A 57671-nucleotide genomic window follows, 5' to 3' on the forward strand; every position below is an offset into this window, starting at 1 on the left:
TCATTGAAGGTGTATCCAACGGCTTCCAGAAGCGTCTTCTCATTGTTGGTACTGGTTACCGTGTAGTTGCTAAGGGCAAGAACCTCGAGTTCTTCCTGGGTTACTCCCACACCATTAATGTGGAAGCACCAGAAGGCATCGAGTTCGAAGTGGTCAATCCAAACGAACTCGTGGTAAAGGGTACTGACAAGCAGGCTGTTGGCCAGATTGCTGCAAACATCCGCAAGCTTCGTGCTCCAGAACCATACAAGGGCAAGGGCATCAAGTACGCAGATGAGCGCATCATTCGCAAGGCTGGAAAGGCTGGTAAGTAAATGACGGTTAAGATTTTTGGTAAGGGCAAGAACGTTGCTCGCTTGCGCCGTCACGCACGTCTTCGCAAGAAGCTCGCCGGCACTGCTGAGCGTCCACGCCTCGTAGTTACTCGTTCTAACCGCAACATGGTTGCTCAGATTATCGATGACACCAAGGGCATCACTTTGGTAAGCGAATCTACTTTGCACAACGACTTCGGTCCTTTCGAAGGCTCCAAGGTGGAAGCTGCAAAGAAGGTTGGCGAATTGGTTGCTAAGAAGGCACTTGCTGCGGGCATTACAACCGTAGTATTCGATCGTGGTGGCTACAAGTATCACGGTCGTGTGGCTGCAGTAGCTGAAGGCGCACGCGAGGGAGGTCTGCAGCTATGAGCGACAACGAAAAGGAAATCAACGTGGCTGAAGAGACTCAGACTACAGAGCAGGCTCCAGCAGCAGAAGAGCGCAGGGGTCGTCGCAGCAATCGTGGCGAAGGCCGTCGTGGTGAACGACGCAACCGCCGTGAGCGCAACGAACAGCGCGATGAGCTTCTCGATCGCGTAGTAACCATCAAGCGCGTAAGCAAGACCAACAAGGGTGGTCGTACCATGAGCTTCGCAGCTCTCGTCGTAGTGGGTGATGGAAACGGCACCGTCGGCGTTGGCTATGGTAAGTCTCATGAAGTTCCTTCCGCAATTGCTAAGGGACAGCTTGACGCTAAGAAGCATATGTTTACTGTTCCACGCGTACGTGGCACCATTACTCATCCAGTAATCGGTCACGAGTCCGCTGGTACCGTACTTCTCCGCCCAGCAGCTCCAGGAACTGGTGTTATTGCTGGTGGTGCAGTGCGTGCAGTACTCGAGTGCGCAGGTATTACCGACATCTTGTCCAAGGACATGGGTTCCGGTAATGCTATCAACACTGTTCGTGCAACTGTTTCCGCATTGAAGCAGCTCGAAGAGCCAGAAGAAGTGGCAGCTCGTCGCGATCTGTCCCTCTCTGAAGTAGCTCCAGATCGTCTTTTGCGTGAACGCGCATTGGGCATCGAAGAAGCTCGCAAGGCTCGTGAAGAGGCTCAGGCAGCAGCAAAGGACGGTGAGTAATGGCTAAGCAGCTTAAGATCACCTTGAAGAAGGGCCTCGTAGGCGCTACTCAGGTACAGAAGGACAATGTACACTCTCTCGGTCTTCGCAAGATTAACCAGAGCGTAGTACGTGATGACACTCCTGTATACCGCGGTATGGCAAACAAGGTTCGTCATCTTGTAACAGTGGAGGAGATTGACTAATATGGCAAACTCAAATGACGTCGATATCCTTCAGATGCATGACTTGCGTCCAGCTCCAGGTGCTAAGAAGTCCAAGACTCGCGTGGGTCGTGGTGAAGGCTCCAAGGGTAAGACCTCTGGTCGCGGTATGAAGGGTACGCATGCTCGTTATCAGGTTCGTCCTGGTTTCGAAGGTGGCCAGCTTCCACTTTACATGCGTCTTCCAAAGCTTCGTGGCTTCAAGTCCCCATTCAAGGTAGAGTTCCAGGTCGTCAACTTGGCTGACTTGGTCAACTCCTTCCCAAAGGGTGGCGAAATCACCGTTGAGGCTCTTGTTGAAGCAGGTCTTGTACGCAAGAACCAGCCAGTCAAGATTCTCGGTGATGGTGAAGTGACTGTAGCTTACACCATTAAGGGTGTAAAGTCCTCTGCATCTGCAAAGGCAAAGATTGAAGCAGCAGGCGGTTCTATTTCTGAAGATTAATTTCTTATAATTAAATACTTCATAAAGCAGTAATTCTGCCTTTTTGCAAGGTCCTTGACACGAAACAGTGTCAAGGACCTTATCTTTTGTTATAGTTGTTAGCAGTGTGTCTAAAAAATCAGGACACTTCAGGAGGAATTCAGTGAGAACACTTATTCAGGCGTTGCGTGCTAAGGAGTTGCGCAATAAGATTCTGTTCACATTGTTGATTGTGATTATTTACCGTATCGGTGCAGCTATCCCTACGCCTGGTATTGATTACAAGGTTGTGAGCGATACGGTTAAGAATGCAAGTAGCGGCGAAAACTTTGTGGCATTGGTGAACTTGTTCTCTGGTGGTGCTTTGCTCCAGCTTTCCGTGTTTGCCTTGGGCATTATGCCGTACATTACGGCTTCCATCGTCGTGCAGTTGTTGCGCGTTGTCATCCCACGATTTGAGGCTTTGCACAAAGAAGGACAGTCCGGTGAAGCAAAGCTGACAGAGTATACACGTTATATGACCATCGGTTTGGCATTCTTGCAGTCCACCACGATTTTGGTTACGGCACAAACCGGTGCACTATTTGGCTCTGCGGCCACAGGCAAGATCATCCCAGACAGCTCTGTGCACAACATGCTTTTCATGATCATTATTATGACCGGTGGTACGGGTTTGGTCATGTGGATGGCAGAATTAATTACCGATAAAGGCATTGGTAATGGTATGTCCGTGCTCATCTTCACCTCCATCTGCTCGGGCTTCTTGCCTCAGCTGTGGAATATTGGTTGGCAGAACGGTGAATGGACAAAGTTCGGCATCGTCGCAGGTACGTTGATTGTCGTCTTGATTTTCGTTGTATACGTAGAACTGATGCAGCGTCGAATCCCAGTGCAGTACACCCGTCGTATGATTGGCCGTAAGATGTACGGTGGCACCTCCACATACTTGCCATTGAAGGTAAACATGTCTGGTGTTATCCCACCAATCTTTGCATCTTCTATCCTTGCTATCCCTACTTTGATAGCACAGTTTGGCGATACCAACGCAGACTGGGTCCAGTGGATTAACACGAATCTTGCAAACTCCACCTCCATGTGGTACATCGGGCTATATTCCTTGATGATTGTGTTCTTCACCTTCTTCTATACGTCGATTACCTTCAACACGGATGAAACTGCAGATAATATGAAGCAGTATGGTGGCTTTATTCCAGGCATTCGTGCCGGCCGCGCTACCAGTGAATACTTGACTTACATTATCAACCGTTTAAATACGGTAGGCGCTGTGTACTTGCTCTTCGTGGCATTGATTCCAACGGTATTGATTCTGGCATTGAGCATCGGATCCCAGTTGCCATTCGGTGGTACTACCATTTTGATTATCGCTGGTGTTGGTTTGGATACCCTGCGTCAGGCACGTGCGCAGACCGAACAGTTCCAGTATGAGCCTTTCTTGAGTGTGGGCACAGATGGCGAAGGTAAGAAGAAGCCTGCAAAGCACTCTGACAAGAAAGACAAGACAGCAGATACCGTAACCGAAACGGTTGAAGACAATTCTCAGGATTCTCAGGCTGACATAGAAGCACAGAATGAATCCGCAGAAACAACTGAGGAGTAAAATATGCGTTTGTTAATTATGGGACCACAAGGTGTGGGCAAGGGTACGCAGGCGGCTAAGCTGGCGGAGCACTTCTCCATCCCTGCTATTTCCACAGGTGATATCTTCCGCTACAACTTGAAGAACCAGACCGAGCTGGGAAAGCAGGCTCAAGCCTTCATCGATAAGGGCGAACTTGTGCCAGATGAGCTGACCAACAGCATCGTAAAGGATCGTTTAGCTCAGGACGACGCTCAGAACGGATGGATTCTCGACGGTTATCCACGCAATGCTTCTCAGGTTGAGGCATTGGATAAGATGTTGGAAGAATTGGGTACACCGCTTGATGCGGTGGTGGCTTTGGATGCAGATCATGACGTGCTGATGGAGCGCATGATGAAGCGTGCAGAAATCGAAGGCCGCGCAGACGATACTCCGGAAGTTATCGCCAAGCGTCTGGATGTTTATGCACAGGAAACAGCTCCATTGCTGGATATCTACAAGCAGCGCGGCATCCTCGTTGCTATCAATGGTGTGGGCGATATCGACGAAATTCACAAGAATATCGTTTCTGAGCTGACCAAGTAAGCTCACATTCACTTCTGAAATCTTCCTGAAGAAAGGGCACAGGCTGGAGAGTCTGTGCCCTTTCTTGTTTTGTGACGGGGTGAGGCATGTCTATTCGTTGTTTCCTAGGCATTCTTAGGTCGTGAACGCCTTTCTGGGGCTCTACTTGTCGCCATGGAAAGTCGTGTATGATGAAAACATGAGTGGTTTAGTTATTACAATTATTATTCTTGCGATTCTTATCGTCGCAGTTTTATGGGTTATTGGCGTGTACAATAACCTCGTCAGCCTGCGCAATCGCGTAGGGAATGGCTGGGCACAAATCGACGTGCAGTTGAAGCAGCGTTCCGACTTGATTCCAAATTTGGTCAACACCGTCAAGGGATACGCCGCACACGAATCCAACGTCTTTGTGCAGGTAACACAGGCTCGCTCGGCTGTGAAAGCAGCAGAAGAGTCCGGAAACATCGCACAGCGTATGGATGCCGAAAATGCTCTGGGCCGTGCGATTGTCAATGTGTTGGCCGTTGCGGAAGCCTATCCACAGTTGCAGGCCAATACGAACTTCATGGATTTGCAAAATCAGCTGAAGACTTTAGAAGAAAAGATTGCATACTCTCGTCAGTTCTACAATGATGTGGCATTGAAGATGAATAATGCGGTGGAAATTTTCCCCAACAATATCGTGGCAGGCATTTTCCACTTCGAAAAGGCAGAATATTTCAAGGTCGAAGGTGCAGATCGCGAAGTACCACAAGTTCAGTTCTAGATAAGTCTAGATACTCCTCGAGAAGATTTCGCTCATGTTTGATTCATTAAAATTAAATGCTCGCGCACTGTTGGGCGGCATCAGCGGTGCGCTGGTATTTATTGTCATTTTTGTGGTTGCGAACTGGAGTGGGAACTTCTTTGATGACGAGTCTGAGTCAGGGGCGCAGCTCACCTATACGAATTTGGCATACACCGCGCGTGTGCAAAGCAATGGCGATTTGCACATTCAGCAGAATGTGACCATTGACCTGAAAAAACGTGGCTCTCCGTGGCGTCAGCTCTACCAAACGTATACTTTGAAGAGTTCAGATCTGACGAATATTGAAGATATTTCGGTAAAAAACCTGACCACTAATCAGGATTATACGCGAGCGAGCTACGTGGATGTCGATACAGATACGCATGGCTACACAAATTGGGATGAGCAGGCAGCGGGCACGTGGTATTTCAGAAACCTCGCCGATGATAGTGATATTGAGGATAGTAATGGTCTGCCTGTAACCACAAAAGACGCCGTAGAAGCCACCAGCGAAAAGGTCGAATTAGGCTGGAACATCCCCTTAACCGATGCAGGCACTCAAAGTTTTGAAATTAATATGACGTTCAAAAATATGGGTACCGCATATCAAGATGGCGTGTACTCCATGTGGGAGCCGATTAGTGCGGAGAATCAAATCCCTATCGCACATCTGGAAGGCGATATTTATTATCCGGATGAGGCGAGCCAGAATTGGACCTGGATGCATTACACCGGTAATGGCATGACCGCCAAAGTGGGTGACCGGCAGATGCATTTTTCGGCGGATAATATCGAGCCAGAAAACTATGTCGATTTCGTTATGCTGTATCAAAGCGATGCGAGCGATTATCTCAGCGCCATTGCACGTCACGATGACACACAGACCGTCGCAGAAGTGCGCAGCACAGAAGGCGCATTGGCCGATCAGTGGCAGTCTAAACAGGTGCGGGCCGCACGCATGAGACTGGCGGTGCTTGCAGGAGTGGTGGTTCTGGGCCTTCTTCTGATTTTCTGGCTCGTCAGTGGAGCGCGAAAATCGAGGAAAAAATCGCAATATACGGGAAATATCGAATACTTCCGCGAGCCTGTGCCTATTTCGCCTGCGGCAGCGGCCAAGCTGTATGCCGTCCTTCAAGGAAAAAAGAGTACGGACAAAAAGACCACACGTAATGCCTTGAGCGCTACTATGCTCTCTTTGCTGTCCAAAAAAGCTATTTTTATCTTGCCTGGCAGAGCACATAATTACATGGCAGTTCCTCTGGACGTGAATACAGCAGGTAGCATAGACGCCACGATAAGGGGTGCATTCCGAGGAGAAAGCACTGCAAATCAGCCGATGAATAATAGCATTCGAGGCTTGAACTATGCACTGTCCGAGGTAAATGCAAGAAAATCCAATCAGGGCATGACCTATATCCTCTCACGGGATTCCTTTAATGAGGACTTTGCGCGTCGGCATCATCTCAGCGAATCCGAAAGATTCCTCTTGCGTGTGTTGCAAAATGTTTCCCACGAAAGAAATAGCCTAATTATCGACAATAAAGATATTAAAAAGGTTTCAGGGGACTATGACAAGGGTCGTGCCTTCGATGTGCAGTATATGTTTACGAGCTTTACATCGGAGTTTGAATCCCTGCATCTCGTCAAAGGTACAGGGGCGCTCAAGTCCTTTCCTATGACCATAGGCACATTTTATGCGGCATTTATGGCATTTGGAGCCCAGGTTGGCGGGTATTTCGCGGCCTATATGATTCTGGGCACGATTATGGCTTTCTTTATTGGCTTAGCGCAGGTGTATGGTACGGACTCCATGCTGTATAACACGGAAGATGTGCTCATCGGACAGGTTCAGGGGTTGGCACGCTACCTGGATGACTTCAGCGATTTTCGTGATCGCGGGGTGGAAGATATGGTGCTGTGGGATCGATACCTTGTCTATGCGGCGGCATTTGGCATGAGCGAAAAAGTGGCAAAGACGATGCATGATATGGTGGCCGCGCAGCAGCAGATGGATCCGGATGCTGTGGTGGCGATGCCGTATACCTCTACGCAATGGATGTGGATGCCATACTACAGTAGTGGCTTTGGGGATACCTCCACGACTATGGGCGCTCGCGGATTTAGTGGTTTCAATGCGGGACCAGACTTCTCCAGCTTCAGTAATTTCGTCACCTCCTTTAATAACAGTCTGGGATCTATCCAAAGTGACTTTAGTACGGCTATGAATGATCCGTCTGCGTCCAGTGGCTCCGGCAGTGGAGGGGGAAGTTTCGGCGGCGGAGGCGGCGGCGGAGGCGGCGGCGGCTTCGGCGGTCGCTAAACCGACAAGCCGTGCAAATCCAGTCTTTCGTTATTCATCTGTGAGGAAGAAAAGCTGCGGCGGGAGGCTGACGATGCTAGTATTTTAGTCGCATACGATGCATATAATTGTGTATGCAAGAAATGTACGCGGACTACTTGAAACTGGTCCGCGTATTCTGTTATTATTTAATGTTGGTGTGTTTTCATAAGAAAGCACTCTAGTAATCAAGCGAGGAATGAGGCCAATGGCTAAAGATGGTGTGATCGAAGTCGAAGGAACAGTTGTAGAGGCTTTGCCTAATGCAATGTTCCGTGTCGAATTAGAAAACAAGCATATCGTATTGGCTACAATTTCGGGAAAGATGCGAAAGAACTACATTCGCATTCTTCCTCAGGATCGTGTGGCACTCGAAATGAGTCCATATGATTTGACTCGCGGTCGTATTACATACCGTTACAAGTAAAGGAAAGCCCCATGAAGGTTAGCCCAAGTGTGAAGCGTATCTGCGACTCTTGCCGTGTGATTCGCCGTCACGGTCGCGTAATGGTAATCTGCAGCGCAAACCCACGTCATAAGCAGCGTCAGGGCTAGTTACAGGTCACAGCGACCATATTAAAGGCGCTAAATCACAGCATTGCTGAGTAAGCAAGGTTGAACCCCAAGTACGGAGGCTTGGGCCGCATAAAGGCGGGAGATTTAGTGCACGACCCCCGTAGAAACAGAAAAGGAATTCGAAGATGGCACGTCTTGCCGGAGTCGACATCCCTAATGAGAAGCGCATCGAAATTGCTCTCACCTATATTTTTGGTGTAGGACGTACTCGCGCTAAGGAGACACTCGAAGCAACTGGTATCAATCCTGATACTCGTGTAAAGGATCTGTCTGACGAGCAGCTCATTCAACTTCGTGATTACATCGAAGGCAACTACAAGATTGAGGGTGATTTGCGTCGTGAAATCGATGCAGACATTCGTCGTAAGATTCAAATCAATTCTTATCAAGGTATGCGTCACCGCCGTCACCTTCCTGTACGCGGTCAGCGCACCAAGACTAACGCACGTACCCGCAAGGGTCCAAAGCGCACAGTTGCTGGAAAGAAGAAAGCTACTAAGTAGTACATAAGCCACGCGGTAACACGCATCGCTTAATGACATATAAGCTATAAGGAAATGAGGGTCTCTCATGGCAGCTGCAAAGCAAGCCACGCGCAAGCCTCGTCGTAAGGACCGCAAATCGGTTCCAGTCGGCCAAGCGCATATTAAGTCCACATTCAATAACACTATTATTTCCATCACAGATCCTTCAGGTGCAGTTATCTCCTGGGCTTCTGGTGGAGATGTAGGCTTCAAGGGCTCCCGTAAGTCCACGCCTTACGCAGCAGGTATGGCAGCAGAAGCTGCTGCTCGCAAGGCTCAGGAACACGGAGTCAAGAAGGTTGATGTATTTGTAAAGGGTCCAGGTTCCGGTCGCGAAACCGCTATCCGTTCCCTCCAGTCTGCAGGTCTCGAAGTTGGTTCTATCTCCGACGTGACCCCACAGGCACACAATGGCGTACGCCCTCCAAAGCGTCGCCGCGTCTGAGCACAAGACAGACAATTTATTAGTCCAACCCGCGAAGATCAGAAAGTGCACACTGATCTTAAGCTGAAAGGATACGAAGGTGCTTATTGCACAGCGTCCGTCACTGACAGAGGAAGTTATCAATCCTCAGCGTTCACGCTTCACCTTTACTCCATTGGAGCCAGGCTTTGGCTACACCCTAGGTAATTCATTGCGTCGTACGCTTTTAAGCTCCATTCCAGGAGCTGCAGTGACATCGGTTCGCATTTCCGGTGCTTTGCACGAGTTCACAACTCTGCCAGGCGTTAAGGAAGACGTAACCGAAATCCTCCTCAATATCAAGGGAATTGTGCTCACGAGCGAATACGACGAGCCGGTTGCAATTTACTTGCACAAGAGCGGCGAAGGGGAAGTTACCGCCGGTGACATCACTGAAGTTGCAGGCGTCGTTGTCGCAAATCCTGATTTGCACATCGCAACTCTTGCAGAAGATGGCGAATTGGAGATTGAGTTCACAGTTGAGCGTGGTCGCGGTTACGTGCCAGCTCAGATGAATAAGCAGGAAGGTGATGAAATCGGCCGCATTCCTGTCGATTCCATTTACTCTCCAGTGCTTAAGGTGAGCTATAAGGTCGAAGCTACCCGCGTTGATCAGCGCACAGACTTTGACAAGCTCATTCTTGACGTAGAAACAAAGCAGGCAATTTCTCCTCGCGATGCTATCGCTTCCGCTGGAGCTACCTTGGTAGAGCTCTTCGGTCTCGCACGTGAGTTGAATGTAGAAGCTGAAGGTATTGAGGTTGGCGCTGCTCCAGTAGTAGAAGAGGCTGACCCTGAACTTGAGATTCCTATTGAGGACCTCAATCTTACCCAGCGTTCCTACAACTGCCTGAAGCGTGAAGGAATTCACACTGTAGGAGAACTCGTCAAGCGCACTGAGCAGGATCTGCTTGATATTCGTAATTTTGGTATGAAGTCCATTGATGAAGTTAAGGAAAAGCTCGAAGCTCGTGGTCTTTCCCTCAAGGCTTCTCCATTGGGATTCAACCCAGTTGATCTCGAGGGTGGCACATTCTTTACTCCAGACGATATGTAATAAGCCTTTCAACCTGAACAGGTTGAATTTATTACGGTCGGAGTTCTGAAGAATTCACCGTCATAACACAGAACCCAGCACGGATGTTCGGGCTTATGCCCACCTGTGCCGGATAAGGAGAACAAAATGCCAAGACCAAAGAAGGGTCCACGTTTGGCTTCGAGCCCAGCTCACGAGCGTCTTATGCTCGCGAACATGGCTACAAGCTTGTTCCAAAATGGTCGTATTACGACAACTTTGCCAAAGGCAAAGCGTTTGCGCCCACTTGCTGAGCGTCTCATCACTCTCGCAAAGCGTGGTGATTTGCACTCTCGCCGTCGCGTGATGCGCGTAATCCGCAACAAGTCTGTGGTACACGCACTTTTCACCGTGATTGCAGAGCAGATGGAACAGCGTGAAGGTGGCTACACCCGCATTATCAAGATCGCTCCACGTCAGGGCGATAATGCAGCAATGGCAGTAATCGAGCTCGTAACCGAGCCAGTTTCCCCAAAGCAGGCAACTGTGAAGGAAGCTGAAGCTGCTGTTAAGGTTGCTGAAGACAAGGCTGAGGAAACAGTAGAAACTCCAGCTGAAGCTCCAGTAGCTGAAGAAGCTGCAACTGAGGAAGCAGCAGAGTAGTTCTTACTCTTTTGTTACTTTGAAAGGCCCGAGGTTCGTCCTCGGGCCTTTTTGTATGTGTGGTCTTGTGCCGTGCAGACAAAACCATGCTTTTCGCCGCGTACGCGGTTTTGCGTAGAATATGACATATGCGTTTACGAATTGATCTGGCTTATGACGGTACCGATTTCCATGGGTGGGCTCGTCAAAGCAATCAACGTACCGTGCAAGGGGAGATTGAAGCCGTACTGTGCAAGATTTTGAGGCTGGATCCGGATGCTGTGCAGTTGGTGGTGGCCGGTCGCACCGATGCGGGGGTGCATGCCAGTGGGCAAGTCTGCCACATTGATGTGGACGATGATGCGCTGGAGAAGGTGATTGGGCATATGCAGGGTGTGAGCGCTGTGGAAGCCTTGTATAGGCGTGTGGTACGCATGGTACCATCGGATATTTCAATATTTTCAATTACTGAGGCGCCGGCCGGATTTGATGCACGCTTTTCTGCTTCCGATCGTGTGTATGTGTACCGAGTGGCGGATAGGGGCGCACATCGCGACCCGCGTTTGAGGAATATGGTGCTGCGCGTGGATGAGGAGCTGGATGTGGCTGCAATGAATGCTGCCGCAGAAGCGACAATTGGTTTGCATGATTTTGGTTCGTTTGCTTTGCCGAATCCGGGTGGTACCACCATTCGTGAGGTGAAATTTGCCGGATGGCAAAGAGTGCCATCGTACGCATTAACGCCGGCGCATGTCTATGGTGGTGGGGCAGAGCAGCTACAGACTCAGGCTATCGGCGCAGATCCGCAAAGTGTGGAGTCTGCGTATGAGATTGAGGTAGCAGAGTCCGGCTTGCTGACCTTTACCATCATCGCCGATGCTTTTGCGCGCAATATGGTGCGTTCACTCGTGGGTGCGTGCATTGCGGTGGGGCGCGGCAAAAAAACCGTGGAATGGTTTAAGGATAAGGTATCCAAACCTGCACGTGAGGGGCTAACAGGTCCTGCGCCGTCTTGTGGATTAACGCTTGAGCGAGTGAATTATCCCAGCGATGATTTGCTGGAAGAGCGAGCGCAGGCTATCCGTGCCGTGCGGACGTTGGAGTAGCTGAGAAATCTACTTCTTTTTCGGTTTAAACAAATCAATAAGCAAATCAACAATGCTAAATGTGGTGCGGTGATAGATACGATTCTTGATGCTGCGTTTTGGATCATGAAGAAGTCCCATACCTTTCCTACCGTAGAAAGGATTGATAGCTCGTTTTACCTGTCTTTTCAATCTGCCAGTTGTTCGAGCTTTGAAACTTTTCTTAAAGCTGGGCTTCCTTGGTCCAATGCGCATAACTACCTCTGAACTATTGAATTATCTTTATTTTGCTGGACACAGGATTAGAGTGAGGGTTTGTCTATATGAGCACATCTAGTTCTGCGTAGCTGACTCCCAATCTAGTTCATTCAGAGTAAGACGCGCGGTTTTGGTGTGTAGAATTTGCCCGACATTATGAGGTAATTAGAGTTTTTCTTGGGATTATGGCATACTTAATAAGTTGTCTTTAACTTCCGGAAGTTAATTTAACTCAATGGCGTTAAAACAATATGGATGATTGTCCGAGCGGTCGAAGGAGCACGACTCGAAATCGTGTGAGGCTAAACACCTCCAAGGGTTCAAATCCCTTATCATCCGCCCTATGCCCTTTCCGAACATTCGGGGAGGGCTTTATATGTTTGGCGAGGCTTTTGAGGCGATCGCTGTATTCTAGTACGGTATCCCAATCGGTAGGATATTAAACAGCTTCAATGTACGGTGAAGCGCAACAATTGCCGATAAACTTAACCCAGTAATGCTTCATATGTGAATCATACTGACAAGCATGCTGCGATACAGATAAACTGCTTCAGTCAAAACGTTGTATATAACGATTTACGTGCAAAGTTAAGGTACGATTCTACGGCGAATTGAGAGAGGATCGCGAAATATTTACTTCTTTGATCAAATTAGACGTTCTAACGCTCGTTTGTTGATACCTCAATCAGTTTCGTGATGTGCGCGATTACCTACAGGTAAAATGATGATTGTACATCATCGAGGGGTGCACCAAATGCCAGCAACTGTAGATCCATTATCGCAACAGCTCATTGATTTGTTGATGAAAGCAGGGTATGAAGCAGAGGGAGAGCTAATTGAGGAGATCGTTCAAGACGGTGAATGGGCTGTTGCACAATGTATTGCGATTGGCTATATAAATCGGTTGAATATTCCAATATCTCGTAATCTTGTTGTGGATGTCTTGGATGTCGCGGAGCAAGAGGACGATGCAGAGGCTATTGAGGATTGTCACTTTTTAGAAAGAACATTGTAAAATTGGTTGCACAATTTACCTATGAGGATATCGTTGACATTTATGATAAAATCTTGACCAAGCATGGATACGACAAAGAAGTGCAAGAGATGCGTTGGTCTGCTGATGCTGGTGAAACAGCAATAGCTATCGGCACGGGGGTATTTTATGCAGATTTGTACAATTTAACGGTGCCCAATGAAATCGTGGAACAAACGCTTAAAATTGCCCTAAATTGGGAAGATGACGATGCAATAGAAGCTTGTAGATCGTTACAAGCAAAATCAGCTTAGTATGCTACTTACATGATTTCCAGAGTTGCCGGGTTTACTTCGGTAGGTGAATGAATTAGATGAGGAAAAAAATCAGTGAGAGGACACGAAAGCTAATAACTATTCTTGAAGACAGTGGTCATCACGAAGCGGCGCAGGATATTCTTGAAGATGAATTAGCTGGAGAAGGGTCGATAGCGCAATACGGTGGCATATTTTATGTATGCAAATTTGGACTCGATGTTCCGCACAATATTATTGATGAGGTCCTTTATCTTGCGGAGCAGGATGAGAATGAACAGGCTATTGAGGACTGTCAGTATCTACTACAACGTATTTCTTGAATTCACTATATTTTATTCGCTCAAGTAAGGTAGCGTGTGCTATGGATTAGCGTTGGGAGAAGGCAATAATGGTGGGTTTTCTTATAAGAGCGGTAGAGGAAGTTGCATTTTTCATAGAGAAAGAAGGACTTCCGACAGAGGCAGATGATATTAGAATTACTGCTGATTGTGATTCTGAAGTTCTCGCTTTATTTATGGCGATACAAGTTTTGCGTGAGCACGATTTAACGTATCGCAAAAGTTTTGTCGCATGGATATATGAGATGGCAGTGGATAACGATGAAGAAGAAATCGCTGAAGACTGTCAGTACCTATTACAAAAAACAGTGTAGAAGCATCCCAAAGTTTTCTGAAAGATTATTTGGATACTCGTTCTTGACATGGTTTGAGGGAAAATGAATGCATTTGTTTCTAAGGAAAAAGAAGTAATCGATTTCTATATTGCTACTCTACGTTCTCACGGTTTCCCTGAGGAAGCTGAAGAGGCTGAATATGCCTATTATAAGGCTAAAAATTCAAACACAGGGCGAATAGAGTGGGGATACAAAGGAGGGCATTCGAACGGGTATGGATGGATTGCAGACAGGCCTGTTTTCCCTCCCCATTGGAACGCACAAGACATTCTCAACGTACGGAGCAGGTTATTCGTAATAATACAGGCAATGGCAGCAAAGTAGTCAAGGGATTCTATCATAACGTGAAGATGCGAGTATCTACATCCAAGGGTAGAATTACTAGTATATATCCAGAAGGGAGGCAAGAATGATAAGCTTTCTTAAACAAGATGTACACGATATAGTGTCGTTCCTTGAACAAGAGGGGCTGACAGAAGAAGCGGACGACGTAGATGTGACTGCAGACTGTGATTCGGAAATTCTTGCCTTGTTCATAGCTGTTCACATTTTGCGTATTAATAATTTATCTTATGACAAAAACCTGCTCAAACGTGTGTACGACATGGCAGTAGACGACGAATATGAAGAAGCCATAGAAGACTGCCAATATCTTCTGCAGAAGGCAGTTTAGCATCGCCCATTTTTACTGGACCATCCATATTGGATGGTCCTTTTGTGTTAGGAGGAAGTGTATGCGTCGTGATATGGATCATGTGCGTCATATTCTCAGGATTGTTGCTCAGTCTTCGGGTGCTGTGGATGCGCGTGTTTTGGTTGATTCGTCTCATGATTTTAGGATGGCTGTGTATCATGTGGATTTGCTTATTCAAGCAGGACTGGTCAAGGGGACGATTGTGCGGGATATGAGTGGGGATATTCTTGACGCGTTTATTAAGTCGTTGACGTGGAAGGGTAATGATTTTCTCGATGAGGTTGAAAAGTGGGGATGAATCCAGTCAGCAGATAGCATGAATTATGAGGAAATGCCGAATTTAGTATTCGGTTAGACATTCCATGGGTGGGAACCGTTGGGGTTTGAAGAGTTCGATTCTTTTCATTGTTGCGTTTTAACCCCGATTAGCCGCAGGGCTGTCGGGGTATTTTCATGCCCGCAGGGGCGAAATAGTAAAGGAGTTGCCACTATGACAGACGAACAAGTCACTACTACTGAAATTATAGAGCCGGCTTCTACAGAGAATGCAGAGTCTACGCCGCAGGGAGCAGACACTGATTCTACTGATTGGAAGGCTATGGCTCGTAAATGGGAGGACCGTGCGAAAAAGTCGGATAAGGAGCTGTCTGTGCTGAAAAAGCATAGTGAATCCTCGGACAAGAGTGTGCAGTCTTTAACGAGCGAGAATCAGGAGCTGAAAAACCAGCTCAATAAGATTGTCTTATGCGGAAAACTTGGGTTTGGAGTAACCTAACGTTCCTGTTGTATTTTGAAAAACAACCTCCGAGAAGTTGTATAGTATTAAAAACTTATTGCATAGTTCTAGATGCTGAGGGAAAACGAAGCACATAAAAATTCACCATCAGATAAATAACCCCATATCGGAATACTCAATTTCTGCACAGTGTTGGATATAGCGAAAACACTTATACATACTTCTGAAAGCTGTGATGCCTCGACATTGAATGCTTTATAGAGAGCAGTGCTGTGAGAATGCCGATACAGAGAAGGGGTTGCATATTATGGACGAACATGCACACAAAAATATGCATGATATGGAAATGAATCATGAGATGCACGGGATGGAGGAGATGGATCATTCCGAGCATACTCATATGGATCACGACGTGCACGATATGGACACAGCGGATCACTCGAAGCGGATGAATCATTCAGAAATGAGCCATGCTGAGCATTCGCACCACATGCATATGAACCACGCAGACCATGGCATGAACGGTATGGCTCACATGAGCCACTCCAGCCACGACATGCACGACATGGGTCACATGGACCATTCCATGCACATGGGAAACTTTAAGCAGAAATTCTGGCTGTCACTGGTGCTGGCTATTCCTATTATTATTCTTTCCCCGATGATGGGCATGGAGCTGCCGTTCCAATTCACCTTCCCAGGCTCTAACTGGGTAGTGCTCATTGTGGCAACTATTCTCTTCTTCTACGGCGGTCAGCCATTCTTATCGGGCGCCAAGATGGAATTGACGCAGAAGCGCCCTGCCATGATGACGCTGATTGCTATGGGCATTTCGGTGTCCTATATTTACAGTCTCTATGCGTTCGTGGTCAATAATTTCTTCCACGGTCATGTGATGGACTTCTTCTGGGAACTCGCTACATTAATCGTCATTATGCTGCTCGGACACTGGATTGAAATGAGCGCCGTGTCTAATGCAAGTGATGCGTTGCACAAGCTGGCAGAGCTCTTACCAGATGAGGTGACGCGCATTCGTGAGGATGGCAGCGAGGAAAAGGTTTCTCTGCAATCTGTACAAGCCGGCGATCTTCTCGTTGTACGTGCAGGTGACAAAATGCCGGCTGATGGCGTAATTGAGCAGGGTTCGTCCATCGTCGACGAATCAGCGATTACGGGTGAATCTCGCGGTGTCACCAAGAATGCCGGCGATAAGGTTATCGGCGGTTCGGTAAACGGCGATGGTACGATGCAGATCCGCGTAACGGGCACAGGCGAAAACGGTTACCTGGCTCAGGTCATGGATATGGTACGCCGCGCCCAGGCCGAAAAGTCCAGACTGGAAACATTGTCCGACAAGGTAGCGCAGTGGTTGTTCTACGTTGCGCTCGCTGTGGGTGTACTGGCGTTTATCGTGTGGATCTTTGCGGACGATGTGCCAACGGCTTTGGAACGCATGGTGACCGTTTTTATTATCGCCTGCCCTCACGCATTAGGCTTGGCCATTCCACTGGTTGTGGCACGTTCCACTTCCATCGCTGCGCGCAACGGTTTGTTGCTAAAGAATCGCAACGCTTTGGAAAATGCGCATAATATTGACACGATTTTGTTGGATAAGACAGGCACATTAACTCAAGGCACCTTCGCAGTCACCGGCGTAGAAGTGGTGCATGATGCCGACCATACAATCGACCGCACGGAGTTGCTCAAGTATATTGGCGCGCTAGAATCCACAGCAAATCATCCGATTGCCGTGGGCGTGATGAAGTACATTCACAGCGAAGGAATTGAACCTTATACCTCGACCGATTCCAAGAATCTCGCAGGTGTGGGCTTGCAAGGCACTGTCAACGGTAAGCAGGTGCAGATAGTCAATGCCAAAGAACTGCATCGGCTAAATCTGCACGTGGAGACGAGCGCAACGTCCACGTATGTGGATGAGGGCAATACGATGAGCTTCGTACTCATCGATGGCCAATTGGTTGGTTTCATGGCGTTAGGTGATAAGGTCAAGCCAGAAGCTCGGAAGTTTATTGCATCACTCAAGGAAATGGGCATTACACCGGTGATGCTGACAGGCGATAACGAGGAGGCCGCTGCCGGTGTGGCGCATTACTTGGGCATTGACCAGTATCACGCAGCCCTTTTGCCAGAAGGCAAGGAAGGCATCGTGGCATCGCTGACCAGCCAAGGAAAGCGCGTGGCCATGGTGGGCGATGGTATCAATGATGCGCCAAGCTTGGCTCGAGCTACAATTGGCATTGCCATCGGCGCTGGTACGGATGTGGCCATCGAATCCGCAGACGTTGTGCTGACGGAAAGTAATCCGGACGATATCGTGCGTTTCCTCGATCTAGCGAAGCAAACGCGCCGCAAGATGGTGCAAAATCTGTGGTGGGGAGCAGGCTACAATCTGATTGCCATCCCATTAGCAGCTGGTATTTTGGCGCCCATCGGTTTCATCCTCAGCCCGGCAGTGGGTGCAATTTTGATGTCGCTGAGCACGGTGATTGTGGCTATTAACGCTATGACCTTGCACATTAAGAAGTAACGCGCATAACGACAAAGGCGACCTGAGCGGATGCTTGGGTCGTCTTTTTATTCCTCAAATCCGTTATACCAGCTCGAACCATACAATCGAGTTGTTATTCCGACATCGGTGGATTCACGGATAATCATCGGACATTCCACCGAAATTGTGCCCTGATAAGGCTTCCCATGAAGGGCTTGGAACAAATAATCGGCAGCCGTTTTGCCCACCAGTTGAATATTATTGTCAAAAGTCGTCAGCGTCGGATGTGTGCCTGTGCTGTACACTTCCCAATTATCATGCCCAAGGACGGCGATGTCGCCAGGCACTGTTTTACCGTGATGCATAAGCCCTATGATCATGCCGCGTGCAATTTCATCACTCAGACAGTAGATTGCATCCACTTCAGGATGGTCGGCAAGGAGCAGTCCGGCCGCGCGCTCGCCCCATTCCTCACTCCAGCGGTCATTAATAATGCGTATAGGCTGCAATCCATAGAGTGAAAATGCTGATTGTGCCCCCGTGATGCGATCTTTCGCCGCTTGATAATTCTCGCCACCGCCGACGATGGCAATGGCGGACCGTCCTATGCCAATCAGATATTCGATAGCTTGACGTCCGGCGCCTACATTATCGCATACGATGCTGCAGTCGTTAGCGTCCGTGGAAGGAGCATAGGCATACACAGTGGGAAGGCCTCCGAGAATCCGAGGATCGATGGGCGGGCGCGGGTTAGTGGAATCGCCGACGACGATTAATCCGTCAATTCCGCGTGAAGTGAGCTGTGCAATATGCTGTTTTTCCAGCTCATAGGATTTATGCGAGCTCATGAGCAGAGCCGTGTGATGCGCGGCACCCAAAGCCTCCTCAACACCGGTGAGCAGCGGCAAGGCGAAACGGCCATTGAGATCCGAGGTAATCAGACCAACCAGCCCCGTACGGTCCGAAGTCTGAGAAGTTCGTTTCGTCGTATATCCCAGTTTCTCGGCATTAAGTTGCACAATCCTGCGCGTTTGCGCACTAATGCGACCCGTACCATTCAGGGCTTTAGACGCAGTGCTAACGGAAACATGCGAAATCTCCGCTAACTGAGCAAGGGTTGGGCGCTGTGACATACATATAATTGTATGAAAAGGATCACAAAGAATTCTGTTCATGCGCAAAACTGGGAAAATTTTCCCAACCGATGGTTCTGAAAATTCGATAAAATCTTTTTTCTTACACTCGAGTATGCACGCACAGCAATGTGCTGAATGTCACTATCAATGAGGAAAGGACAAGAATGCATGCACGAGTTTCGGTGACATCGCCATTTTGGAAGCGCTACCGTGAAAATGTCGCCACAGAAGTTATCCCCTATCAGTGGGCTGTTATCAATGATGAGCAACGCATTGATATTCCGCTAGATCCATCCGGTGTAGAGGTCGAGGCCTTATCTCACGAGTGGAGTCACGCAGTGCGCAATTTACGCGTGGCGGCTGGCGATGAGCAGGCCGATTTTAATGGTATGGTTTTCCAAGATTCGGACGTATACAAATGGCTGGAAGAAGCCGCATATGTGCTGAATTACTCGGATAATCCGGCACTGCGTAAAACTTGTGATGAGCTAATAGATCTCATTGCCCGAGCGCAGGATACAGATGGCTATTTAGACACACCGTTCCAGATCCGTTCGGGATCGTATGCGAAACGACCTCGTTTTAGCCAAATTCAGCAAAGCCACGAAATGTATGTGATGGGGCATTACATCGAAGCCGGTGTGGCGTATTTCGAAGTCACCGGCAACGAACAAGCCTTGCAGATTGCACGAAAAATGGCAGACTGCCTCGATGGACATTTTGGTGCGGATGACGGCAAAATCCACGGCTCAGACGGGCATCCGGAAATCGAACTCGCGCTCGCACGCCTGTACGATGCCACACGGGAAGAACGCTATCTGAAGCTTGCAGAATTCTTTATTACGGTGCGCGGGCAGGATCCTACATTTTATGACAAACAAAATGAGGCTGCACGCACGGCTGGAGCAACGCCGATTTTCCCTCAAATGCTGGGATGGAGTCATGAATACACACAAACGGCTCGACCAATTCAGCAGCAGCAAACCGCCGAAGGTCATGCCGTGCGCGTGGCGTATTTGCTGACCGGCGTGGCACATGTGGCGCAACTGACTCACGATGAGGGATTGCGGCAGGCTGCGGAGCGCTTGTGGTCAAATATTGTGCATCGTCGCATGTATATCACTGGTGGTGTGGGCTCCACACATGTGGGCGAGGCCTTCACCTATGACTACGATTTGCCTAACGACACCATGTATGGTGAATCCTGCGCATCCGTAGGCATGAGTTTCTTTGCGCGGCGCATGCTAGAGCTGTCCTTGAGCGAAGGAGCGCCTAAGGGAGAATACGCGGACGTGCTGGAGAAGGAAATCTTCAATGGTGCGATTTCTGGCATAGCCTTGGATGGTAAGCACTTCTACTATGTCAATCCTTTGGAGGCAGACCCTCAAGCATCCGAACATAACCCAGACCGTGCACACGTGCTGATGCATCGCGCTTCTTGGTTTGGCTGTGCCTGCTGCCCAGCCAATATTGCACGCTTCATCGCATCCATCGATCAGTATTTATATACGGTAAACGCAGAAACGCGCACGATTGCGGCGCATCAGTTCATCGCAAATAATGCAGAATTCTTTGAGGGCGTGCACGTGGAGCAGGAGTCGAATTTCCCTTGGGAGGGCGATATCCGATTCCGTGTGACCGTGCCGGAGGGTGCGGATGCAGTGAACTTCCTCGTACGCATCCCACAATGGTCAGCTGCGCAGTATGCGCTGGTCTGCGATGGTGAGGATGTAACTGCTTCCGTTGCCGTGAAGGACGGCTTTGTGGGTTTTGTACTGGGCGCTGGTGAGCATACGCTTGAGCTGAGCCTCGACATGTCTGTGCGCTATATGCGCTCTACCTCTCACATCCGTCATGATGCGGGTAAGATTGCCGTCATGCGCGGGCCTGTGGTGTATTGCGCAGAAGAAAGCGATAATGCTGCGCCGCTGTGGAATTACCGCATCGCACGGGGGAGTGTGGGTGAAGCGGTGGCTTCGTATCACGCCGACGAGCTCAACGGTATTGAACGAATCGAACTTCCTGCTGTAAAGCGAGCCGAGGATGCCCAGGGTTCTTCCTTATATATGGATGCCAGTAGCGCTTCTGAAGACAAGCCGGCAACCCTCAAGATGATTCCATACTATGCATGGGCGAATCGAGAGATTGGGCAGATGCAAGTGTGGTTTGATAGCGATTTTTAGGATTTGCGAGCTGTTCGGTGCTGATATTTCTACTTTAGACGTGTTAGGCTATACACAATAAATCATTGCGATGAAGCAAGGAGAACTATGGAAAAGCGAGAAGCCGCTCGACTGGGCACAGCCATTTCGGAAATCGGTTTAGGTACTTGGCAGCTGGGTACGGATTGGGGCGATGTCAGCCCTGAGCAAGCAAACGAAGTCCTTGAAACGGCTGTACAGCAGGGCATTAATTTCATCGATACCGCAGACGTTTATGGTGATGGTAGGAGCGAAAAATTCATTGGTGAATTCCGCCAGCGCCATCTCGAGGACAATCTTTTCATTGCCACCAAAATGGGGCGTCGGTCACCTCAGGTTTTCGAAGAGTACACGCAAGAGCATTTCCTCGCATGGAACGACCGCTCACGTGCAAATTTGCAAATGGATACTTTGGACCTCGTGCAATTACACTGCCCGCCAACCGATGTTATTACCGCTCAGCGCACATACGATTATCTGGACACTATGGTGGATGAAGGACGCATCGCACGCTACGGTGTGAGCGTGGAAACATGCGAGCAGGCTCTGCTTGCCATGGAGCGTGACAATGTCGCTTCCGTACAGATTATCCTCAATATCTTCCGCAGAAAACCACTTGAAGAGGTATTGCCACGCGCACTTGAAACCGGCACAGCCATCATCGTGCGTGTGCCGCTCGCCTCCGGACTGCTGAGCGGAAAGTATACAAAAGACACCACCTTCGCCCTGACAGATCATCGAAACTACAACCGCCACGGCGAACATTTCGATGTGGGTGAAACCTTCGCTGGTGTGCCTTTTGAGGTGGGCGTAGAAGCGGCACAAGAATTTAGCGCTCTCGCAGCCAAATTCGTGCCAGATGCAACGCCGGCGCAGGCGGCACTACGTTGGATTTTGCAACAACCGGGCGTCACCACCGTCATTCCAGGCGGACGCAATGTGTCTCAAGTGACGGGAAACGCGGGAGCGGCCGCGCTCGCTGAGCTACCGCAGGAACTCATGGATGCGCTCGAAGACTTGTATGATTCGCGCATTCGTGAGCATGTGCATGATAGGTGGTAGAAGAATTAAACCGAATTGTATAAAACGTTAGATTCAGTATTATACTAAAATTGCTAATTCACAGTAAGGGCGGACTCGTTAGCCGACCTGAATTCTAGCAAGTTCTATGCGGGATTCCGCATAGTTCATCTGCAGGGGAGGCTCGACCTCCCCGTTTTGTTAATTGTGAGTCTTACCAGATATGAAGAAAAATAGGAACAATACATGTAGCATTAGCGTGCTAATAGAATATGCCTGAGTATGCTCCTGAAATGTCAAATTATGCCGGTCGATGAGGGTGTCGCATTTCTTATGCCCGTCTGCCCAGTTTGTTCGTATGAGGCAAGTCAGTGTGGCAAGATTTCTAGGATGGAGTGGATGTGTTTTATTCATCTGCAACGTACTGATAGTGATTGTGGACGCTTATTTATGCATAACTGCATCAATAGTGTTGCGATGCTCCGGGTGTCAGAAAGCATCATCAAGGCTATAAGCAACATTTTAGTCCCAATACGTCACTTTGCGTCGATGTTTCATCCCGATTGGGTTTTCTGAGTGGGACTGGTCAGACACTTCGCATTATTCTTACATCATTTTTATATGAGGGAAACAGCATTCCTCTTGATTGCGACTAGAATATGAACATATTAACGATTTCCTGAGGGGGTTTGCTTCGGTTATATTCGCTTAGACACACACATTGGTGACGAATTTTCTCGGCTAAACGATAAGGGTTGTATAAAACTCAAGTGTCTTAAAGATACCAGTAGCTCCATGCGGTACTCCTTGTCTAGGATACCAGTTATGAATTTCGATATGATTTGAAGAGTTATATTTTTTGACTTTTTTAAAATGCCCATTATTATATAAATATGAAAAGAATGAGAATAGGTATTGATGTCGGTCTCTCAGGGATTGGATTATCCACAATCGAAGTTAACTCCGTTGGACAGCCAGTTCGTATATTAAATATGCAAAGTTTTTATTCACGATGGCGGTGTAGATCCGAATAACAACAAAAACGGTAATACGAGAAAACTTGTTTCGGGTATTGCCCGGAGGACTAGGAAAATGCGGAGACGCAGGCGTGCTCGTTTAGTGAAGCTCGATAAGTATCTGCTTAGTCTCGGTTTCCCTCTTGTAGAATATGGTGACGAAACTTTTGAACCATGGGTCGCTCGTGCTGAACTTGCTGATGGATTCATTGCAGATGAAAACCTTCGTATCCGTAAGCTTTCTATAGCTTTTAGACATATTGCTCGTCATCGTGGCTGGATGAATCCGTATAAGTCAATACAATCTTTGTATGGTATTAGTTCCGAGAATCTATCTGAGCAGTATGAGGAAATGTGCGCTCACCTTGGGTTTAAGAAAGCGGATGGATTAACGCCTGCTCAAGTTGTTGCAGAGTACTTGAATGAAAATGAAAATAAGCCTGCACCCAGATTAAGAAAAAGTACAAAACACACAGATAGGTTTGCACTCTTTCCTCAGAGGTTGATGCAAGAGGACAATGCATATGAGGTGGAGTATATCTGCAAACAACAAGGAATTGATGAAAAAACTACCCGAGAAATTATAAATAAAATATTTTATGCGATTTCACCGCGCGGCTCTGCAACTGATTCAGTTGGTAATGATGTGCTCACTGGAGAGGCGCGTGCATTAAAGGCTTCTCTAGCTTTCCAGAAATTCCGCATTGCATCTGCAATAGCGAATCTCAGCCTTCATATCAACGGTGTCGAGCGTCCGTTAAGTATAAAGGAAAAGCAGATTGCGTACGATGTTCTAACAGATACTGATACAAAAAATCGTCCGGGCTGGGCGGATGTAGCGCAACAATTGGGTGTAAATCGTAGGGATATTAAGGGGATTGGTGGGATTCAAGATGGCGAAGATCGTGTTTCTAACAGAGCTCCTGTGATTGAAACTTATTACGCACTTCTTGATTCCGATGGTGGTCTTAAAAAACTCGTGAAAAAAGTAATTCTTCCTTGGTGGGACAATTCAAAGGAAGACGATAAAGAGGCACTTATTGAAATACTTGGAAATACACTCGATATTGAATCCGCGAGAGACGATATCAAATATTTATCAGCATTTGATCTCATTGACTCATTCGATGACAACGAACTTGCTCTGCTAGATAACATTAAGCTGCCCACGGGTAGAGCTGCTTACTCAGTGCGAGCGTGCTATGAGCTAACGGAGCAAATATTGACTACATCAGATAACTTGCACGAGGCACGTAAAAATGTCTATGGTGTCACAGACAACTGGCGTCCGCCTCAGGCATCAATTGGGGAACCTGTGGGTAATCCCTCAGTAGATCGTGTCCTGAAAATTGTTAATCGATATATGCTTAACACAACAAAACGATGGGGCAAGCCCTTATCTGTAAATATTGAACACGTGCGAGAAGGTTTTAGATCCGAAAAAGTAGCACGCATGTACCAGCATGATACAGAGCAAAAAGCTAAATATAGGCAGTCGATTTTCAATACTATGAAGACTGAAAATCCATCTGTTGACAGATATCAAGATTCTCAGATTAAGCGTTGGGAGGCAGTACAGCGTCAGGGATGCAAGTGTTTATATTGTGGAAAGACAATCACATATTCTACTTGTGAGCTGGATCATATCGTCCCCCGAAAAGGTGTTGGTGCGGATAATAAGAGGACTAACCTTGCAGCGGTTTGTGCGGACTGTAACAGAAGTAAATCAAATATTCTATTCTCTAAGTGGTGTCATAGTACGTATGCAATGGATCGTGGTATATCTGTCGAAGCTGCTGTAGACCGTGCCGAGTCTTTCATATTCCCAACAGGAATATATAGCAAGAAAGCAAGTGCAAATTTTATTGGTGCAGTTAAGAATCGACTGCAGCAGGAAACTGAAGATGATGCTCCTGATAATCGATCCATTGAGTCCGTAGCATGGATGGCAGACGAACTCAGAAAGCGGATAGATTGGTATTACAATTCTGAGCATTACACTTCGCATAAGCCAAAGAACGATAACAAACAAGTAAAAATCGGTGTATTTCCAGGTAAAGTCACTGCTTTAGCACGCAGGTTATCTGGAATTGAGAAAGAGATTCATTTTGCCGGTCCTCGTGGAAAAACGCGTCTAGATCGACGTCACCATGCAGTGGATGCTGCAGTCATATCGATGATGAGTCGTGAAATTGCGGTAATTCTCAATGAAAAAAACGAATTGAGGATAGCGCAAATGTATGTTTCTCATCCGGAAAAACTTGGTCAACCATTTTGGAAAGATTACCCATTAGATATAGGTAGGTCATTGCAATTTCGTAAGTGGATTGACAAAATGAAGGACTTGCAGGTCCTGGTAAACGATGCTATGGATCACGATAGGGTTAGTGTTTTACGTGATTATAGATTGAGGTTCGGAAATTCCAAGGCTCACAAGGATACAATACACAAGCTTGTAAGAATGCGTTTGGGAGATAGATTGAGTGCTGAGTTAATTAACAAGGCCTCTACGCCTGCATTGTACATGGCATTAACTCGTTGCGATGATTATGATGCTGAAACAGGACTTCCAGAGAACAAGTCGCGCAAAATCGTAGTTAATGGGCAACATTTCTCTGCGAATGATGTAGTGTTCTTCTTCGACGATGATGCTGCACAGCTAATTATCAATGGTGGGTCGGTAGAGCTTGGTGATGGTTTCCATCATGTGCGCATTTATAAGTGTCCAAAGTTCAACTCGGCTGGTAAACAAATTGGTGTGTTTTATGGAATGATTCGCGTTTTCACAGTTGATTTGCGTCATAATAGTAGCGATGACTTACTTTCTGTTGAGTTGCCGCCACAGTCATTAAGTATGCGGTACGCTGAACCTCGAACTGTAGCGGCTGTACTTAGCGGTAAGGCTGAGTTTGTGGGGCATCTGTTCATTAGCGATGAAATTCGTTTGGATTTGGATACATCCACGTATAAGGGTCAGGTCGCAGAATTTGCTGAAATTATGAGAAAGATTTCCAAGCCGGAGATTTATAGTACCTGGGTCGTCGATGGTTTCAAAAGCCCATCCCGATTTAGACTAAGGCCATCGTATCTCGCCTCGGAAGGGATTGAAAAATTACCAGAGGAGCAGAGAACTATGTTGGATAAGTTTTTCAAAGATGGTTGGACTCCATCTGTCGATATCGTTTCCAAGTTCAAGCCGGTTGTCATTCGACGAAACGGTCTAGGTGAGCCTCGCTGGAAGTCGAAGGCCGGGCTGCCAGTATCCTACCGATGGTGTGACTAAGAAGGTGTGAAATGCAAAGTGCGTGGCGCATCGTGGACTGTACTGAGCTGAAAGGCTCACTGAGATATGAACGTGGTCAGCTTCTTGTTTGTGACTCAGTAAAAGGCATGTCCGCTGGTGTGCCACTTACTGATGTCGCCGTGCTTTTGATAGGTCTGCATTGCTCGTGCTCTGCAGGCCTTCTGCATCAGTGTTCAGAATACGGTGTCTCGGTCATGATCTGTGATTGGAGAGGGATACCTATTTCGGCTATGCATCCGTGGTCTGTGATTAATACACGCATAAATATGCGTTATCGTGCTCAGATTGAGCAAACTATTCCCCGTCAGAAAAATTTATGGGGCAAAATAATTCAGTCCAAAATCCGAGGTCAGGCAGCTGTGCTGGATCAGTTAGGTATTGATGGTGGCGGTCATTTACGCGGTCTTGCCTCTGAAGTTCGTTCAGGCGATTTAACCAATATTGAAGGCAGAGCGGCTCGAGATTACTGGAAAGCATTATTTGCCTGTGATACAGATTTTCACAGAATTCCAGGAGAAGGAGATACCAGAAATGGGCAGTTAGATTATGCATACACAATTCTTCGAGGATTTACTATAAAGGCTGTGATTTCGGCAGGTTTGTGCCCGTGTTTAGGTATTCATCATCACAATGGAGGAAATTACTTCTGTTTGGCCGATGATTTAATCGAAGTATTTCGACCCTCGGTTGATTTCATGGTGTCACAGCTTTCGGAAACTGATTCGTTAATTGACAAAGAAGTCAAGCAATATTTGGTTCAGAGTATCAATAGACAATTCAATGGAGAAGGTCTAACGATACCGAGCAAAATTAACGATTTCAGTCAGCAATATGCTCTCTATGTGGAGAAGAAGATAGATAAAATAGTCATCCCGCAATACATGAAGGATTAACATGAAAGTCGATGAGGACAGTGGGGGAATGTGGTGCTTAGTAATGTTTGATCTGCCGGTCCAAACTAAACGCGAACGACACGACGCTGTGGTTTTTAGAAATTTGCTCTTGGACATGGGATACTGCATGATTCAATTTTCGGTTTACGCTCGATACACACCAACTGCAGACGGTAATCGTACAACGGTCATCAAAGTTAAAGAAAATCTTCCTCCTAATGGAAAAGTAAGAATTTTGCATATAACTGATAAACAGTGGTCAAAATCCCTTCGTTTTTGCAATTTGAAGGAGGAAGCAAACAACGAAACGCCTGACACACTTATGCTTTTTTGAACGTTAAAGTGCTTGAAAAGGTTTAAATCTACCTCTTTGATCGGATTGCTCCATTTTATCAAAGAGGTAGAAAGCTAATTCACAGCACATCGAGCGCTTTTTGATGTGGGGATTGCCATTTTATCAAAGAGGTAGAAAGCTAATTCACAGCTCATCGCTGCCATCACCTTCCTCGTCATCCATTTTATCAAAGAGGTAGAAAGCTAATTCACAGCAAGATTTTAAACGCCTCTTAGACGTGCCCCATTTTATCAAAGAGGTAGAAAGCTAATTCACAGCTTCACGGACGCATGGAGCGGGCTCGTGGCCATTTTATCAAAGAGGTAGAAAGCTAATTCACAGCCACCGTACATCCACAGTCAACGAACACGCCATTTTATCAAAGAGGTAGAAAGCTAATTCACAGCTGTCTGCTGTACGTATGGTAGCCGTGTGCCATTTTATCAAAGAGGTAGAAAGCTAATTCACAGCTGAGGAGGAAAGCGTAATCCGCTTTCGACCATTTTATCAAAGAGGTAGAAAGCTAATTCACAGCCACAATAGCAAATATGATTGTCGTATGTCCATTTTATCAAAGAGGTAGAAAGCTAATTCACAGCAATCACACCCGAATAGCCCTCCACAGGACCATTTTATCAAAGAGGTAGAAAGCTAATTCACAGCATTCCATGGAGTATCCTGATAGCCTGTCCCATTTTATCAAAGAGGTAGAAAGCTAATTCACAGCCTGGGCACGGTATAATCCGCAACTACTTCCATTTTATCAAAGAGGTAGAAAGCTAATTCACAGCGCCGTGAAACAGTATCTAGCGCAAGTGACCATTTTATCAAAGAGGTAGAAAGCTAATTCACAGCTTCGTCAACGAATCCTTGTGGAATGCAACCATTTTATCAAAGAGGTAGAAAGCTAATTCACAGCTTCTGTCACGGTTTTGACGAGCGCATTACCATTTTATCAAAGAGGTAGAAAGCTAATTCACAGCTATTATATAAATTAGAATGATAATCGTATGTTACCAAAGGAATGCTAATACTACAATAATATTTTGTATTACCGCTAATTTCTTTTGAATCTGACTTTGAGTTCTGATTGAACTCTTTTTCGTTTCGTTTAACGAATAATTGGTCAGATTGTGCCGAATTCAAGCGAAATTATCTGTGACTAATGCAACGCTATGGGCCTACCGAGTATGAGAGTATAAAAACGCATTTTTCAAGTCATTGGTCCATACAGAACGAAAAGAGTAATGTATATGTATAGAAAACGGGTGATATCCTGACATTGGCTAGTTAAGCAGGGTATAGTTATTTGACCTAGAACAACCCTTTAAAAGCCGAGTACCCATCATCCACCATGACGGTGGTACCATTCACAGCAACCGCTTCCTCCAGCGAGAGTAAATAAATCACATTCGCCACTTCTTCAGGGGAGATGATGCGGTCGCCGCGCATGTGGAAAGTCGCTCCAAGTTTGACGGTGTCATCGTCGACCATGGCGGTCTTTACCCAGCCGGGAGCTACAGAAAAGACGCGCACGCCTTGAGGGGAGAGTTCTCGGGCGAGGGCCTGTGTAAACATTTTCACGCCGCCCTTGGAAGCGTGATAGCCGATAGTTTCCGAGTTAGCGATGAAACCGCAGATGGATCCAACGTTGATGATGACGCCCGCATGCTGTCCGACCATGACTTTTGCCACAGACTGAGCCATATTGATGCTACCCATGAGGTTGATGTTGATGGTGTTTGCGATGTCAGAAAGATCTGCGTCTAGGAAGGATGTGCGGCGGCCGGTCACGCCTGCTACGTTCGCAAGTACATCAATGCTGTCATAGGTATCCAAGGTGGTCTGCACTGCTGCGCGGCAATCTTCCACGTTTGCTACATTGCAGTGCACTGCAATGACAGGGCCGAGAGGGGAGAGTTCTGCAAGTGCAGCTTCGACTACTTCTGTGCGATCCACACTTGCTGCGACTACGCTATAGCCTTTTGACAAATACTTTTTAGCTACGGCAAGTCCGATACCGCTGGTGCCACCCGTAACCAATGCAACTTTAGACATAAAAACTCCTTTGTTTGAAAGAATGCATGGTTATTATACAACGCGCTTGAATGGGCATCGCTCTGGATAAAAAATGAGAACGGCTAGAGATTTATCCCTAGCCGTTCTCAATATGTACCAATGTCAATCTAATATACGCCTATGGCAATGGTTCTGAGAGTGTTCAGCGTGCCTTCACAACCACTGTCTAAAACGAAGAACAACTTTGTGCTTGGAGCGCTCACTACCCCCCACTATTATATATACCATATTTGTGTACACGTTTACAAAATAGCCAATGTGCACTGTATAGTTGCGCGAGTCCTCACATAAAATGAAGCACGCCAACTCCTCTCGGATGAAGCAAACGAAAGAAATCAGCGTTTCCACTTCAGTTACGTCATAAGCGCCTAAAACTTAAACCCATGCAGCGCCTTTACAAAATGCGGATCGAAATGATCCACAATCTCGCTGTGTCCCAAGTCCATGGTTGCAATTTGTGCCATGTCCTCATCGCTTAGCTCGAAGTCAAACACATCGAAGTTGGCTTGGATACGCTCTTCATGCACAGACTTTGGGATGACCACCACGCCACGCTGGATATTCCAACGCAAGGCCACCTGAGCTGCACTCTTTCCATACTTGGCGCCAATCGACGTCAAAATCGGATTGTTGAAGAAGTCACGATGTCCCTCATCGAATGGGCCCCATGCTTCGGGCACGATGTCGTAGACGTTCATGGTGTCGATGTTGCGCTGCTGCTGGAAGAATGGGTGGATTTCCACCTGGTTAATCATTGGCTTAATCTCGAAAGTTTCCGCCAAATCAGCGATCACATGTGGGTAGCAGTTTGCCATGCCGATAGCGCGTAATTTGCCATCCTTGTACAGCTTCTCTAAAGCCTTCCATGCGTTGATATAATCGCCCATTGGCTGGTGGAGGAGCATCAAATCGATGTAATCCACGCCTAGACGTTCCAGCGAGCGCTCTGTCGCGGCCAATGCGCCATCGTAAGAAAAGTCCTGAATCCACAGCTTGGTGGTGATGAAAATATCCTTACGTGGGATGCCGCTTTCCTTGATGGCTTCGCCCACAGCAGCCTCGTTCATATATGCCTGCGCAGTGTCAATGAGGCGATAACCCGTGCGCAGCGCGGTCAAAACCGCTTGCTTGGCATCCTCATGCTCAGGAATTTGATACACACCAAATCCGAGCATTGGCATTTTAACGCCGTTATAAAGTTCTCTAAATTCCATGTTTTGCATTCCTTCCGGTAGCCTTCAATAGTTCTTCAATTAATCGTTTGCATGCACATCGAAAGCGTTGATAAGCATGTCTGCCACGCCCGGTGCGTCGTGATCAAACGCTGGCTTGCCCTTATCCAAAGCGCGGATAGCATCCATCTCGGATTCGCTCAGCTCGAAGTCGAAGATATCCATATTGCTACGCATGCGTTCCACCTTCGTAGACTTAGGGAATACGATGGCACCTTCCTGAATCTCAAAGCGCAAAACTACCTGTCCTGCATTCTTGCCGTGAGACTGAGCAATCTTAGTAATCACGGCATTACTTAAAAGCTCAGCATTACCCTGACCCAATGGAGCCCAGCCTTCCAAAGCTACATTTGCAGCATCCATGCGCGTACGCAGTTCTTTTTGCTGGAAGTATGGATTAAATTCCACCTGATTGACCGAAGGCATAGTCTCGAACGATGGGATGAAATGATCCCAAATCTTAGGAGTCATATTGCTCACGCCGATGGAGCGGATCTTGCTCGCAGCCTTCGCATCTTTCATAGCCTTCCAGGCGCCTGGTACATCGCCATAAGGCTGGTGGATCAAATACAGATCCATATAGTCCATATCAAGCTTGCGCAAAGAAGTCTCGATAGCCTTGGTAGCCGGTTCGTAGCCGTAGTCCTGCAACCACAGCTTGCTGGTGATAAACAGATCCTTGCGGTCGATGCCGCTATCGCGCACAGCCTTGCCCACCTCTTGCTCGTTGAAATATGCCACGGCGGTATCGATGTGGCGAATGCCCAAATCCAATGCCTCGCGCACAGCCTTATAGGTGCTGCCGTCTGCTGGAATAAGATAAGTACCGAAGCCGTACACGGGGATGTTTACGCCGTCATTCAAGGTTTTTGTAGGAATAGTAGTCATGTGTGTTCCTTAAATAGTGAATTGATTAATGTTTGGGGGAAAGCATATAAGGGGCAAGCATCGGGTGCAGAAATAGTGCACAGAATTCTTGCGTGCGATCGGTGAAGCTGTATGCGCCATCGGACATGTCCCAGCACAGCATCTGGCCATAAATCACATCCATTAACGTGTGTGCCAGAATTTTGACCGGAGTGGAGGGTTCTAGTTCGCCGCGTTCAACGCCATCTTGGATGAGTTCGGCGGTGGAGTGGATGTCGAAAGCGAGCTTATTGCGGTCCGCTTCATTTTCCACAAGATTTGGATCCACGGTGTTGCGCACCCATTCTTGGCAGAGCTTTAACCCACTGCCTTCAATACTGCGCGCGTAACCCACAAGGAAAAAAGTCATGCGTGCTTCAAAATCGCCCGCATAGGCGAGAGCATCGTCGAGTACTTGTTGGTAGGTGTCGTGGCTCAGTGCATACACAATATCCTCTTTACGCTTGAAATAGGTGTAAAACGTGCCATTAGCTACACCGCTTTTCTGCGTAATTTCAGCGATGGACGTATTTGCCAAGCCTTTTTCATTGATAATTTCTTTTGCGGCCGCAATAATCTTGCGTCGCGTTTCTTGAGCGGCTAACTGTCGTTTATTCATGTCATCACCTCCGTTCGTAATCTAACTGTACCACATTCATTGAATCATATTCAATGAATTATGCTCAATGAAAATTTGAGTATAAAAAACTCTGCACAAAAAGAGTACAGAGACTGGAAAATTGCCGGAATTTAGGAATGTTAGAGGCGTTTGAGCCATACGCCACTTTTGACGCGCCATAAAAACAGACTGCCACAAATCCACCATTGGATGACGCAGGCGAGCCAGTAGCCATTAATGCCCATCAAAGGGCAGAAGATTACGGATAAAGGCACGCGAATAGCCCAAATCGTGCCGGCGTTAAATAAGCTCGAGGCAAAGGTGTCACCCGCGCCGCGCAGGGCAGCGGAGGAGACGATTGATGCAGCAAAGAACGGCTCGGCAATCATACCAATGCGCAGCGCAGTCCCACCCATGTCTTGAATCGCCAGGTCAGGGGAGAGCAGGCCAATCATTTGAGGTGCAAAGATAAAAAGCACCACAGCGCCAGCTGTCATGGTGAGCATGCCGAGACCTATGGAAAGCCATGCAAAACGACGCGCCATGCGTTTTTGATGAGCGCCAATGGATTGCCCCACGATAGCGGTAGCCGCCGTGCCGATACCAAAACCAGGCTGATAGCAAATGCTTTCCGCAGTGACGGCAAAGGAGTTTGCTGCAATAGCCGTCGTGCCCAAAGGTGCAATAATCTTCGTACTCATGACCTGAGCACTATTGGTGACCGCATTTTCGATGGCCACTGGTGTGCCAATGCGCAGAGCCGTCATCAGCGTGCTGCGTCGAAAACGTACGCGCTCCCCAGTACGCAGTCGAAGCAAATCATTGTGCGTAAACATGTACCACAGATAAATCAGCGCACCTACCAGCTCTGCTAAACCTGTACCAGCCGCAGCGCCAGCCACGCCCATATTCGCGCCGAACCAAGGAATGCTCAGGCCGAAAAACGTGTACGTGGTCGGCGGAAAAATAAGCCAAGAATTAAACAGCACATCGCATAAACACATGACGACGCTGACAAAACCGGGTAGCTTCATATTGCCAGAGCTTTGGACCATGGTGCTGCCCATGGTTGTCACCTGCAAAGCAAAAATGGAGATTCCAAAAATGCTCAGATACTCGGTGGCACCTTGGCGAATCTCCGGCGCACCACCCAGCCATGTCGGTAGCACAAAAGACAGACTTACGATGACCGCGCATAAAAAGGCAGAAAACACAGCACCGATGATAAAGCCCTGCTTCATGATATTGCGCGCTTCTTTGTCATTTTGAGAACCGAAACGCTGAGCCATTTGCACGCTAAATCCCGCAGTCAGCGCAGCGCACAAACCTTGGAAAAGCCACGTCACAGGCGAAATAAGCCCAATGGACGCGGAGGCCTGTGTACTCAGATGTCCCACCATGGCTGCATCGATATACTGCATGACAATGTAGGAAAACTGTGCTGCAATCGTAGGCAACGACAGCAAAACGACCAGTAAAATACTGCGGCGAATCGATAGTGCATTGCCATTTTGGAGCTGATGTAAAAGCTCGGCAGAGGTGGGAATCTTCTTTCTCATTATGCGCTCATGCTAGCACACTACGAGGGATAGAATGCTTCCTAGCAGGCGCGGCACTGGACGGAAGCTAGATGAGAAACTGCTGAGCAGAAAACTGCGTTGTCCACACGTTAGATTGAACGCAGGGTTTGCCTTTGCGATGTGCACGTCGTGGTTTCACCGCCCAGATGTATAGGGGCAACGCGTTTAATGCATATTCATGTGCGGCGACTCCACAGGAGGTCCCTCATATGGCGCACGAATAGAAGAGACGCCATGCTCGAGTAGCCGACCTAAAAGTCGAGCTGCGTCTTCCATGGGTATCTGCTTGCCAGACATCACCCAACGACGCCAAACGTTTACGGAGGAATACACGACGAAGGTGTTAATCAATTCCTGCTCGGCTTCGGAGAAATTGCGATACGGATTGTACAGACTGCGGCTATGCCGAGTTGTACCCGTAATGATGGTATCGGCAAAAGTTCTGTAGTGTGGATTGATAAAAATCCGCTCGATATCTTCCGTGGACGAATAAAAACGGAACATATTCAGCGATAAATCGTAGTAATTAAACGGCTGAGGCAGCGCATCTAAAGATTTTGCAAAGTCAGAAACGAGTTCTTCGATGCGGGCTTCGTACAACTCTTCCACACTCGAATAATGCAAATAAAAGGTTTTGCGATGAATGCCCGCATGCTGCGCAATAGAAGAAACAGTAATCTCATCGGGAGAATGATGCGCAGACAATGCATAAAAGGCGCGCTGAATGGCATAATGCGTGCGCATCCACCGCTCTGAATGGTCGTGTTCCGTATTATGCGTTACCACTCGTCCTCAATTCTCTGGGTCTTTACCGCACTAGCGTTCTGCACCCCTTACGCGGTATAGCTCAGCGAAACGAAGCATGTCTCGCAAGCCGCCGATGTACCTATACGCGCTGTGCAAGCACGGCCCTTGTACGTACTGTATCCCGGGTGCTTCCAATGTATCCAATTATAGCCAAAATGTGGCATTGCCACAGAAATCGCCGATGTGGTCATTGAGCGCGTGTCAGAAGTCTTTTACGCTCAATCTATTGCGTAGTAAATCTTGTCACAGGTGACTTGATCGCAACAATCGCAACCAATGGAGGGGAAAGATGCTGGAACTCAACATCGATGATGTTCTTGCTGTGCTGGGCTCTATCCGAGTCTATCTAATCGCAATAGGCGTAGTGCTCGCGCTCGCTTTAATTGCAACTATGAGCGTAAATAAGGCCACGATAAAAAATGGTCGTGTCCGCAAACTCACTCATTCGAGTGCATGGATTGTGGCGGCCATTGCAGCCGTTGTTTCTATCAATATGATGCTCTTGGGGCCACTGAGCAGCGTGATTACGTTATCCACCAGCGCCAAACTGGCATTGTCGGATGCAACGATCGAAAAAACAAACAATTTAGCCGTGGACATGGAGCGCGAAGGCTCTGTGCTTCTGCAAAATAATGACAATACGTTGCCTATCGCAAATCCGGGCAATATCAACGTCTTTGGCTGGGCTTCCACAAACCCGATTTATGGTGGTACTGGTTCCGGCGCTTTGTCTGATGCCTATCCAACTACGTCGATTTTGGATTCCTTAAACGATGCGGGCTTCAAAACCAACGAGGAACTGAGCAAGTTCTATACGGATTACTCCACGTCTCGCGGCGAAATTGCTGTGACAAAGGCTGATTGGACCTTACCGGAGCCTCCAGCCACGCAGTACAGCCAAAGCTTGATGGATAATGCAAAGAATTACTCAGACACTGCAGTCGTCGTCATTGGGCGAGTAGGCGGTGAAGGCTTGGATCTGCCGAAGGATATGAATGCCGAAGGTGTAGTTTACAACAATAATTCCACCGAATACAAGGATTTCGAGGATGGTCAGCACTATTTGGAGCTGGACCGCACAGAAAAGGATATGTTGGACCTCGTCACCTCAAACTTTGACAAGGTTGTCCTTGTGTACAATGGCGCAAACGCCTTTGAAATGAGCTTCCTCAATGATTATCCACAGATTAAGTCCGTTGTGTGGACGCCTCACCCAGGACAGGCGGGCTTCAAGGCCTTGGGTGAAATCCTGAATGGCACCGTCAATCCATCTGGCAAGACAGCCGATACCTTCATCAAGGACTTCACAGCTTCGCCAAGTTTCAATAACTTCGGTGATTTTAAGTATGACAATGTGCAAGAATTTGCCATCGAATCTGCACGTGGTGTACGTTCCCCACGCTTCGTCAACTATGTGGAAGGCATTTATGTAGGCTATCGCTTCTATGAAACGGCTGCGGATGTGGGCGCTATCAACTATGACGACGTCGTGCAATACCCATTCGGATACGGCTTGAGCTACACCAGCTTTAGCCAGAGCATGAGCGATGTGACATATGCAAACGGCACGGTCAGCTTTACCGTTACCGTCACAAATACGGGGTCTGTAGCCGGTAAGGATGTGGTGGAAGCCTACTACAATCCTCCATACACCGAAGGCGGCATCGAAAAGGCAACGGCAAATCTCGTAGCCTACGAAAAGACGAGCGAGCTGCAGCCGGGTCAGTCTGAGGATGTACAGATTTCCTTCAACGATGATGATATGGCTTCTTATGATTACCAGAATGCGAAGGCATACGTGCTGGAGCAGGGTGATTATGCGATTTCTATCCGTAGCGATAGTCATCACATCATCGATTCTAAGAATATTACGGTGGATTCCACTGTTACGTACAATTCTGCAGACAATACGCATAGTCAAGATCAGCAGGTGGCTACCAACGCATTTGATGATGTGGCCGGTGATGTGACATATCTGTCCCGTGCACAAAACTTTGCCAACTATGCTCAGGCCACGGCGGCTCCGACGAATTACTCTATGTCGGATGAGGTCAAGGCCACCTATTATAACAATGGCAATTACGACTCCACGCAGTTTGATAATCCATCCGATACCATGCCAACGACCGGAGCGAAGAACGGCGTGCGTTTGGCGGATTTGCGTGGTAAGGACTACGACGATGAGCAGTGGGATGCCTTGCTCGATGAGCTGACGGTGGATGAAATGAACGAACTCATCGCAAACGGTGGCTACGGCAACGCTGCTATCGCATCTATTGGAAAGATTCGTCTCTCCGATGTAGATGGTCCGGCGGCTTTGAAGGATAACTTCACGGGTGTGTCTTCCATCGGTTTGCCTGCAAACGTCGTACTAGCAAACAGCTGGAACAAGGATTTGGCCAAGCAATTCGGCGAAAACATCGGCGAAATGGCGCACGAGCTCAATATCACCGGTTGGTATGCGCCATCCATCAATATGCACCGCAGTGAGTTTGGTGGACGTAACTTCGAGTACTTCTCCGAAGATCCGACGTTGACGGGCACTTTGGCTTCCGGTCAGGTGATGGGTGCTGCCGAGTATGGCGTGTACGCCTTTACCAAGCACTTTGCCTTGAACGAGCAGGAAACTCAGCGCAATGGTCAGCTGACCACATGGTCAAACGAGCAAGCAATTCGTGAGATTTACTTGAAGCCATTCGAGACCGTAGTGAAGACGGCCAATGAAGGCAATGTCAAGTCCATGGCCATCATGAGCTCCTTCAATTACATTGGTAACACCTACACCAGTGCAAAGCTCGCCTTGAATCAGACGGTTTTGCGCGATGAGTGGGGCTTTAGAGGCATGGTGGAAACCGATTACTTCTCGGGTCCTAACTACAGCTACCAAAATGCGGATCAGCTCATCCGCGGTGGCACAGACATTATGCTGGCTACGGCAAAGACCACCAATTATGTGACAAATGTGAGCGCTACAGCCGTCAAGGAAATGCGCCGCGCTGCACATAATATCCTCTACACCACGGTGAATTCCTGGGCGTACGAGAATGGTGAGCCGCAATCGCACATGGATGCGTGGAAGATTACCTTGATTGTCGTCGATGTTATCCTCGGCTTGATTTTGGCGGGATTGCTGTTCATTGCTATTCGCCGATTCATCGCACGCGGAAAGCAAGCGGAAATCCAGGCATAGCTCATACCCATAGCTCATACCCATAGCTCAGAGGAACTACCTCGTATGGGCTGATATAGAGGGCAAGAACATTGCAGGAGTGGTGTTCTTGCCCTTTTTGCATAAGTTGATGAGCAGGGTAGTGTGCGAGGTAGAAGAATTCACCCTCAGAAAGACATTCGACAATTGCGCAAAACGTGGTACATTAATGCTTGAGCAAATTTCTTGACAAAATTTGTATGTTAAGGTTGAGCCTACAGCGATGAAAATCGTAGAGAAGGCTTGACTTTGTTTTGTTATCCCTATATACTAGTTAAGTTCTGACTTGTGTCATATTGCGGGCATAGGCGTCGAAGCGTTGATACAAGTGTAAATAGTGGCACTTGCCCTCGCTTTATCCGAAATTATTCATACAGCGAATGGTAAGGAAATTCCCCTTGGCTGCTCATAGTAATAGTGCAACGGCAGTAATTGCACGCGCAGATGAAAATGATATCAAGCTGCGTAAAGCTACTGACCGCGTTAATTTTGGTTCGATTCGTGAACCAATTGAAGTACCAGATCTTCTCGGCGTGCAGACCGACAGCTTTGATTGGCTGATTGGAAACGAGCGCTGGCAGGCACGCGTTGCCGAAGATGAGAAGAATGGTACGTTCACCGTTCCACATATTTCAGGTCTCGCAGAAGTATTTAACGAAATCTCTCCAATCGAGAACTTCACTCAGACCATGTCTTTGACGTTCTCAGATCCATATTTTGAAGATCCACGCCACAGCGTGCAGGAGTGCAAGGAAAAGGATTACACCTACAGTGCACCTTTGTATGTGAACGCTGAATTCACCAATTACGACACCGGTGAAATCAAGTCACAGACCGTGTTTATGGGTGACTTCCCATTGCAAACTCCTCACGGTACCTTCATCATCGGTGGTACCGAGCGTGTAATCGTCTCTCAGCTCGTACGCTCCCCAGGTGTGTACTTCGATCGTCAGGCTGTACAGTCTTCCGATAAGGAAGTGTTTGGCGCAAAGATTATCCCAAGCCGTGGTGCATGGCTGGAGTTTGAAATCGACAAGCGCGACGTCCTCGGTGTGCGTATCGATCGTAAGCGTAAGCAGTCGGCTATTGTCTTCTTGAAGGCCATTGGTATGACGGATGCTCAGATTGCAGAAGCATTCAAGGATTACCCACTGGTTATGCAGGCTTTGGAAGAAGACAAGACTGTAGACCAGCAGGCAGCGTTGATTGATCTGTATCACAAGATTCGTCCAAACGATGTGGCTACGGCAGATGCTGGCCGCAATCTGTTGGATTCCTTCTACTTCAATACCAAGCGTTACGACTTGGCTCGTGTGGGTCGCTACAAGATCAACCACAAGCTCGGCTTGGAAGCGGATGTGAACAACCGCTCCTTGTCTCGCGAAGACATCATCTCCACCATCAAGTACTTGGTGAGCTTGCACTCTGGCGAAACTACTTTTGCGGGTAAGCGCAACGGTGAAGATATCGAGCTGCGCGTAGATGTGGACGATATCGATCACTTCGGTAATCGTCGTATCCGCCAGGTAGGTGAACTCGTACAGAACCAGCTACGTACTGGTTTGTCCCGTATGGAGCGCGTCGTACGCGAGCGTATGACCACACAGGATCCTGAGGCTATTACGCCACAGTCCTTGCTCAACATCCGTCCAGTAGCTGCCGCTATCAAGGAGTTCTTCGGTACTTCTCAGCTGTCTCAGTTCATGGATCAAAATAACCCACTGGCAGGTGTGACAAACAAGCGTCGTCTGTCTGCATTGGGTCCTGGTGGTCTGTCCCGTGACCGCGCATCCATGGAAGTGCGAGACGTACACCAGTCTCACTTCGGCCGTATGTGCCCTATTGAGTCTCCGGAAGGTCCAAACATTGGTTTGATTGGTTCCTTGGCAACCTTCGGTCGCGTTAACCCATTTGGTTTCATCGAAACGCCATACCGCAAGGTTGTAGATGGTCAGGTCACCAATGATGTGGTGTATATGACTGCAGATCAGGAATCCGAGCACTTCATTGCACAGGCTAACCAGAAGCTCGATGCGGATGGCCGCTTCTTGACAGAAGAAGCACTGGTCCGTGATGCGAATGCAGAAGCAGAGGATGTGCCAGTATCCCAGGTGGATTACATGGACGTTTCTCCTCGTCAGATGGTGTCCGTGGGTGCTTCCTTGATTCCATTCTTGGAGCACGATGAGGGTCACCGCGCATTGATGGGTGCAAACATGCAGCGTCAGGCTGTGCCATTGATTAAGTCCGAGCGCCCACTCGTGGGTACCGGTACGGAATGGCGTGCAGCCGTGGATTCTGGTGACGTGATTAAGGCTGATAAGGATGGCGTTGTTATCTACGTATCCGCGGATTTGATTCGTACGCTGAACGACGACGGCACACAGTCCTCCTACAAGTTGGTGAAGTTCCAGCGCTCCAACCAGACCACCTGCTACAACCAGGTACCTTTGGTCAACGAGGGCGACCGCGTGGAGGCTGGCTCTGTGCTGGCTGACGGTCCTGCAACGGATCAGGGTGAGCTTGCATTGGGTAAGAACCTGCTCGTAGCCTTCATGCCTTGGAATGGTTACAACTACGAGGATGCAATTATCATTTCTCAGCGTTTGGTGCAGGACGATACGTTGTCCTCCATCCACATCGAAGAGTATGAAATCGATGCACGCGAAACTAAGCTCGGTGCGGAAGAAATTACGCGTGACCTGCCAAACGTGGGTGAAGATGCACTGTCTAACTTGGACGACCGTGGCATCATCCGCGTGGGTGCTGAAGTAGAGCCAGGCGATATTTTGGTGGGTAAGGTGACGCCAAAGGGTGAAACCGAACTGACACCAGAAGAGCGTTTGCTGCGTGCAATCTTCGGTGAGAAGAGCCGCGAAGTGCGCGATACATCTTTGCGCGTACCTCACGGTGAGTCCGGTACCGTTATCGGTATCAAGGAAATCACCCGTGAAGATGCAGAAGAAGACGGCGACGAATTGCCAACCGGCGTCAACCACATGATTCGCGTGTACATCGCTCAGCATCGCAAGATTACACAGGGTGATAAGCTCGCAGGCCGCCACGGTAATAAGGGTGTTATTTCTCGCATCCTGCCAGAAGAAGATATGCCATTCCTCGAGGATGGTACCCCAGTTGACATCATGCTCAACCCATTGGGTGTGCCTTCTCGAATGAACGTTGGTCAGGTTTTGGAGTTCCACTTGGGTTGGATCGCAAAGTCTGGTTGGGATATCTCCTTGGATCCTGATTTGGAAGCTGCATGGAAGAGCTACATTCCAGAAGGTGCGGAAAAGGGTGAGCCTGGCACGCCAGTGGCCACACCAGTATTCGACGGTGTAAAGCCAGATGTGCTCAATGGTTTGCTCTCTACCACGCTGCCAAACCGCGATGGAAATCACATGGTGGGCAAGAATGGTAAGGCTCAGCTCTTCGATGGTCGTACAGGTGAACCATTCGGCAAGCCAATTTCCGTGGGTTACATGTACATGCTGAAGTTGCATCACTTGGTAGATGACAAGATTCACGCACGTTCTACCGGTCCATACTCCATGATCACTCAGCAGCCACTGGGTGGTAAGGCACAGTTCGGTGGACAGCGCTTTGGTGAGATGGAGGTGTGGGCACTGGAAGCTTACGGTGCAGCACACACCCTGCACGAAATGATGACTGTCAAGTCCGATGACGTGGACGGCCGCGTACGCGTGTATGGCGCCATCGTGAAGGGCGACAATCTGCCATCTGCGGGTATCCCAGAATCCTTCAAGGTTCTGCTCAAGGAAATGCAGTCCCTGTCCTTGAATGTCGAAGTGCTCAACGCAGAAGGCGTAGCCATCGACATGCGCGAAGAAGACAGCGACCCAGTTTCCGCTACTGATGACCTCGGCTTCAATATTGGAGCACGCCCAGATGCCTCTGCAGGTTATGAAGAGCCTGCACCATCTGAGTTCCAGGCATAGGCTGAAAAAAAGTAGACGTTAGAACATTTAAAGACAGGATATTAAATGCTTGATGTAAATGCATTTGATCAAGTGCGAATTGGTTTAGCTACAGCTGATGAAATTCGCAGCTGGTCCCACGGTGAAGTGAAGAAGCCGGAGACCATTAATTACCGTACTTTGAAGCCTGAGAAGGACGGCCTGTTCGGTGAGCAGATCTTCGGACCTACTCGCGACTGGGAGTGCGCATGTGGTAAGTACAAGCGCGTGCGCTTTAAGGGCATCGTGTGTGAGCGTTGTGGAGTAGAGGTTACTCGCTCCCGCGTGCGCCGCGAACGCATGGGTCACATCGAATTGGCCGCACCTGTAACCCATATTTGGTTCTTCAAGGGTGTGCCATCTCGTTTGGGCTACCTGCTCGACATGTCTCCAAAGGACCTGGAAAAGGTTATCTACTTTGCCGCATATATGGTGACCAAGGTAGACGAAGAGGCTCGTCACAAGGATCTGCCAGATCTGCAGGACGAATTTGAAGTCGAAATCGGCCGTTTGGCTCAGCGCCGCGACAACGAACTCGATGAGCGCGCCAAGAAGCTCGAAGAGGACATCGCCGCTGTAGAAGCAGAAGGCGGAAAGTCTCCTGCGAAGGCCAAGTTGCGTAACAGCGCCGATCGCGAGCTCAAGAGCATTCGTCAGCGCTTTGATGATGAAATCGCACGCTTGAACGCTGTATGGGACAAGTTCTTGTCCTTGAAGCCAGGCGATATGGAAGGCGATGTCGACCTGTGGCGCGAAATGGAAGACCGCTATGGTGACTATTTCGAAGGTTGCATGGGTGCAGAAGCTGTGCGTCAGCGTCTGATTGATTTCGATCTTCAGGCTGCTACCGAAGAGCTTCAGGAGATTATCGCTACCGGAAGCGGTCAGCGTAAGGCTCGCGCTTTGAAGCGTTTGAAGGTTGTTCGTTCCTTCGTTGACACGGGCAAGTCTCCAGCAGCTATGGTTCTGGATGTTATCCCAGTTATCCCACCAGATTTGCGCCCAATGGTGCAGCTCGATGGTGGCCGCTTCGCTACTTCGGATTTGAACGATTTGTACCGTCGCGTGATTAACCGAAACAATCGTTTGAAGCGATTGATTGAACTCGGCGCACCTGAAATCATGCTCAATAACGAAAAGCGCATGCTTCAGGAAGCCGTGGATTCCCTCTTTGATAATGGTCGTCGTGGTCGCCCTGTGACGGGTGCTTCCAACCGTCCACTCAAGTCCTTGTCCGATATGCTCAAGGGTAAGCAGGGTCGTTTCCGTCAGAACTTGCTGGGTAAGCGTGTAGATTACTCTGGTCGTTCCGTTATCGTGGTGGGACCATCCTTGCGCATGCACCAGTGCGGTTTGCCAAAGTCCATGGCTTTGGAACTCTTCAAGCCATTCGTTATCAAGCGTTTGGTGGATAAGGGATACTCCCAGAACATGAAGAGTGCAAAGCGTCTCGTCGACCGCGGTGACGTAGTGGTGTGGGATGTGCTCGAAGAGGTAATTTCCGAGCATCCAGTACTGCTCAACCGTGCACCTACCTTGCACCGTTTGGGTATCCAGGCCTTTGAGCCAGTGCTTGTAGAAGGTAAGGCTATTCACCTGCCACCATTGGCATGTGCAGCTTTTAACGCTGACTTCGATGGTGACCAGATGGCTGTGCATTTGCCATTGTCTGCGGAAGCTCAGGCAGAAGCCCGTACCTTGATGATGGGTTCCGACAACATCTTGAAGCCTGCAGATGGTCACACCGTAACTATGCCTTCCCAGGATATGATTATCGGTTTGTTCTATCTCTCCACCGTGGTCAAGGGTGCAAAGGGACAGGGCCGTGTCTTCAGCTCTATGGCGGAAGCGCGCATGGCTTTGGATTTGCATGAAATCGACATGCAGGCGGAAATTTTGATTCGTCAGCCAGAAGATTTCGTCTTGCCAACCAACTGGCAGCCACGTGAAATTGAAATTGTCGATCCTGTAGAAGCTGACCAGAAGTTTGCCAAGGAAGAGCGTTTCGCAGATGGTTCTGTGCTCTTCGCTACATCTTATGGTCGTATGCTCTTCAACGAAACCTTGCCGGTGGATTATCCATTCATCAACGAGCAGGTGGCGAAGGGCAAGCTCTCCGGCATCGTGGATGATATTGCTGCACGCTACTCCACGCAGCAGGTGGCAGCAACCTTGGATGCCTTGAAGGATCTCGGATTTACCCGTGCTCCATGGTCTGGTGTGACGATGGCCTTCTCTGACATCGTGGCTCCAAGCAACCATGCTGAAATCGTAGAATCCTACGAAGAGCAGGCTCGTAAGGTCAACAACCAGTACGATCTCGGTTTGTTGACCGAGGAAGAGCGTAAGCAAGAGCTCATCAACCTGTGGACCGAGTGCACCGATAAGGTGGCAGAGGCCATGCAGGAGAACTTCCATGATGACAACAACGTAAACATCATGGTTCAGTCTGGAGCTCGCGGTAACTGGATGCAGATTCGTCAGATTGCAGGTATGCGTGGTCTGGTGGCAGATCCTAAGGGTGAAACCATTGCACGTCCTGTGAAGTCCAACTATCGCGATGGTTTGTCTGTGCTCGAGTACTTCATCTCCCAGCACGGTGCACGTAAGGGCCTGGCCGATACCGCATTGCGTACAGCAGAATCAGGTTACTTGACCCGTCGTCTGGTGGACGTATCTCAGGACGTTATTGTGCGCGCACACGATTGCGGCACCAAGCGCGGCTTGAAGATGCAGATTGCAGAACGCGATGCTCAAGGCAATCTCGTACTCGTCAAGAATGCAGACGGTGGTCCATACTCCCGTATCCTCGCCAGCGATGTGGTAGATCCTGCAGATGGCGAAACCGTGCTCTACAAGCGCGGCGATGCACTGTCCATGGATGTGCTCAACGATCTCGTAGCTCACGGTGTAGAAACCGTAACCGGTCGCTCCGTGCTGACATGCGAATCCACCAATGGTGTGTGCGCGATGTGCTACGGCTGGTCCTTGGCTACAAACCGCCTCGTTGACATTGGTGAAGCCGTGGGTATTGTGGCAGCACAGTCCATTGGTGAGCCAGGTACTCAGCTGACACTGCGTTCCTTCCACTCCGGTGGTGTGGCTTCGGCATCCGATATTACGCAGGGTCTTCCTCGTGTGGCGGAGCTTTTCGAAGCCCGTAACCCTAAGGGTGAGGCTCCAATTGCTGCAGACGCAGGTACCGTACATATCGAGGACAACGAGTCCGGTCGTAAGATCCTCCTGAGCCCAGACGATGGAAGCGACGTATTGGAGTATCCAGTATCGCGTCGTAATCCTGTCATCGTGCAGGATGGTCAGCACGTCGAAGCTGGTGACCAGCTGACCGAAGGTTCTGTGGATCCTAAGAAGATTACAGAAATCCTCGGTGCTCGCGCAGGTCAGGTTTCCATCGTGGAAGGTGTACACGACGTATACCGTAGCCAGGGTGTAGATATCCACGATAAGCACATTGAGGTTATCGTGCACCAGATGCTGCGTCGTGTGACCGTCATCGAGTCCGGTGATACCAAGTATCTGCCAGGTGAACTCGTCGATCAGCAGATCTTCCGCGCAGCAAACAAGGCTGCCGTGGCAGAAGGCAAGAAGCCAGGCGTAGGACGTCCAGTATTGATGGGTATTACCAAGGCTTCTTTGGCTACCGAATCTTGGTTGTCTGCCGCCTCCTTCCAGGAGACCACTCGTGTCTTGACGGAAGCTGCTTTGAGCCAGAAGATCGATGATCTGAAGGGTCTGAAGGAGAACGTGATTATCGGTAAGCTCATCCCAGCAGGTACCGGTTTGTCTCGTTACGGCAACATTACCGTAGAGCCAGATAAGGCCATCCGTGACACCATCTACCCAAGCTTCGGTTTGGATACGGATGCAAACGGTGACTTTAGCGGTCTCGGTGATGCGGACTTCTCCGATGTGGACTTCGCTACACTCGACTTTGGTGATTTGGATCTCGGTCAGGAATTCAACCCAGATGATTTCTTAAATGATATGGGCGGACAGTCCGATTTGGGAAATTTGGATTTGGGTCCAGATACTTCTGACACTCCAGATACACAAGAGTAAACCTTCGAGCTGAGGTCTTCTCTCAGGAGGCTTAAGCTCTCCTCTACAGGGCGCATGCAGTTTATCTGTATGCGCCTTTTTGTATGGCCGCGAAAGAGCGCTGTAGGGTGATGTAGGGCGTTGTGGGCCAGGATCTGTAGGGGGAGGAAACAGTGCAAGGGAGAAAGTCCACATAGGCATAGAAAAACGGTGTTTATGCTGTTTAAACACAAACACCGTTGAATATTACGAACTGAGCTAGATACTAGTCAGCTGTACTTTCTACTGTATTTCTACAGTGAAGTTTCACTTCGGTTTTTCACTCTGCATTCTCTCCTTGAGAATCCCGATACAAACCAATCTTGATAGCAGTGGTAAGCACATAGGCTTCTCGAGGATTTGTAGCATCCCAACCCGTCAATTGAATAGACTTCTTCAAACGATAACGCACCGTATTTGGATGCACATTCAGCAGCTGAGCTGTTTTCTCCAGTGAAGAGCCGGAGAACAAATAATTGCGCAAGGTCGTCAATATCTGAGTCTTACGCTCATCATTTTTCATCGGCATATACACATTGGTATACAACTCATCCTGAGCCTCCGCATCACCCAAAAGCGCGCGTTCCGCCAGTAAATCATCGGAACTGAGCAGATTTGGATGATTTGGATATGCTGCACGCGCGTTGAAACCGTTCATTGCGGCTCTCAGCGTCTGGGAGGCACCTTCAAGGCGCGAACGCTTAGGACCCGCACAAACCTCCGGGATAACCTCAAAGAACTGTGACATCAGCTCCAGGAATGGCTGTCTAGATGTTTGATGGCCCATGCCGATCAGCATAATCGTGTACTTCTCATGCGAGGATACACATAACTGACCGCCCAGCTGCAACACAGCATTGCGCAAATCGGCTTGAATAAAGCCAGAATGCAAGCTCTTTGACGTGTCAATGCTGCCTACAATCGCGAAGAATAACTCATTCGACTTCCATTTAAAGCTCGCAACGCGAGACTGCAAAGAAGCAGAATAATCCTGATTAAGCAGCGACTCGATGATAAAAGCCTCATCGCGCGTATCCCAAATACTGCGCGTAGCAGCAACGCGACCGTAAATACGTGCCGCGGAGAACGCTACTTCACGAGAGAAGTATAAAGCGGCACGCACATACGCGGCCTCTTGCCCCGCTGGAGCAAAGATATCAATGCGTTTTTCTGCAGTATCCACAACAATGCGGATAGCTTCAATCACGTTATCTAATGTTATTTCAAATGTAGTCTCCAACGGAGCAAGATTAAACAAGTTGTCCGCAGAAATACTGTCCGGATGCGAGCCATCGGCCGCATGCTCTCGGGCGAAAATAACATAATCAGAAACTGCTGTAAGCAGGATAACTCGCAGGTATTCAGCCTCTTTAGTGCCCAAATTGGCATACCAATCTGTTTTTTCCTTACACACCTTGAGGCTTTCATTCACGATAAGCTCTACTGATTGGCGGGATTGAGGATCTAACTCATAAAACTGTACAGACCCGGCCATGGAAGCGACCACACTCCATTTCTTAAATCTCAACTATGACATTTGGTTTCATCTCTAATTGATTGTATATGACAATTCCTGTAAAAATACGCCAAAAATCCAGAGAAAACAAAAAGAAACGGAATGTTTTAAATAAATTTACTATCTAATAAATTTCATTGAAATAATTTTTGTGAAAAGTGTAAACGACACGGCGACCACGGCCTTCACAATGTCCAAAGGAATGAATCCGAAAGATGCATTCATCAAAGTCCACCAGGACATGTGCGTGATGACTGCCTGGACACTTACGCCGCATGCATAGAGGAAGAGGATGTTTCCTGCGATAAGCGCAAAGAAGTAAGCGACCGCTTGAAGCGTCAGGGAAGTGGATTCGGGTACGCGGGAAATGAGGAAGCGCGATATCATGAATGCCGGGATGAATCCCCAGATAAATCCGCTACTTGGACCAATCAATGCGAGTGTGCTCATGCCACCAGCAAAAACAGGCAAGCCCATCGCGCCTAAAGCGATATAGGAGCTGATGGCCGAAACGCCTTCGGTCTGGGTGAGGTTGAGGGCGGCCAGCATGAGCACGAAGGTTTGCATAGTAATGCCTACTTCGGTACCCGGAATGGAAATCTTTCCCGCCATGCCTGCGGCGATAAAGAGAAATGTGAATATAAGGTACTTGAAGAGCGAGAAATTCTTCGCTGCTTTTGTTAGAAACCTATAAAAAGTGGATAAAGTAATCACAATATAACCTTTCTTCGGATCTTCTGGCTGAGAACAGAAGATACTGGGTAAATATACAAAAGAATGAACACAATGTAAAATCATAGATTGCATTCATATGTATGAAAACATTGTGAAATTACGGTTTATAAGTAATTTTGTATTTTTCTTACATCTCATGAATAATTCTATAGTTTATAGAACTCATACAAAACACGCGAATGAATTTTTGTTCTTACCGCCAATAGGCAAAAATGTTGTGAATTGATAACTTTGTAGAAAGTTATAAAGGAGATTGTGTGAACGAAAGTCATCAACGGGATGCAGAACGACCATGGACGTGGCTGCGTTTTGATAGTCTCGGCTCTACAAACTCTACGGCAGTGCAGGTGCTGAAGGAGAAACTAGAAACTTCCTCAGAGCATCTCAGCCGCGACAATTCCTTAGTTTTCATCGTGAGTGCGGATCAGCAAACCCAAGGTCGGGGTCGACTGGGGCGCACATGGGTAAGCCTTAAAAATGCGGGTATGTCTGCCTCTTTTGTGTGCGCATTTGATCGGGGTGTCTATGACGAGTGTGGTTCGTGGATTTCCCTGTGCGCCGGACTCGCGGCGCGCACGGCTTTGCGAGACATCGCTCAGGTGGAAGCGCATCTGAAATGGCCGAATGATTTGTATATCGACGGACAAAAGCTGGGTGGCATTTTATGCGAAAGCGTGATGCACGACGATACGGTGTATGTGGTCATTGGCATAGGCATCAATATCGACACGCCGGATGACTTGCCAGATAAGGCGTATGAGCCCACTGGTGTGAAGGCGCACGCAACGAGTGAATTACCGAACAATGCCGTGCTCATCCACGAGCTGATTGTGCGGATTGCACAGGAACTCGAGGATGGATTTACGTACAAAGACCGCCAAGACTGGCGTAAAGACAGGGAAAATCTCCATCGGCGTGCCCGTGAGGCAAGCTGCACCCTCGGTCAGAGAGTGGACGTGGTGCGGGTAGATGGCACAAGATTTTCAGGTCTGGCTCAAGATATTGGCGAGCATGGCGAGCTTCAGGTGCTCCCGGACTCACAGGCTAATCCCGTATTTATCAGCGTGGGAGACGTATTTCATGCTCGATTGGAGAAAACATCATGAAAAAACTTCTTATCGCAAATCGTGGAGAAATTGCGTTACGCATAATTCGCACAGCGCATGAAATGGGCATTTCTACGGTGGCGATTTACTCGGATCAGGATCGCAATGCGCCGTACGTGGCACAGGCAGATGATGCCTACCATATGTCTGGCGATACGTACAACGAAACCTATCTGAACATGGATCGCATTATCGAAATCGCTCAGCGCAGCGAGGCGGATGCGATTCATCCGGGATACGGCTTCCTCTCGGAGATTTCGGCATTTGCGCGCAAGGTGCTCGAAGCTGGGCTGATCTGGGTGGGGCCACGTCCGGAGGTGCTCGATGAACTGGGCGATAAAATTACTGCACGTCAATTTGCCCAGCGTGCCGATGTGACGCCGGTGCCGGGCATTTCAGAGCCTGTATCGAGCATCCATGAGCTCATCGATTTCTGTAACGAGCACGGTTATCCGGCCATGATGAAACGCGCAGATGGGGGTGGTGGACGCGGCATTGCCGTAGTGCGGTCGGAGGACGAAATTCGCACCTTTTATATGAGTCATGATGCCCTGCAGGGTGGAGATCTAGACAAGTATTTCATCGAGAAGTTCGTACGTGAGGCGCGTCATGTGGAAACTCAGTGCGGGCGCGATAGCCAAGGCAATTTCACCGTGTATTCCACACGCGATTGCTCCGTACAGCGGCGTAACCAAAAGCTTATCGAAGAGGCTCCAGCACCATTTTTGAGTGCTGATGTCGAGCAAAAACTGCGCATATTTTCCCAGCGATTATTTGATACCGCGCAGTATGAGGGCCTGGGCACGTGCGAATTTATGGTGACGCCGCATAATGATGTGTACTTCCTAGAGGTCAACCCACGTTTACAAGTCGAGCATACGGTTTCAGAGGAAGTCTGCGGCATCGATCTTGTACGCGAGCAACTGGCCATCGCTTCGGGAGAGCAGCTGACGCCGGCACCTGAGCCACGCGGACATAGTTTTGAACTGCGTATCACTAGCGAGGATCCGGAGAAGAATTTGGCTCCCGGATCAGGTGTAATCGAGGAGCTGCATTTTCCTGCAGGCCCGGGCATTCGCGTAGATTTTGGTGTCTCGCAAGGTGATACGGTATCGCCGAAATACGACTCGATGATGGGCAAACTCATCGTTACCGCATCCACACGCGATCATGCTATTGCGCGCGTGCACAGGGCCATTCAGGAATTTTCCATCCGGGGCATTGCGACGCCTATCCGTTTGTATGATGAGATTTTTGCACACGATGATTTCACCGCACGTGGAAAATCCGGAACATTCAATGTCACCACCAAATGGTTAGAAAACACCTTCCTGAACGAACACGCCCAGTCCACGCGTGCCGGCATGCCTACAAGCGTGGTGGACCGTTCTATTAATTCAGTAGAACCCAGCGAGCTGGGTATGCAGCGGGCAAACTCCCAATTGGGCAGCTCGAGGGATGCCAGCCACACCACTTTTGTGGTGGAAGTGGATAATCGGCGCATGAAAATCTCCGTGCCGGATTATGTGGTGGCGGCTATCTCCACGTCACACAGGCCTATTGCACATCGCAAAACCCAACCTTTGCGCGGCTCTGGTATGGCCACGATGGACACGGCGGAGCATAAGGGCAACGAATTTGTAAGCTCCAATGGCGAAATTAAGGCGCCTATGCAAGCCGTGGTCACACGCGTCAATGTGGCGGTGGGGCAGGACGTGAAAAAGGGCGATCTGCTGGTCGTACTCGAATCCATGAAAATGGAAAACTACGTGTACGCACCGCTTACGGGCACGGTGCATGAAATTTACGTGGGGCCAGCCGATGGGGTTGATGCGGGAGAAGCTCTACTGAAATTGGACATTGCGCAGTCCTCTCAGCAGACACAGCAGACGGAAGATGCTGCACGCAAAGATGCTGAAGCCACACCTCATACCGAAACACACGAAGGCAAGGAGTAAAAAATCATGACACCAATGAATTTAGACTCTTTAACGCTGGCATCATCCGCCATCATTACAGGCAATGATCGCCGCACCATGGGCCCGGAAATTCAGAGGGCTGCACGGCTGGCGCGTGACAGTGAAGATAAAGCTCGCGCTCGCCAGCATCCGAAGGGCAAATTTACGGCACGCGAGCGTCTAGATTTGCTTTTCGACGACGATACCTTCGTGGAAATTGGGCGTTTTGCGGGCGGAAATATCAATGCCTCCCAAGCGGGCAGTGCGGTGATTACCGGTTTTGGCATGATTCGCGGGCGCAAAGTGGGCGTGTATGCTCAAGACTTTTCCGTGCGTGGCGGCACCATGGGAGAGGCCGAGGGAGCAAAGATTTGCCATCTGCTGGACTTGGCCATGGATATGAAAGTGCCGGTTATAGCGCTTATCGATTCGGGTGGCGCGCGCATTCAAGAAGGTGTGACGGCGTTGACACAGTATGGTCGTATCTTCAAAAAGACCTGCGAGGCCTCAGGATTTATCCCGCAGATTTCACTTATTCTGGGCCCGTGTGCGGGTGGAGCAGTGTATTGCCCAGCTTTGACTGATTTAATCGTGATGACCAAAGAAAATTCGTACATGTTTGTCACGGGTCCCGATGTGGTGAAAACGGCCACGGGTGAACATATTTCCATGGATGAATTGGGTGGCGGCTACGTGCATAATGCCCAGTCTGGCGTGGCGCATTACTTGGGCGAGGATGAGGCGGATGCTATCGATTATGTGCGCACGGTTTTGGCTTATCTGCCTCAGAGTTGCGAGGACAAGCCGCCCAGCTATCCATACTCCAATGGGCATGCGGAGGATGAAGCGGCTCAACGCATCGGCAGCATAGTGCCGGACAATGATCGCCAACCGTATGATGTGGTGGATGTCATCCACTGCTTGGTGGATTATGGCGAGTTTTTGGAGGTGCATGAGCTGTTTGCGTCCTCTGTGGTCGTAGGATTTGCCTGCATTAAAGGTCAAAGCGTGGGCATTGTGGCAAATCAGCCCGCAAGTAAGGCGGGCATTCTCGATGTGGATTCCTCGGAAAAGCTGGCGCGTTTTGTGCGCTTATGTGATGCCTTCAATCTTCCCGTCATCACCTTGGTGGATGTGCCGGGATACAAGCCGGGCAGCGATCAGGAGCATGCGGGCATCATCCGCCGTGGAGCCAAAGTGATTTACGCTTATGCCAATGCGCAGGTGCCACTGATTACTGTCATTTTGCGTAAGGCTTTTGGCGGTGCCTACATCGTGATGGGGTCCAAATCCATGGGGGCAGACTTCAACTTTGCGTGGCCAAATTCCCAAATAGCGGTACTAGGCGCTCAAGGTGCGGTCAATATCATTCATCGAAAGGAATTGCGCAAGGCTCAGGACAATGGCGAAGATGTGGATGCGTTGCGTGCACGTTTGGTGTCCGAGTATGAGGAAACCACGGTGAACGCCAATCTTTCCTTGGAAACCGGGGAAATCGACGCCCTGATTGACCCGTGCCAGACACGCGAAATGATCGAAAAATCCTTGAGATTGCTTCGCGATAAAAAGCAAAGCCGTAAGCACCATCGTCGCCACGGCAATCAACCGCTCTAAACATTATTAAGACTTTACTCAAATTCTTCACTCAGATTAAAGGTTTACACATGACACAGAAAAATAGGGATATAACTATGACCTCACACAGTACGCAGGATGCGCAGACTTTGCGCACTACGATGATGCAGCGCCTTGAAAGCGAAGACTTTGCGTTGCTTTTCGGTGGCCAGTCCACTCCTTGGACGCAGAGTCTCGAGAATCTGAAAAATAATCCCCGCGTTTTTGCCCAGGTGGAGGAGTATCTCCAGCAGTCATACCAGCGCATGAGTCCAGTAGCATCCGATGCCTTGGCCATTGTGGGTAGAAATATCGATATTCTCAGCTATGCCAGCTCTTCTCCTGTGCTTGGCAAGGCCGCAGAAGCTGTGATCTCCGTACCGGGCATTACGGCTGCTCAAATGGGAAACCTGATGGATGCGTTGGAACTGGGATTGAATCTAAATTCTGCTCATCTTGTGGGCATCCAGGGCCATTCGCAGGGCATCCTTGCCGCTCAAGTGGCACGCATTCTCGCCGATAAACAGGCAGGACAGATTACGGATGCGCAGGCAGATGAGAAAATCGTGGACATTCTCGCCATTGCGCGTCTGATAGGCCTAGCCGCCACACGCACGACGCGTCAGATGAACATGGTGGGAGATGGACAGGCTACGCAGATGCTCTCTGTAATGGGGGCGACCCGCGAGCAAGTTGAGGTGCTCATCTCTCGATTAACCGCTCCTCAGGCTCCACTTTCCGTGGCCGTAAAGAATTCCGCTACGCATTTTGTACTGTCTGGCTATCCACACGATCTCGCACAATTCATGACACAGGCTACCCGGGAGCATGAGCATCAGGCTCAACTGCGCGAGGCCAAGGTGCGCGGGGGTAGCGTATTTGATCCGCGTATGGAATTCCTCGAGGTCAGCGCTGCATTCCATAGCCCGGTCATGGAATCTGCCGTGGACCAGGTAGAAAAATGGGCAGGCATGTGCGGCATCGACACGAATCTTGCGCGTACTCTTGCTCAAGAAGTGTTGGTGGATCATGTGGACTGGGATGCGCGCATCCGCAGCATCGTAAACGCCGAGAATGTATCTGCCGAGGCGCTGTGGCTGGTCGATTTTGGTCCAGGAAATACTATTTCCAAGCTGACGGAAGCCTTGGCACAGGGTACGGGCATAGGCATAATCAACGCTTCTCAAACCGAAGACCGAGTCGCATTAGTGACCGAGGGGACTGCATTTGAGCGTACGGATAATTGGCAGAAGTTTGCTCCTCGACTTATTCGCACAGCTAAGGGTGACGAGGTGCAGACCGCCTTTACACGTCTAACCGGGCGCTCGCCGATTATGCTGGCCGGCATGACACCAACCACCGTGGATGCGGAACTCGTAGCAGCGGCAGCCAATGCGGGCTACTGGGTAGAAATGGCGGGTGGCGGCCAGGTCACCGAAGAAGTATTTGAAAAGCATATGCAGGACATGGATAGGTTGCTCGAGGATGGTCGCAGCATAGAATTCAATGCCATGTTTATGGACCGCTATCTGTGGGGACTTCAGTTTGGCACACAGCGCATTGTCTCCAAAAAGCGTGCTTCGGGTGCACCTATTGATGGTGTCATTATTTCTGCCGGTATACCGGAATTAGAGGAGGCTATCGAACTCGTACAGGGGCTTCATGAAGATGGTTTCCCGTATGTGGGCTTTAAGCCAGGTACGGTGGCGCAGATTGAGCAGGTCTTGGCCATTGCTACAAAGCTGCCACAGACGCAGATTCTGATGGAGGTCGAAGGCGGAGCTGCGGGCGGTCATCATTCGTGGGAAAGCCTCGATGATTTGCTGCTTGCAACGTATGCGCAGATTCGAGCTACGGACAATATCGTGCTCATCGTGGGCGGCGGCATTGGTACGCCGGAACGTGCAGCGGACTATATCAGCGGAAGCTGGGCGGAGCGCTACGATGTGCCAGCTATGCCGGTGGACGGTGTGCTGGTGGGGACGGCTGCTATGACCGCGCTTGAGGCGCATACCAGTGAGCAAGTCAAAGATTTCTTGGTGAAGACACCGGGCATTACTGAGTTTGTGCACAACGACGATCCGTTTGCGCCACGATCTGAAAAGTGGGTCCCAGCAGGTGGACATGTGGGTGGTGTGGCATCGGGCCTCTCGCATCTGCATGCGGATATTTATGAACTGGAGAACTCCTCGGCACAGGCTGGTCGCCTCATTGCTTATATGGACAAGCATATGGACGAGTTGGAGGCGCGCCGCGCGGATATTATCGAGGCCATCAATAAGACCTCGAAGCCATATTTCGGCGATGTGCAAGACATGACTTATCTCCAGATGGCTCAGCGCTTTGCCGATTTGAGCTACCCATGGGCGGATTCCACATATGTGGATCGTTTCTGGCATCTGCTGCAGCGTATCGAGCAGCGCATTGTTGACCTTGACCATGGTGAATTTACGTCGATTTTTGCCACGCGTGAGGATGCGCTTGAGCCTAAGCAAGCTATCCAGAAGTTGGTAGAAACATATCCACAGGCTGAGACGGTGCAGGTGACGGCTACGGATGCAGCGTGGTTGCCACGCTTGTGCCGTGAATATCCAAAGCCTATGCCATTTGTACCGGTGATTGACGGCGATTTGCTGCGCTGGTGGGGTCAGGACCAGCTGTGGCAGTCAGAAGATCCACGCTATAGTGCCGACTCCGTACGCATTATTCCAGGACCAATTTCCGTAGCCGGCATCACCACAAAGAATGAACCAATTGCCCAGATTTTGGGACGCTTCCAGCAGGCATGCGTGGACAGGACGAAGGCGGAGACTGAGGCTCGCTCAGAAACGGCGGCCAGCGCTCCAACGGAGGTCTTCTCCGGTCGCGCGCACAGCACGACGCCGGAGGACTTCATCCGCCAAAGCCCAACGATTTCATGGGTTGGCCACATTATGGACAACCCAGCCTTCAAGACGGAAAGCTCGGATGAATTCTATGAGCTGACACAGGTGGGTCACAAGGATGGCTGGCTGCTCTTTGACTTAGATATCCATCTGGATACTTTCTGGGATAATGCGGGCACTACGGCTCAGAACGAGCACGCAGTGCGCCATATCGTCATCCCATTGAATATCAATCCTGCTCAGCCAGAGCGCATGCCGATGGTGGATGCGGAGCGACTGTCGGAGCACGTGTATGCCATGCTGGCGGCCACTGCTGGTATGGGCAATACGGCCATTACGGGCGATAAGCTGCACGATATGCCGCATATTACGGCTCCATCGGAGGAGGAAAAGACAGAAAAGCCCTTTGGCTCCGCGCATTCTTCGTACACCTTGAGCGCGAATTTGGGTCTGGATCATCAGGCTGCTACGGGTGCTGGTTTGCCAGTTGATCTCACTTCCAGTCGCATTGTGCCAGACGCCTTGGTGGGTCCAGCTTGGCCTGCCATTTATGCGGCTCTCGGTTCGGTGTATGTGGGCACGATGCCGATTATCGAAGGCTTGCTCAATGCCGTACATCTGGACCATATGATTGCGCTCGAGGTGACGGACGAAGAATTGCTGGTGCACACGGGCGAGAAGATTTCTTTGCTCAGCTGGGCGGAGCATTACGCGGAATCCGCCTCTGGTCGTGTGGTCACCATTCATGTGCAGCATACGGCTGAGGATGGAACGGTGCTCGCCACAGAAGTGGAGCGTTTCGCCATTCGTGGTCGTGCATACTCCAACGAATTGCCTATTACTGTGGCTCCATATGGCGGTGTGCAGGCGGAAGTTAAGGATACCGCGCGCCGTTTGCTGCGCCGCGTGAACGTCGTCGCCCCGGATGATATGACAGCTTTTGCCCGTACGTCCGGCGACTTCAACCCTATCCACACCTCCGTGCGTGCTGCGCGTATCAGCGGCCTGTCCGCTCCTTTGGTGCACGGCATGTGGTTGTCTGCCACAGCTCAGCATGCTGTCCAGAGTGTGGATGTAAAGGGTGCTCATTATGAGATTGAAGGCTGGACGTACACCATGTACGGCATGGTGCAGCTCAACGATGAGGTAGAAATTTCTATCGAACGTGTGGGCAAGGTCAATCTCGCCGGTCTCGTGCTGGAAGTCACCAGTCGTGTCCATAAAGAAATCGTCTCCGTGGGTACGGCGATTGTGCGGGCACCGGAGTCTGCCTATGTATATCCAGGTCAGGGCATCCAAAGCCAGGGCATGGTGCTGGATGAGCGTGCCATTTCCCCAGCTGCGCGTCAGATTTGGGAGCGTGCGGATAAGGTTACGCGGGAAAAGCTAGGCTTCTCCATTTTGACCATTGTGCGTGATAATCCTACGGAAATTACCGCTCATGGTGTGACGTATCGTCATCCAGAAGGTTTGTTGAATTTGACGCAGTTTACGCAGGTGGCCTTGGCTACCGTGGCCTTCGCGCAAACGGCTCGCATGCGTGAGGCGGGCGTCAGCTTCGAGCCTGCGTATTTTGCGGGACATTCCTTGGGTGAGTACAACGCTTTGGGTGCTTTTGCGCAGATTATTCCACTCGAAACAGTAGTGGAGCTGGTCTTCCACCG

The 57671-nt window shown here is 49.2% G+C and carries 46 protein-coding genes, 1 tRNA gene and 1 CRISPR repeat array (2 of these 48 cut by a window edge); of the genes, 38 read left to right on the plus strand and 9 right to left on the minus strand.

The genetic code is table 11. The features are described 5' to 3' along the window. From rplF to D570_RS0105825, 26 genes are all read left to right on the plus strand, one after another. Positions 1-314, plus strand: partial view of a 50S ribosomal protein L6 gene (rplF, locus tag D570_RS0105700; protein ID WP_018143429.1) — the 3' portion only. It extends 226 nt beyond the left edge of the window; the window shows 314 of its 540 coding nt (coding positions 227-540); the start codon falls outside the window, past its left edge; it ends in the stop codon at positions 312-314. After that, complete coding sequence (gene rplR / locus D570_RS0105705) at positions 315-686, plus strand: 50S ribosomal protein L18 (protein ID WP_018143430.1); 372 nt, start codon at positions 315-317, stop codon at positions 684-686. It abuts the gene before it with no gap. Beyond that, on the plus strand, positions 683-1399 hold the full coding sequence (gene rpsE / locus D570_RS0105710) for a 30S ribosomal protein S5 (protein ID WP_018143431.1): 717 nt from the start codon (positions 683-685) through the stop codon (positions 1397-1399). The genes rplR and rpsE overlap by 4 nt, the downstream gene beginning before the upstream one ends. Further along, a complete protein-coding gene (gene rpmD / locus D570_RS0105715; protein WP_018143432.1) occupies positions 1399-1584 on the plus strand; it encodes a 50S ribosomal protein L30 in 186 nt (61 codons plus the stop codon). The genes rpsE and rpmD overlap by 1 nt, the downstream gene beginning before the upstream one ends. 1 nt (position 1585) lies before the next feature. Next, on the plus strand, positions 1586-2047 hold the full coding sequence (rplO, locus tag D570_RS0105720) for a 50S ribosomal protein L15 (protein ID WP_018143433.1): 462 nt from the start codon (positions 1586-1588) through the stop codon (positions 2045-2047). A gap of 142 nt (positions 2048-2189) precedes the next feature. After that, on the plus strand, positions 2190-3644 hold the full coding sequence (secY, locus tag D570_RS08615; protein WP_018143434.1) for a preprotein translocase subunit SecY: 1455 nt from the start codon (positions 2190-2192) through the stop codon (positions 3642-3644). Between the two features lie 3 nt (positions 3645-3647). Next, the gene (locus tag D570_RS0105730) at positions 3648-4211 is read left to right on the plus strand and encodes an adenylate kinase (RefSeq protein ID WP_018143435.1); all 564 of its coding nucleotides are present in this window, start codon (positions 3648-3650) and stop codon (positions 4209-4211) included. A gap of 178 nt (positions 4212-4389) precedes the next feature. After that, a complete protein-coding gene (locus D570_RS0105735) occupies positions 4390-4959 on the plus strand; it encodes a LemA family protein (RefSeq protein WP_033377135.1) in 570 nt (189 codons plus the stop codon). 34 nt (positions 4960-4993) lie between these two features. Then, complete coding sequence (locus D570_RS0105740) at positions 4994-7300, plus strand: DUF2207 domain-containing protein (RefSeq protein ID WP_018143437.1); 2307 nt, start codon at positions 4994-4996, stop codon at positions 7298-7300. A 226-nt stretch (positions 7301-7526) separates the two neighbouring features. Continuing rightward, entirely contained in the window at positions 7527-7745 is a 219-nt protein-coding gene (infA, locus tag D570_RS0105745) for a translation initiation factor IF-1 (protein ID WP_018143438.1), read from the plus strand. Between the two features lie 11 nt (positions 7746-7756). Then, complete coding sequence (gene rpmJ, locus D570_RS09335; RefSeq protein ID WP_083907409.1) at positions 7757-7873, plus strand: 50S ribosomal protein L36; 117 nt, start codon at positions 7757-7759, stop codon at positions 7871-7873. 146 nt (positions 7874-8019) lie between these two features. Continuing rightward, positions 8020-8397: a 30S ribosomal protein S13 gene (gene rpsM / locus D570_RS0105750; RefSeq protein ID WP_018143439.1), complete on the plus strand. Its 378-nt coding sequence runs from the start codon at positions 8020-8022 to the stop codon at positions 8395-8397. A 67-nt stretch (positions 8398-8464) separates the two neighbouring features. Continuing rightward, complete coding sequence (gene rpsK / locus D570_RS0105755; RefSeq protein WP_018143440.1) at positions 8465-8863, plus strand: 30S ribosomal protein S11; 399 nt, start codon at positions 8465-8467, stop codon at positions 8861-8863. 79 nt (positions 8864-8942) lie between these two features. Continuing rightward, positions 8943-9938: a DNA-directed RNA polymerase subunit alpha gene (locus D570_RS0105760; RefSeq protein WP_018143441.1), complete on the plus strand. Its 996-nt coding sequence runs from the start codon at positions 8943-8945 to the stop codon at positions 9936-9938. Between the two features lie 126 nt (positions 9939-10064). Next, entirely contained in the window at positions 10065-10559 is a 495-nt protein-coding gene (gene rplQ / locus D570_RS0105765) for a 50S ribosomal protein L17 (protein WP_018143442.1), read from the plus strand. 128 nt (positions 10560-10687) lie between these two features. Continuing rightward, positions 10688-11644, plus strand: coding sequence for a tRNA pseudouridine synthase A (locus D570_RS0105770; RefSeq protein ID WP_018143443.1), 957 nt, complete (start codon positions 10688-10690; stop codon positions 11642-11644). Positions 11645-12134: 490 nt separating this feature from the next. Further along, positions 12135-12220, plus strand: a tRNA-Ser gene (locus D570_RS0105780). 415 nt (positions 12221-12635) lie between these two features. Continuing rightward, positions 12636-12896 carry a hypothetical protein gene (locus D570_RS0105785; protein WP_018143445.1) on the plus strand — a complete coding sequence of 87 codons (261 nt, stop codon included), beginning with the start codon at positions 12636-12638 and terminating at the stop codon, positions 12894-12896. A 2-nt stretch (positions 12897-12898) separates the two neighbouring features. Further along, positions 12899-13168, plus strand: coding sequence for a hypothetical protein (locus D570_RS0105790; protein WP_018143446.1), 270 nt, complete (start codon positions 12899-12901; stop codon positions 13166-13168). A gap of 59 nt (positions 13169-13227) precedes the next feature. Beyond that, positions 13228-13491 carry a hypothetical protein gene (locus D570_RS0105795; protein ID WP_018143447.1) on the plus strand — a complete coding sequence of 88 codons (264 nt, stop codon included), beginning with the start codon at positions 13228-13230 and terminating at the stop codon, positions 13489-13491. Positions 13492-13559: 68 nt separating this feature from the next. Next, entirely contained in the window at positions 13560-13823 is a 264-nt protein-coding gene (locus tag D570_RS0105800) for a hypothetical protein (RefSeq protein ID WP_018143448.1), read from the plus strand. Positions 13824-13886: 63 nt separating this feature from the next. Next, positions 13887-14168 (plus strand): hypothetical protein, encoded by a 282-nt coding sequence (locus tag D570_RS0105805; protein WP_018143449.1) that lies wholly within the window; start codon positions 13887-13889, stop codon positions 14166-14168. Positions 14169-14253: 85 nt separating this feature from the next. After that, positions 14254-14517, plus strand: coding sequence for a hypothetical protein (locus tag D570_RS0105810; protein WP_018143450.1), 264 nt, complete (start codon positions 14254-14256; stop codon positions 14515-14517). Positions 14518-14578: 61 nt separating this feature from the next. Then, positions 14579-14836, plus strand: coding sequence for a DUF2513 domain-containing protein (locus tag D570_RS0105815; protein ID WP_018143451.1), 258 nt, complete (start codon positions 14579-14581; stop codon positions 14834-14836). A 192-nt stretch (positions 14837-15028) separates the two neighbouring features. Continuing rightward, entirely contained in the window at positions 15029-15313 is a 285-nt protein-coding gene (locus tag D570_RS0105820) for a hypothetical protein (protein WP_018143452.1), read from the plus strand. Between the two features lie 268 nt (positions 15314-15581). Next, positions 15582-17822: a copper-translocating P-type ATPase gene (locus D570_RS0105825; protein WP_018143453.1), complete on the plus strand. Its 2241-nt coding sequence runs from the start codon at positions 15582-15584 to the stop codon at positions 17820-17822. Positions 17823-17869: 47 nt separating this feature from the next. Here D570_RS0105825 and D570_RS0105830 read toward each other — a convergent pair whose 3' ends face one another. Beyond that, a complete protein-coding gene (locus tag D570_RS0105830; protein WP_018143454.1) occupies positions 17870-18916 on the minus strand; it encodes a LacI family DNA-binding transcriptional regulator in 1047 nt (348 codons plus the stop codon). 167 nt (positions 18917-19083) lie between these two features. Between D570_RS0105830 and D570_RS0105835 the strand changes: the two genes are divergently transcribed. The 5 genes from D570_RS0105835 (at position 19084) to cas2 (ending at position 27687) form a co-directional block, all read left to right on the plus strand. Beyond that, complete coding sequence (locus D570_RS0105835) at positions 19084-21102, plus strand: glycoside hydrolase family 127 protein (protein ID WP_018143455.1); 2019 nt, start codon at positions 19084-19086, stop codon at positions 21100-21102. Positions 21103-21189: 87 nt separating this feature from the next. Beyond that, positions 21190-22182, plus strand: coding sequence for an aldo/keto reductase (locus D570_RS0105840; RefSeq protein ID WP_018143456.1), 993 nt, complete (start codon positions 21190-21192; stop codon positions 22180-22182). A 1029-nt stretch (positions 22183-23211) separates the two neighbouring features. Then, positions 23212-26439: a type II CRISPR RNA-guided endonuclease Cas9 gene (cas9, locus tag D570_RS08910; RefSeq protein ID WP_407636343.1), complete on the plus strand. Its 3228-nt coding sequence runs from the start codon at positions 23212-23214 to the stop codon at positions 26437-26439. Between the two features lie 11 nt (positions 26440-26450). Next, the gene (gene cas1 / locus D570_RS0105850; protein WP_018143458.1) at positions 26451-27353 is read left to right on the plus strand and encodes a type II CRISPR-associated endonuclease Cas1; all 903 of its coding nucleotides are present in this window, start codon (positions 26451-26453) and stop codon (positions 27351-27353) included. A 1-nt stretch (position 27354) separates the two neighbouring features. Then, complete coding sequence (gene cas2 / locus D570_RS0105855) at positions 27355-27687, plus strand: CRISPR-associated endonuclease Cas2 (RefSeq protein WP_018143459.1); 333 nt, start codon at positions 27355-27357, stop codon at positions 27685-27687. 50 nt (positions 27688-27737) lie between these two features. Next, positions 27738-28670: a CRISPR direct-repeat array (repeat unit 36 nt; unit sequence CCATTTTATCAAAGAGGTAGAAAGCTAATTCACAGC). Positions 28671-29001: 331 nt separating this feature from the next. On the opposite strand, the gene D570_RS0105860 is transcribed toward cas2, so the two are convergent. The 6 genes from D570_RS0105860 to D570_RS0105885 all read right to left on the minus strand — a co-directional run bounded on the left by D570_RS0105860 (position 29002) and on the right by D570_RS0105885 (position 34889). Then, positions 29002-29745 (minus strand): SDR family NAD(P)-dependent oxidoreductase, encoded by a 744-nt coding sequence (locus D570_RS0105860; protein ID WP_018143460.1) that lies wholly within the window; start codon positions 29743-29745, stop codon positions 29002-29004. A gap of 389 nt (positions 29746-30134) precedes the next feature. Then, a complete protein-coding gene (locus D570_RS0105865) occupies positions 30135-30980 on the minus strand; it encodes an aldo/keto reductase (protein ID WP_018143461.1) in 846 nt (281 codons plus the stop codon). 39 nt (positions 30981-31019) lie between these two features. Then, positions 31020-31886 (minus strand): aldo/keto reductase, encoded by an 867-nt coding sequence (locus tag D570_RS0105870; RefSeq protein ID WP_018143462.1) that lies wholly within the window; start codon positions 31884-31886, stop codon positions 31020-31022. A gap of 25 nt (positions 31887-31911) precedes the next feature. Next, positions 31912-32523, minus strand: a complete 612-nt coding sequence (locus D570_RS0105875; protein ID WP_018143463.1) for a TetR/AcrR family transcriptional regulator — start codon at positions 32521-32523, stop codon at positions 31912-31914. Positions 32524-32663: 140 nt separating this feature from the next. Continuing rightward, positions 32664-34082, minus strand: a complete 1419-nt coding sequence (locus D570_RS0105880; RefSeq protein ID WP_018143464.1) for an MATE family efflux transporter — start codon at positions 34080-34082, stop codon at positions 32664-32666. A 186-nt stretch (positions 34083-34268) separates the two neighbouring features. Next, a complete protein-coding gene (locus tag D570_RS0105885; RefSeq protein ID WP_156812257.1) occupies positions 34269-34889 on the minus strand; it encodes a TetR/AcrR family transcriptional regulator in 621 nt (206 codons plus the stop codon). A gap of 310 nt (positions 34890-35199) precedes the next feature. On the opposite strand from D570_RS0105885, the gene D570_RS0105890 reads away from it, so the two are divergent. From D570_RS0105890 to D570_RS0105900, 3 genes are all read left to right on the plus strand, one after another. Next, positions 35200-38100, plus strand: coding sequence for a glycoside hydrolase family 3 protein (locus tag D570_RS0105890; RefSeq protein WP_018143466.1), 2901 nt, complete (start codon positions 35200-35202; stop codon positions 38098-38100). A gap of 398 nt (positions 38101-38498) precedes the next feature. Then, entirely contained in the window at positions 38499-42077 is a 3579-nt protein-coding gene (rpoB, locus tag D570_RS0105895) for a DNA-directed RNA polymerase subunit beta (protein ID WP_169331232.1), read from the plus strand. Positions 42078-42122: 45 nt separating this feature from the next. Beyond that, positions 42123-46175 (plus strand): DNA-directed RNA polymerase subunit beta', encoded by a 4053-nt coding sequence (locus D570_RS0105900; protein WP_018143468.1) that lies wholly within the window; start codon positions 42123-42125, stop codon positions 46173-46175. 298 nt (positions 46176-46473) lie between these two features. Here D570_RS0105900 and D570_RS08625 read toward each other — a convergent pair whose 3' ends face one another. Next, entirely contained in the window at positions 46474-47688 is a 1215-nt protein-coding gene (locus tag D570_RS08625; RefSeq protein ID WP_156812258.1) for a PucR family transcriptional regulator, read from the minus strand. Positions 47689-47829: 141 nt separating this feature from the next. Continuing rightward, entirely contained in the window at positions 47830-48321 is a 492-nt protein-coding gene (locus D570_RS0105910) for a biotin transporter BioY (RefSeq protein WP_169331233.1), read from the minus strand. Between the two features lie 380 nt (positions 48322-48701). Between D570_RS0105910 and D570_RS09100 the strand changes: the two genes are divergently transcribed. The 4 genes from D570_RS09100 to D570_RS0105930 all read left to right on the plus strand — a co-directional run. Beyond that, entirely contained in the window at positions 48702-49550 is an 849-nt protein-coding gene (locus D570_RS09100; RefSeq protein WP_018143471.1) for a biotin--[acetyl-CoA-carboxylase] ligase, read from the plus strand. After that, on the plus strand, positions 49547-51508 hold the full coding sequence (locus tag D570_RS0105920) for an ATP-binding protein (protein ID WP_018143472.1): 1962 nt from the start codon (positions 49547-49549) through the stop codon (positions 51506-51508). The genes D570_RS09100 and D570_RS0105920 overlap by 4 nt, the downstream gene beginning before the upstream one ends. Positions 51509-51586: 78 nt before the next feature. Then, positions 51587-53122: an acyl-CoA carboxylase subunit beta gene (locus tag D570_RS0105925; RefSeq protein WP_245531874.1), complete on the plus strand. Its 1536-nt coding sequence runs from the start codon at positions 51587-51589 to the stop codon at positions 53120-53122. Between the two features lie 77 nt (positions 53123-53199). After that, positions 53200-57671, plus strand: partial view of a type I polyketide synthase gene (locus D570_RS0105930; protein WP_018143474.1) — the 5' end (the start) only. The gene runs 4939 nt beyond the window's last position; 4472 of the gene's 9411 nt are visible here — the first part of the coding sequence; its start codon is at positions 53200-53202; its stop codon lies beyond the right edge, outside the window.

It is taken from the genome of Alloscardovia criceti DSM 17774, assembly GCF_000376885.1.
GTDB classification, from domain to species: Bacteria; Actinomycetota; Actinomycetes; order Actinomycetales; family Bifidobacteriaceae; genus Alloscardovia; species Alloscardovia criceti.

Bases quoted from the DNA above. Each gene is read 5' to 3' on its own strand.
- rplR (WP_018143430.1), top strand. From the start codon at position 315: ATGACGGTTAAGATTTTTGGTAAGGGCAAGAACGTTGCTCGCTTGCGC.
- rpsE (WP_018143431.1), top strand. From the start codon at position 683: ATGAGCGACAACGAAAAGGAAATCAACGTGGCTGAAGAGACTCAGACT.
- rpmD (WP_018143432.1), top strand. From the start codon at position 1,399: ATGGCTAAGCAGCTTAAGATCACCTTGAAGAAGGGCCTCGTAGGCGCT.
- rplO (WP_018143433.1), top strand. From the start codon at position 1,586: ATGGCAAACTCAAATGACGTCGATATCCTTCAGATGCATGACTTGCGT.
- D570_RS0105730 (WP_018143435.1), top strand. From the start codon at position 3,648: ATGCGTTTGTTAATTATGGGACCACAAGGTGTGGGCAAGGGTACGCAG.
- D570_RS0105735 (WP_033377135.1), top strand. From the start codon at position 4,390: ATGAGTGGTTTAGTTATTACAATTATTATTCTTGCGATTCTTATCGTC.
- D570_RS0105740 (WP_018143437.1), top strand. From the start codon at position 4,994: ATGTTTGATTCATTAAAATTAAATGCTCGCGCACTGTTGGGCGGCATC.
- infA (WP_018143438.1), top strand. From the start codon at position 7,527: ATGGCTAAAGATGGTGTGATCGAAGTCGAAGGAACAGTTGTAGAGGCT.
- rpmJ (WP_083907409.1), top strand. From the start codon at position 7,757: ATGAAGGTTAGCCCAAGTGTGAAGCGTATCTGCGACTCTTGCCGTGTG.
- rpsM (WP_018143439.1), top strand. From the start codon at position 8,020: ATGGCACGTCTTGCCGGAGTCGACATCCCTAATGAGAAGCGCATCGAA.
- rpsK (WP_018143440.1), top strand. From the start codon at position 8,465: ATGGCAGCTGCAAAGCAAGCCACGCGCAAGCCTCGTCGTAAGGACCGC.
- rplQ (WP_018143442.1), top strand. From the start codon at position 10,065: ATGCCAAGACCAAAGAAGGGTCCACGTTTGGCTTCGAGCCCAGCTCAC.
- D570_RS0105770 (WP_018143443.1), top strand. From the start codon at position 10,688: ATGCGTTTACGAATTGATCTGGCTTATGACGGTACCGATTTCCATGGG.
- D570_RS0105785 (WP_018143445.1), top strand. From the start codon at position 12,636: ATGCCAGCAACTGTAGATCCATTATCGCAACAGCTCATTGATTTGTTG.
- D570_RS0105795 (WP_018143447.1), top strand. From the start codon at position 13,228: ATGAGGAAAAAAATCAGTGAGAGGACACGAAAGCTAATAACTATTCTT.
- D570_RS0105800 (WP_018143448.1), top strand. From the start codon at position 13,560: ATGGTGGGTTTTCTTATAAGAGCGGTAGAGGAAGTTGCATTTTTCATA.
- D570_RS0105805 (WP_018143449.1), top strand. From the start codon at position 13,887: ATGAATGCATTTGTTTCTAAGGAAAAAGAAGTAATCGATTTCTATATT.
- D570_RS0105810 (WP_018143450.1), top strand. From the start codon at position 14,254: ATGATAAGCTTTCTTAAACAAGATGTACACGATATAGTGTCGTTCCTT.
- D570_RS0105815 (WP_018143451.1), top strand. From the start codon at position 14,579: ATGCGTCGTGATATGGATCATGTGCGTCATATTCTCAGGATTGTTGCT.
- D570_RS0105820 (WP_018143452.1), top strand. From the start codon at position 15,029: ATGACAGACGAACAAGTCACTACTACTGAAATTATAGAGCCGGCTTCT.
- D570_RS0105825 (WP_018143453.1), top strand. From the start codon at position 15,582: ATGGACGAACATGCACACAAAAATATGCATGATATGGAAATGAATCAT.
- D570_RS0105830 (WP_018143454.1), bottom strand. From the start codon at position 18,916: ATGTCACAGCGCCCAACCCTTGCTCAGTTAGCGGAGATTTCGCATGTT.
- D570_RS0105835 (WP_018143455.1), top strand. From the start codon at position 19,084: ATGCATGCACGAGTTTCGGTGACATCGCCATTTTGGAAGCGCTACCGT.
- D570_RS0105840 (WP_018143456.1), top strand. From the start codon at position 21,190: ATGGAAAAGCGAGAAGCCGCTCGACTGGGCACAGCCATTTCGGAAATC.
- cas1 (WP_018143458.1), top strand. From the start codon at position 26,451: ATGCAAAGTGCGTGGCGCATCGTGGACTGTACTGAGCTGAAAGGCTCA.
- cas2 (WP_018143459.1), top strand. From the start codon at position 27,355: ATGAAAGTCGATGAGGACAGTGGGGGAATGTGGTGCTTAGTAATGTTT.
- D570_RS0105860 (WP_018143460.1), bottom strand. From the start codon at position 29,745: ATGTCTAAAGTTGCATTGGTTACGGGTGGCACCAGCGGTATCGGACTT.
- D570_RS0105865 (WP_018143461.1), bottom strand. From the start codon at position 30,980: ATGGAATTTAGAGAACTTTATAACGGCGTTAAAATGCCAATGCTCGGA.
- D570_RS0105870 (WP_018143462.1), bottom strand. From the start codon at position 31,886: ATGACTACTATTCCTACAAAAACCTTGAATGACGGCGTAAACATCCCC.
- D570_RS0105875 (WP_018143463.1), bottom strand. From the start codon at position 32,523: ATGAATAAACGACAGTTAGCCGCTCAAGAAACGCGACGCAAGATTATT.
- D570_RS0105880 (WP_018143464.1), bottom strand. From the start codon at position 34,082: ATGAGAAAGAAGATTCCCACCTCTGCCGAGCTTTTACATCAGCTCCAA.
- D570_RS0105890 (WP_018143466.1), top strand. From the start codon at position 35,200: ATGCTGGAACTCAACATCGATGATGTTCTTGCTGTGCTGGGCTCTATC.
- rpoB (WP_169331232.1), top strand. From the start codon at position 38,499: ATGGTAAGGAAATTCCCCTTGGCTGCTCATAGTAATAGTGCAACGGCA.
- D570_RS0105900 (WP_018143468.1), top strand. From the start codon at position 42,123: ATGCTTGATGTAAATGCATTTGATCAAGTGCGAATTGGTTTAGCTACA.
- D570_RS08625 (WP_156812258.1), bottom strand. From the start codon at position 47,688: ATGGCCGGGTCTGTACAGTTTTATGAGTTAGATCCTCAATCCCGCCAA.
- D570_RS0105910 (WP_169331233.1), bottom strand. From the start codon at position 48,321: ATGGCGGGAAAGATTTCCATTCCGGGTACCGAAGTAGGCATTACTATG.
- D570_RS0105920 (WP_018143472.1), top strand. From the start codon at position 49,547: ATGAAAAAACTTCTTATCGCAAATCGTGGAGAAATTGCGTTACGCATA.
- D570_RS0105925 (WP_245531874.1), top strand. From the start codon at position 51,587: ATGGGCCCGGAAATTCAGAGGGCTGCACGGCTGGCGCGTGACAGTGAA.